The 57,024-nt window shown below is 49.3% G+C and carries 52 protein-coding genes and 2 tRNA genes (1 of these 54 only partly in view); 41 read left to right on the plus strand and 13 right to left on the minus strand.

What is annotated here, in order from left to right; all coding sequences use genetic code 11:
- Positions 1 to 54 precede the first annotated feature (54 nt).
- Positions 55 to 1,053: a LacI family DNA-binding transcriptional regulator gene (locus tag ACO5GU_RS03365; RefSeq protein WP_484930124.1), complete on the minus strand. Its 999-nt coding sequence runs from the start codon at positions 1,051 to 1,053 to the stop codon at positions 55 to 57.
- 252 nt (positions 1,054 to 1,305) lie between these two features.
- Here ACO5GU_RS03365 and ACO5GU_RS03370 point away from each other — a divergent pair, with 252 nt between their 5' ends.
- The 5 genes from ACO5GU_RS03370 to typA all read left to right on the plus strand — a co-directional run bounded on the left by ACO5GU_RS03370 (position 1,306) and on the right by typA (position 6,744).
- Positions 1,306 to 1,626 (plus strand): PTS fructose transporter subunit IIB, encoded by a 321-nt coding sequence (locus ACO5GU_RS03370; protein ID WP_035431371.1) that lies wholly within the window; start codon positions 1,306 to 1,308, stop codon positions 1,624 to 1,626.
- Positions 1,627 to 1,670: 44 nt separating this feature from the next.
- A complete protein-coding gene (locus ACO5GU_RS03375; protein ID WP_484802737.1) occupies positions 1,671 to 2,741 on the plus strand; it encodes a PTS fructose transporter subunit IIC in 1,071 nt (356 codons plus the stop codon).
- Positions 2,742 to 2,870: 129 nt separating this feature from the next.
- The gene (locus tag ACO5GU_RS03380) at positions 2,871 to 4,151 is read left to right on the plus strand and encodes a class II D-tagatose-bisphosphate aldolase non-catalytic subunit (RefSeq protein WP_484878728.1); all 1,281 of its coding nucleotides are present in this window, start codon (positions 2,871 to 2,873) and stop codon (positions 4,149 to 4,151) included.
- A gap of 167 nt (positions 4,152 to 4,318) precedes the next feature.
- Positions 4,319 to 4,777, plus strand: coding sequence for a hypothetical protein (locus ACO5GU_RS03385; protein WP_035436648.1), 459 nt, complete (start codon positions 4,319 to 4,321; stop codon positions 4,775 to 4,777).
- 128 nt (positions 4,778 to 4,905) lie between these two features.
- Entirely contained in the window at positions 4,906 to 6,744 is a 1,839-nt protein-coding gene (typA, locus tag ACO5GU_RS03390; protein WP_484802740.1) for a translational GTPase TypA, read from the plus strand.
- 173 nt (positions 6,745 to 6,917) lie between these two features.
- Here typA and ACO5GU_RS03395 read toward each other — a convergent pair whose 3' ends face one another.
- Complete coding sequence (locus ACO5GU_RS03395; RefSeq protein ID WP_484930126.1) at positions 6,918 to 7,661, minus strand: trimeric intracellular cation channel family protein; 744 nt, start codon at positions 7,659 to 7,661, stop codon at positions 6,918 to 6,920.
- A gap of 126 nt (positions 7,662 to 7,787) precedes the next feature.
- On the opposite strand from ACO5GU_RS03395, the gene ACO5GU_RS03400 reads away from it, so the two are divergent.
- The 14 genes from ACO5GU_RS03400 (at position 7,788) to ACO5GU_RS03465 (ending at position 21,882) form a co-directional block, all read left to right on the plus strand.
- Positions 7,788 to 7,878: transfer RNA gene (locus ACO5GU_RS03400), tRNA-Ser, on the plus strand.
- Between the two features lie 38 nt (positions 7,879 to 7,916).
- Positions 7,917 to 8,007 (plus strand) — tRNA-Ser (locus tag ACO5GU_RS03405).
- 119 nt (positions 8,008 to 8,126) lie between these two features.
- Positions 8,127 to 9,539 carry a DUF4013 domain-containing protein gene (locus tag ACO5GU_RS03410; RefSeq protein WP_484930128.1) on the plus strand — a complete coding sequence of 471 codons (1,413 nt, stop codon included), beginning with the start codon at positions 8,127 to 8,129 and terminating at the stop codon, positions 9,537 to 9,539.
- Positions 9,540 to 9,846: 307 nt separating this feature from the next.
- Positions 9,847 to 10,140 carry a 30S ribosomal protein S6 gene (gene rpsF / locus ACO5GU_RS03415; RefSeq protein WP_035427103.1) on the plus strand — a complete coding sequence of 98 codons (294 nt, stop codon included), beginning with the start codon at positions 9,847 to 9,849 and terminating at the stop codon, positions 10,138 to 10,140.
- Positions 10,141 to 10,192: 52 nt separating this feature from the next.
- Positions 10,193 to 10,645, plus strand: a complete 453-nt coding sequence (locus tag ACO5GU_RS03420) for a single-stranded DNA-binding protein (protein WP_484930130.1) — start codon at positions 10,193 to 10,195, stop codon at positions 10,643 to 10,645.
- A 48-nt stretch (positions 10,646 to 10,693) separates the two neighbouring features.
- Entirely contained in the window at positions 10,694 to 10,966 is a 273-nt protein-coding gene (gene rpsR / locus ACO5GU_RS03425; RefSeq protein ID WP_012808120.1) for a 30S ribosomal protein S18, read from the plus strand.
- Positions 10,967 to 10,998: 32 nt separating this feature from the next.
- On the plus strand, positions 10,999 to 12,057 hold the full coding sequence (locus tag ACO5GU_RS03430; RefSeq protein WP_484930132.1) for a DUF2232 domain-containing protein: 1,059 nt from the start codon (positions 10,999 to 11,001) through the stop codon (positions 12,055 to 12,057).
- A 32-nt stretch (positions 12,058 to 12,089) separates the two neighbouring features.
- Positions 12,090 to 12,614 carry a 50S ribosomal protein L9 gene (gene rplI, locus ACO5GU_RS03435; protein ID WP_035427096.1) on the plus strand — a complete coding sequence of 175 codons (525 nt, stop codon included), beginning with the start codon at positions 12,090 to 12,092 and terminating at the stop codon, positions 12,612 to 12,614.
- 500 nt (positions 12,615 to 13,114) lie between these two features.
- A complete protein-coding gene (gene dnaB / locus ACO5GU_RS03440) occupies positions 13,115 to 14,554 on the plus strand; it encodes a replicative DNA helicase (protein WP_035427093.1) in 1,440 nt (479 codons plus the stop codon).
- Positions 14,555 to 14,695: 141 nt separating this feature from the next.
- On the plus strand, positions 14,696 to 15,976 hold the full coding sequence (locus tag ACO5GU_RS03445) for an adenylosuccinate synthase (RefSeq protein ID WP_035427091.1): 1,281 nt from the start codon (positions 14,696 to 14,698) through the stop codon (positions 15,974 to 15,976).
- Positions 15,977 to 15,979: 3 nt separating this feature from the next.
- Complete coding sequence (gene purD / locus ACO5GU_RS03450; RefSeq protein ID WP_484930134.1) at positions 15,980 to 18,094, plus strand: phosphoribosylamine--glycine ligase; 2,115 nt, start codon at positions 15,980 to 15,982, stop codon at positions 18,092 to 18,094.
- A gap of 14 nt (positions 18,095 to 18,108) precedes the next feature.
- Positions 18,109 to 18,954, plus strand: coding sequence for an NUDIX domain-containing protein (locus tag ACO5GU_RS03455; RefSeq protein ID WP_484800959.1), 846 nt, complete (start codon positions 18,109 to 18,111; stop codon positions 18,952 to 18,954).
- A 6-nt stretch (positions 18,955 to 18,960) separates the two neighbouring features.
- The gene (locus tag ACO5GU_RS03460) at positions 18,961 to 20,769 is read left to right on the plus strand and encodes an ABC transporter ATP-binding protein (RefSeq protein WP_484930136.1); all 1,809 of its coding nucleotides are present in this window, start codon (positions 18,961 to 18,963) and stop codon (positions 20,767 to 20,769) included.
- Between the two features lie 198 nt (positions 20,770 to 20,967).
- A complete protein-coding gene (locus ACO5GU_RS03465) occupies positions 20,968 to 21,882 on the plus strand; it encodes a hypothetical protein (RefSeq protein ID WP_035436669.1) in 915 nt (304 codons plus the stop codon).
- 570 nt (positions 21,883 to 22,452) lie between these two features.
- On the opposite strand, the gene ACO5GU_RS03470 is transcribed toward ACO5GU_RS03465, so the two are convergent.
- Complete coding sequence (locus ACO5GU_RS03470) at positions 22,453 to 23,322, minus strand: pyridoxamine kinase (protein WP_484930138.1); 870 nt, start codon at positions 23,320 to 23,322, stop codon at positions 22,453 to 22,455.
- Between the two features lie 116 nt (positions 23,323 to 23,438).
- Here ACO5GU_RS03470 and purE point away from each other — a divergent pair, with 116 nt between their 5' ends.
- The 6 genes from purE (at position 23,439) to ACO5GU_RS03500 (ending at position 29,606) form a co-directional block, all read left to right on the plus strand.
- Positions 23,439 to 23,900, plus strand: a complete 462-nt coding sequence (gene purE / locus ACO5GU_RS03475; protein ID WP_035428223.1) for a 5-(carboxyamino)imidazole ribonucleotide mutase — start codon at positions 23,439 to 23,441, stop codon at positions 23,898 to 23,900.
- 272 nt (positions 23,901 to 24,172) lie between these two features.
- Positions 24,173 to 25,111: a class B sortase gene (gene srtB, locus ACO5GU_RS03480; protein ID WP_475003398.1), complete on the plus strand. Its 939-nt coding sequence runs from the start codon at positions 24,173 to 24,175 to the stop codon at positions 25,109 to 25,111.
- A 220-nt stretch (positions 25,112 to 25,331) separates the two neighbouring features.
- Positions 25,332 to 26,825, plus strand: coding sequence for an amidophosphoribosyltransferase (purF, locus tag ACO5GU_RS03485; RefSeq protein WP_035436679.1), 1,494 nt, complete (start codon positions 25,332 to 25,334; stop codon positions 26,823 to 26,825).
- 11 nt (positions 26,826 to 26,836) lie between these two features.
- Positions 26,837 to 27,925: a phosphoribosylformylglycinamidine cyclo-ligase gene (gene purM, locus ACO5GU_RS03490; RefSeq protein WP_484930141.1), complete on the plus strand. Its 1,089-nt coding sequence runs from the start codon at positions 26,837 to 26,839 to the stop codon at positions 27,923 to 27,925.
- Entirely contained in the window at positions 27,915 to 28,529 is a 615-nt protein-coding gene (gene purN, locus ACO5GU_RS03495) for a phosphoribosylglycinamide formyltransferase (RefSeq protein ID WP_475003396.1), read from the plus strand. Before purM ends, purN begins: the two co-directional genes overlap by 11 nt.
- The gene (locus ACO5GU_RS03500; RefSeq protein WP_484930143.1) at positions 28,530 to 29,606 is read left to right on the plus strand and encodes an acyltransferase family protein; all 1,077 of its coding nucleotides are present in this window, start codon (positions 28,530 to 28,532) and stop codon (positions 29,604 to 29,606) included. It abuts the gene before it with no gap.
- Positions 29,607 to 29,694: 88 nt separating this feature from the next.
- On the opposite strand, the gene ACO5GU_RS03505 is transcribed toward ACO5GU_RS03500, so the two are convergent.
- On the minus strand, positions 29,695 to 30,108 hold the full coding sequence (locus ACO5GU_RS03505; protein WP_475003394.1) for a hypothetical protein: 414 nt from the start codon (positions 30,106 to 30,108) through the stop codon (positions 29,695 to 29,697).
- A 57-nt stretch (positions 30,109 to 30,165) separates the two neighbouring features.
- Positions 30,166 to 30,450 (minus strand): SemiSWEET family transporter, encoded by a 285-nt coding sequence (locus ACO5GU_RS03510; protein ID WP_313994743.1) that lies wholly within the window; start codon positions 30,448 to 30,450, stop codon positions 30,166 to 30,168.
- A gap of 346 nt (positions 30,451 to 30,796) precedes the next feature.
- On the opposite strand from ACO5GU_RS03510, the gene ACO5GU_RS03515 reads away from it, so the two are divergent.
- The 3 genes from ACO5GU_RS03515 to ACO5GU_RS03525 are packed head-to-tail and all read left to right on the plus strand — an operon-like array spanning position 30,797 to position 33,089.
- Positions 30,797 to 31,420, plus strand: a complete 624-nt coding sequence (locus ACO5GU_RS03515; RefSeq protein WP_484800951.1) for a DUF47 domain-containing protein — start codon at positions 30,797 to 30,799, stop codon at positions 31,418 to 31,420.
- Positions 31,413 to 32,408: an anion permease gene (locus ACO5GU_RS03520; RefSeq protein WP_484800950.1), complete on the plus strand. Its 996-nt coding sequence runs from the start codon at positions 31,413 to 31,415 to the stop codon at positions 32,406 to 32,408. Before ACO5GU_RS03515 ends, ACO5GU_RS03520 begins: the two co-directional genes overlap by 8 nt.
- Positions 32,409 to 32,411: 3 nt before the next feature.
- On the plus strand, positions 32,412 to 33,089 hold the full coding sequence (locus ACO5GU_RS03525; RefSeq protein WP_484930145.1) for a tRNA (cytidine(34)-2'-O)-methyltransferase: 678 nt from the start codon (positions 32,412 to 32,414) through the stop codon (positions 33,087 to 33,089).
- Positions 33,090 to 33,230: 141 nt separating this feature from the next.
- Here the strand turns inward: ACO5GU_RS03525 and ACO5GU_RS03530 are convergent, their stop codons facing one another.
- The 4 genes from ACO5GU_RS03530 to ACO5GU_RS03545 all read right to left on the minus strand — a co-directional run bounded on the left by ACO5GU_RS03530 (position 33,231) and on the right by ACO5GU_RS03545 (position 36,154).
- Positions 33,231 to 33,494, minus strand: a complete 264-nt coding sequence (locus tag ACO5GU_RS03530) for a SemiSWEET family transporter (protein WP_035428211.1) — start codon at positions 33,492 to 33,494, stop codon at positions 33,231 to 33,233.
- 94 nt (positions 33,495 to 33,588) lie between these two features.
- On the minus strand, positions 33,589 to 34,578 hold the full coding sequence (locus ACO5GU_RS03535; protein ID WP_035431331.1) for a CPBP family intramembrane glutamic endopeptidase: 990 nt from the start codon (positions 34,576 to 34,578) through the stop codon (positions 33,589 to 33,591).
- An 87-nt stretch (positions 34,579 to 34,665) separates the two neighbouring features.
- Complete coding sequence (locus ACO5GU_RS03540) at positions 34,666 to 35,274, minus strand: L-2-amino-thiazoline-4-carboxylic acid hydrolase (RefSeq protein ID WP_484868114.1); 609 nt, start codon at positions 35,272 to 35,274, stop codon at positions 34,666 to 34,668.
- Between the two features lie 112 nt (positions 35,275 to 35,386).
- The gene (locus ACO5GU_RS03545; RefSeq protein ID WP_484930147.1) at positions 35,387 to 36,154 is read right to left on the minus strand and encodes a nucleoside phosphorylase; all 768 of its coding nucleotides are present in this window, start codon (positions 36,152 to 36,154) and stop codon (positions 35,387 to 35,389) included.
- Between the two features lie 177 nt (positions 36,155 to 36,331).
- Between ACO5GU_RS03545 and ACO5GU_RS03550 the strand changes: the two genes are divergently transcribed.
- Entirely contained in the window at positions 36,332 to 36,613 is a 282-nt protein-coding gene (locus ACO5GU_RS03550; RefSeq protein ID WP_484870692.1) for a type II toxin-antitoxin system RelB/DinJ family antitoxin, read from the plus strand.
- A gap of 5 nt (positions 36,614 to 36,618) precedes the next feature.
- Positions 36,619 to 36,897, plus strand: a complete 279-nt coding sequence (locus ACO5GU_RS03555; protein WP_484869301.1) for a type II toxin-antitoxin system YafQ family toxin — start codon at positions 36,619 to 36,621, stop codon at positions 36,895 to 36,897.
- Here ACO5GU_RS03555 and ACO5GU_RS03560 read toward each other — a convergent pair.
- Positions 36,873 to 37,634 (minus strand): alpha/beta fold hydrolase, encoded by a 762-nt coding sequence (locus ACO5GU_RS03560; protein ID WP_484930149.1) that lies wholly within the window; start codon positions 37,632 to 37,634, stop codon positions 36,873 to 36,875. The genes ACO5GU_RS03555 and ACO5GU_RS03560 overlap by 25 nt on opposite strands.
- 29 nt (positions 37,635 to 37,663) lie before the next feature.
- Complete coding sequence (locus ACO5GU_RS03565) at positions 37,664 to 38,923, minus strand: class I SAM-dependent RNA methyltransferase (RefSeq protein WP_484930151.1); 1,260 nt, start codon at positions 38,921 to 38,923, stop codon at positions 37,664 to 37,666.
- Between the two features lie 168 nt (positions 38,924 to 39,091).
- On the opposite strand from ACO5GU_RS03565, the gene ACO5GU_RS03570 reads away from it, so the two are divergent.
- A complete protein-coding gene (locus ACO5GU_RS03570; RefSeq protein ID WP_484930153.1) occupies positions 39,092 to 40,060 on the plus strand; it encodes a lactate/malate family dehydrogenase in 969 nt (322 codons plus the stop codon).
- Positions 40,061 to 40,502: 442 nt separating this feature from the next.
- Here the strand turns inward: ACO5GU_RS03570 and ACO5GU_RS03575 are convergent, their stop codons facing one another.
- A complete protein-coding gene (locus ACO5GU_RS03575; protein ID WP_484930155.1) occupies positions 40,503 to 40,625 on the minus strand; it encodes a hypothetical protein in 123 nt (40 codons plus the stop codon).
- A gap of 118 nt (positions 40,626 to 40,743) precedes the next feature.
- On the opposite strand from ACO5GU_RS03575, the gene ACO5GU_RS03580 reads away from it, so the two are divergent.
- The 6 genes from ACO5GU_RS03580 to ACO5GU_RS03605 all read left to right on the plus strand — a co-directional run bounded on the left by ACO5GU_RS03580 (position 40,744) and on the right by ACO5GU_RS03605 (position 49,920).
- Positions 40,744 to 41,733 (plus strand): SPFH domain-containing protein, encoded by a 990-nt coding sequence (locus tag ACO5GU_RS03580; RefSeq protein ID WP_313995985.1) that lies wholly within the window; start codon positions 40,744 to 40,746, stop codon positions 41,731 to 41,733.
- A 17-nt stretch (positions 41,734 to 41,750) separates the two neighbouring features.
- The gene (locus ACO5GU_RS03585; protein WP_484802770.1) at positions 41,751 to 41,951 is read left to right on the plus strand and encodes a type II toxin-antitoxin system antitoxin; all 201 of its coding nucleotides are present in this window, start codon (positions 41,751 to 41,753) and stop codon (positions 41,949 to 41,951) included.
- 1 nt (position 41,952) lies between these two features.
- Positions 41,953 to 43,146 carry an ABC transporter ATP-binding protein gene (locus ACO5GU_RS03590; protein WP_484930157.1) on the plus strand — a complete coding sequence of 398 codons (1,194 nt, stop codon included), beginning with the start codon at positions 41,953 to 41,955 and terminating at the stop codon, positions 43,144 to 43,146.
- A 2-nt stretch (positions 43,147 to 43,148) separates the two neighbouring features.
- The gene (locus ACO5GU_RS03595) at positions 43,149 to 44,993 is read left to right on the plus strand and encodes a hypothetical protein (RefSeq protein WP_484930159.1); all 1,845 of its coding nucleotides are present in this window, start codon (positions 43,149 to 43,151) and stop codon (positions 44,991 to 44,993) included.
- 274 nt (positions 44,994 to 45,267) lie between these two features.
- Complete coding sequence (locus ACO5GU_RS03600) at positions 45,268 to 47,343, plus strand: elongation factor G (RefSeq protein ID WP_484930160.1); 2,076 nt, start codon at positions 45,268 to 45,270, stop codon at positions 47,341 to 47,343.
- An 819-nt stretch (positions 47,344 to 48,162) separates the two neighbouring features.
- Positions 48,163 to 49,920 (plus strand): 1-deoxy-D-xylulose-5-phosphate synthase, encoded by a 1,758-nt coding sequence (locus tag ACO5GU_RS03605; RefSeq protein WP_484930162.1) that lies wholly within the window; start codon positions 48,163 to 48,165, stop codon positions 49,918 to 49,920.
- A gap of 274 nt (positions 49,921 to 50,194) precedes the next feature.
- Here the strand turns inward: ACO5GU_RS03605 and ACO5GU_RS03610 are convergent, their stop codons facing one another.
- A complete protein-coding gene (locus ACO5GU_RS03610; protein WP_035428190.1) occupies positions 50,195 to 51,289 on the minus strand; it encodes a glycerol dehydrogenase in 1,095 nt (364 codons plus the stop codon).
- A gap of 208 nt (positions 51,290 to 51,497) precedes the next feature.
- On the opposite strand from ACO5GU_RS03610, the gene ACO5GU_RS03615 reads away from it, so the two are divergent.
- The 4 genes from ACO5GU_RS03615 to ACO5GU_RS03630 form a co-directional block, all read left to right on the plus strand.
- Positions 51,498 to 52,805, plus strand: coding sequence for an MFS transporter (locus ACO5GU_RS03615; RefSeq protein WP_484930164.1), 1,308 nt, complete (start codon positions 51,498 to 51,500; stop codon positions 52,803 to 52,805).
- A gap of 129 nt (positions 52,806 to 52,934) precedes the next feature.
- Positions 52,935 to 54,137, plus strand: a complete 1,203-nt coding sequence (locus tag ACO5GU_RS03620; protein WP_484805108.1) for an FprA family A-type flavoprotein — start codon at positions 52,935 to 52,937, stop codon at positions 54,135 to 54,137.
- 677 nt (positions 54,138 to 54,814) lie between these two features.
- Positions 54,815 to 56,158, plus strand: a complete 1,344-nt coding sequence (locus ACO5GU_RS03625; protein WP_035432999.1) for a hemolysin family protein — start codon at positions 54,815 to 54,817, stop codon at positions 56,156 to 56,158.
- 46 nt (positions 56,159 to 56,204) lie between these two features.
- Positions 56,205 to 57,024, plus strand: partial view of a cyanophycin synthetase family protein gene (locus tag ACO5GU_RS03630; protein ID WP_484930166.1) — the 5' portion only. Its footprint extends 44 nt past the window's final position; 820 of the gene's 864 nt are visible here — the first part of the coding sequence; its start codon is at positions 56,205 to 56,207; its stop codon lies beyond the right edge, outside the window.

A 57,024-nucleotide genomic window follows, 5' to 3' on the forward strand; every position in this document is an offset into this window, starting at 1 on the left:
ACTTAGGGTTATACCCTAAGAGCAAACCACCCGCTATGCGGGTGGTTATGATTGTCAGATGGTTGATTTGAGCCAGTTTAGTTTGCAGGTGAGCAGTTTGTGGTCGGGCTCAAGTGAGGGGTCTTTGATTCTTTTAAGGAGCATCTTACAAGCTGCATAACCCTCTTCATAGACGGGTTCAACAATAGTTGAGATGCTTTTAGCAGGTAAATCGGTCCAATCAGTGTTATTGAATCCCAACAATCCAACTTGCTCTGGAATTACCTTTTCATAAGCATGCAAGGCATTGTAGACACTCTTGAGAGCCCACTGATTTGGGACAAATACCAGCGTTTTCTTTGACGGAAGAATGTGGTTGTTAAGCCATTGTGTGATTTCAGGGATAGACAACGTATTTTGCTCTATGGTGAGACGCTCATAAGGTTTACTTGAGGCCTCTAGGGCATCGGTGAAGCCAGATTCTCGTTCAATCCTGGTGCGACCTTTTGGCTCTCCACCAATGATTAAAAAGTTTTCGTATCCGCATTCAACACAATGCGATGCTGCTGAATAAACTCCGTCGTAGAGGTCACTTTTTATCCAGGAAGTATTGAGGGTGAGGAGATCACAGTCAAAATAGACAACCGGTTTTCCAACTTTAGCAATGCGCCTATCTACCGCTCTAAACTGATTGGTGGGCTGAATTAACAAGCCATCTGCCCCTATTGAAAGCATTTTCTCGACCCAGTCGGCTTCAAGCGTGGGGTCAAAGCGAGAATTACAAATAATTGTCTGATATCCGGCTTCAAGAGCAGCGTCTTCAATACCGTTGGTCATTTGGGCAGCCCAGGCATTCGTGTTATCCAATATGAGAACAGCAATAATTCCAGAGCTCTTTTTAACCATTGCCTGAGCCTGGGCGCTTGGGATATATCCCGTATTTTCAATTGCTTTTTTGATACGTTGCTTAGTTGCTTCGGACATCTTCTCAAAGTGTCCATTAAGGTAATTTGAGACGGTGGCAATGGAAACATTTGCTAATTTTGCAAGGTCAATGATAGTGGTCTTAGACATTGGCACTCATTTCACCGAAATTTTTACAATGTACTTGCAAAATACCAACGTTAGTGATTCTGCTGGATTCCACGTTGGTTAAACGTTTAACAAAATTCATCATAACACAAGGTAGATTAGACGTTTACCGAAATCATCTTCCAAAAAAGATTGAAACAATGCAAAGTATGAGTTGGAAACGTACGTCGTCAAAAGACGTGCTCGTGCGCCCCGTTTAGGGGCTCACAACTTACTTTGCGAGAGGACATAACCATGAACGTCGTTGCTGTATGCGCTTGCACGGTTGGAATTGCTCACACCTGGATGGCAAAAGAGGCCATTGAGAAAGAATGTGAGCGTCGCGGCTATGAATTCAAGGTAGAGGCTCAGGGTGGTTACGGTATTGAGAACGAGCTTGAGCAGGACGAAATTGATGCTGCAGACGTTGTTCTTCTCGCCATTGCAATTGGCATCGAAGGCGACGAGCGTTTTGACGAGAAACGCGATGAAGGCCGTGTTCTTACGTTGGACCCATCGCTTGCTATTGCGGATCCAGCAAAGGTTATTGATCAGGTAGTTGCGCTGGCTGAGTAGCAAGCGCGTAAGTGATAACGCAAGGAAGAAGAGAGGAGAAACCCATGGCAGAGGAAAAGAGTCCCTCAGTTTTGGGCAAGGTCGGAAAAGACCTTCTAAAGGCGTTTAACACTGGTGTTTCGTACTTTATTCCTATTGTCGTAGTCGGCGGAGTCTTCCTGGCTTTCTCGCTAGCTACAGGAACCGCAGGAAAAGACGGTATTGAAGTCACCAATCCTTTGATGCAGAGCCTTAACCTTATTGGTATGGCCGGCATCAAGATGATGATTCCTGTCCTTGCTGCTTACATTGCCTATTCTTTGGGCGGAAAGCCTGCTCTGGCACCTGGCTTTGTCCTTGGTTACCTGGCAAGCAATCCTGTTCCTGTAGGTGAGGTTCAGGTTTCTACTGGTTTCTTGGGCGCAATGGTCCTTGGCGTTGCTGCTGGTTACCTTGTCCAGTGGATGAAGTCCTGGAAGGTCAATAACACCATCCGTACCATCATGCCAATTCTGATTATCCCAAGCTTGTCTTCGCTTGCTCTTGGCATGCTCTACATCTATGTTTTGGCAGCTCCACTTGGTGCATTCATGGACTGGCTGACAAACCTGCTTTCAAGCCTTCAGGGTGGTTCTGCAGTTGTACTTGGTATTGTAATTGGCCTTATGACCGCATTTGATATGGGCGGCCCAGTTAACAAGACTGCTTCTACCTTCACCATGGCTCTTATGACCGCAGGTGTTTATGGTCCTAACGGCGCATTCCGTGTTGCAGTTGCTATTCCTCCACTGGTCTGCGGTGTTGCATCTCTTATTGCTCGCAGCAAGTTTGACGACACTGATAGGCAGATGGGTATCTCCGCAGTCTTCATGGGACTCATTGGCATTACCGAGGGCGCAATTCCATTTGCTGTTAAGGATCTTGCACACACCCTGCCTGCAATCATGATTGGTTCTGCAGTTGGTGCTGGCCTTGCTGCTTGGCATGGTATTGAGTGCTTTGTTCCTCACGGTGGCATGATTGTTGCTGCAGCTACAAATAACATTGCCCTCTACACCCTTGATATGGCAATTGGCGTTGCAGTAGGTGTTGCAATTCTTGTTCTTACCAAGCCAAAGCTTGAGGACAACAAGTAACACACAGCGAGAAACGCATGTACCTTTTGGTCTTAGACCATAAAAATTTAAGTTAAAAGGAGAGGGGCGTAGGGATTCAACCCCCACGCCCTTCTTATTACCAAGAAATGCTCTTGGGAAGGGGTAATTATGGAAAAGCTACCAATCAAAAAAGCTGTTGAAGGGTTGCTTAAGCTTCAGGACACAGGAAAGTCCGCCACACTTTTAGGAATTGGACCAATGTCGCCCAACTTGCTCCAGGCAGCTTTTGAACTTGGTAGAGACTGCGATTTTCCTCTGATGTTTATTGCATCGCGAAACCAGGTAGACCTTGATGAACTTGGTGGAGGATACGTAAATTCTTGGGATCAGAAGCGTTTCTCGGAAGATATTGCTGAAGCAGCTCAGAAGGTTGGTTTTGACGGCCTGTACTATCTCTGCCGTGACCACGGTGGTCCTTGGCAGCGCGATGAGGAGCGCAATGCTCACCTTCCAGAAGATGAGGCCATGGAGCTTGCCAAGAAGTCCTATCTTGCTGATATGCTTAACGGCTTTGACCTGCTGATGATTGACCCAACAAAGGATCCTTTTGAGATTGGTAAGGTTATTCCGCTTGATGTGGTTCTTCGTCGTACGGTTGATTTGATTGAGTGGTGCGAGAAAGAACGTGTTTCTCGCGGTCTTCCTGAGATTGGCTATGAGGTTGGTACCGAGGAAACAAATGGTGGTTTGACCTCTACCGACAAGTATCACACCTTCATTGAGCAGCTTAAGAGCGAGCTGACTGCTAAGGGTCTGCCTATGCCAACCTTTATTGTTGGACAGACGGGAACGCTTACACGTCTTACTGAGCAGGTTGGTCACTACGATTTTGAGGCTGCCATTAGCCTTGCTGAGATGGCCAAGAGCTACGGTGTTGGTCTTAAGGAGCACAACGCAGACTACCTTGATGACGTGACGCTGCTTGAGCATACTCCTGCAAATGTCACCGCTTCAAACGTAGCTCCACAGTACGGAACAGAGGAGACTCGCGCATATTTGAAGCTTTGCGATGTAGAGGATCTTCTGGTTAAAGAAGGTCTCCTGAAGGCAGACGAGGTCTCTGGCTTGAGAAACACCCTGTTGGTCAAGGCAATTGAGACTGAGCGTTGGCGCAAGTGGATGGTGGGTGACCAGGTCAATCTGACTGTTGAGCAGATTCTGGCTGATCACAAACTGTCTCTGGATATTCTTGATATTTCTGGCCATTACGCGTTCAATGATGAGGAGGTCAAGGCAGCAACTGAGCACCTCTACAAGAACCTTGCTCAATTTAATATTGATGGCCAGCGCTTTGTTGTTGATCACATCAAGCGTCCTCTTCGCCAGTATGTTGAGTGCTACAGGCTTGAGGGAGTTACCACGCGCATTCGTAAGGCACTGGCAGAGTAAACACGCGCTTTCAGGCGCGGCGTTTTACCGTTGCAACATCCTTGCTGTCAGATTTTGGACAGATATCTGACAAACCTAAGAGGTCGAAGGCTTTTTGCTTTCGACCTCTTTTCTTGTGCGATGTATCATAGAGAACAATAAGTACAAAAACGATGCTAAGGAGCGGCATGGCTGAAAACGACGAGCGCAAAGATGGAGTTTCTCCCCAGCTTGATATGCTCTCAACTGAGCTGCTTGGGGATGCGTTTGACCTGCTTGCAGATGGCCAATCACTTAACGTTTTGCTTGTGGTTGAGGATGCGCCAGGCACCGTTGCAAGTTATGAGTTTTCTGACGACGGTCCAGAGGAGCTGCTTGAGGGTGCTCATAAGCGCGTGCTTGACCTGGTCAAACAGAAGGGCGACAAAGAAGCAGGACTTGAAGAGCCTGTCCGCTATGCGCTTGTATATGAGGGAGCTATCCAGCTAATTAAAGAGGGCGGTTACGAAGATGCCGTGCTTCTTGAGTTTGGCGAGAAGGGCTATAAGAGTTTCTCGGCATATTCTTTAGTTCACGGAAAAGGCCAAGGCGACCAGTTTGTGTGGTCTGATCCAGCGCCGGCAGGAGAGCTTGAGCCGCTTCTGTAATGAAAAAGCTGCGTTCATTGAAATTTCTGGGCGCTCTAGGCACGTAATTGCACTAAAGTTCTAAAGCTGATAAAAATTGGACCTGAACTATTCAAGTCTAAGCACATACCTTCGAGAGATAGAGACTTATGCGTCAAGACAACATCAGAAATATTGCTATCATCGCCCACGTTGACCACGGTAAAACCACCATGGTTGACCAGATGCTCAAGGCAACCGATGCATTCCGTGAGAACCAGCAGGTTCAAGAGAGAATTCTGGACTCCAACGATCAGGAGCGTGAGCGCGGAATTACTATTCTGGCAAAGAACATCTCTATTGAGTACAAGGGTGTCAAGATTAACGTTATCGACACCCCTGGCCACGCTGACTTCGGTGGCGAGGTAGAGCGTGTTTTGAAGATGGCTGACGGTGCGCTTCTGCTGGTTGACGCAGCTGAGGGCCCTATGCCACAGACGCGTTTTGTTCTGCGCCACGCCATTGACGCAGGTCTTTCTATCATGATGGTTGTTAACAAGATTGACCGCGACGGTGCTCGCCCAGAGGCTGTTGTCAACGATTCTCTTGATCTTATGATGGACCTTGGCGCAACCGATGAACAGCTTGAGTTCACCATGGAGCACGTTGTCTTTGCTTCTGGCGTTAACGGTTACGCTCGCCTTGATCCAAATGATGACAATGACAACATGTTCCCTCTTCTCGACATGATTATCGACGGCCTTCCAGCTCCAGATGTTGATATCGATGGCCCTCTTGCTATGCAGTGCGTTACCATCGACCACTCTGATTACCTGGGCCGCATTGGTATTGGCCGTGTGTATTCCGGAACCGTTCATACCGGTGACAAGATTCTTGTTGTTAAAAACGACGGCTCTCGCGCTATGAGCCAGGTCAAGCAGCTGTTTACCTTTGACTACCTGGGTCGCAAGGAGTGCGATGAGGTTGACGCAGGTGATATTGCGGCAATCGTTGGCGTTGATAAAACTGATATTGGTGATGTTTACACTGATCCAGAAAATCCCGTTGAGCTTGATCCAATCGAGATTGATCCACCAACCCTTTCTATTATTTTTGAGCCTTCTACCTCGCCACTTGTTGGCCGCGAGGGAGACATTGTTGGCGGCCGTCAGCTCAAAGAGCGCCTGATGACAGAACGCGAGAATAACGTCACCATGCGCATCGAGGAGCTTCCTGATAAGACGGGTATTGAGGTTTCTGGCCGTGGTATTTTGCACCTCTCCGTTCTTATGGAGAGCATGCGCCGTGAGGGCTTTGAATTCCAGGTTGGTCGTCCTCGCGTTCTGTTCAAGAAAGACGCTCAGGGCCACACACTTGAGCCTATTGAGCAGGCCGTTGTTGAGTGCAACCCAGAGTATGCCGGTAAAGTTATTGAAGTCTTTGGTAACGTTGGCGGAACCATGTCCATCATGGACACTGGCGAGACTCAAACGCACCTTGAGTTCAAGATTCCAACCCGCGGTATCATGGGCCTTAAGACGCGCGTCATGAACGTCACCCACGGAGATGCAGTCTTCTACCACACCTTCCTTGAGTACGGTCCTTTTGCAGGTGATATTGGTAGCCGCCAGAACGGTGCCATGATCTCTATGTCTACCGAGAAGGCCGTTGCGTACGCGCTTGGTACGCTCCAGGAGCGCGGTCAGCTCTTTGTTTCTCCAGGCGTTGAGTGCTACGAAGGCATGCTGGTTGGTGAGCGTTCAAGGCCAGGCGACATGGTTGTTAACATTGCACGCACCAAGTCTTTGGGCAACCAGAGGTCTTCAACTGCAGATATTTCAGTTCAGCTGACTCCTCCACGCCTGTTTACGCTGGAAGAGGCTCTGGAGTACATCATGGACGACGAGCTTGTTGAGATCACACCACTCAACATCCGTATGCGTAAGCGTATCCTTTCCGAGACCGAGCGCCGTAAGTGGGCAGTTCGTAACGGTATGGTCAAGAAGTAACAGCGTCGTTTACAGACAATCAATCTGGCGAGAAAAACTTGCAGCCGCAAGGGTTTCTCGCCAGTTTTGTTTTAGGTGAATTTTAAATAAAGTGCAGGTAAATGTCGTGTAAGAGCGACGCAAGACCGGCCAAGTCGCCAAAACCGCTAAAACCGTTCGATTGCGGCTAGGCGCTACTTTGAGGGACCGTTCTGCTCAGGCTGCTTACCTGGCTTCTGAGGTTTATGACGAAGCTTATTGACGCTGCGCATGACATGCGGCGTAAGGTCAACATCTGCAGGTGAAAGTACGTTGTATTTGAGCGACCAGCGCCTAAGGCCAACGGTAACCACAACACAGACAACAGCTGCCCAAATTTTGGTGACGCCTGCATAAGAAACAAGTGCCCAATAGGAGGTAGTGCCAGCAACAGCGCAAAATGCATAGAGATTGCTTCGCTGGAAAATACGAGGGATGTTGCCAAGAAATACATCGCGAAGCATACCGCCACCAACGCCCGTAATGCTTCCCATCAAAACAACCGAGAAGGGAAGCAAGTGATATACCAGGGCTTTATCGGTACCAACGACAGCAAAGAGGCCAACGGAAATAATGTCGGTCCACTCGAGCATGCGAGGGAATCTATCAAGCGGTTCGGGGAACATAAACAGCAAGACAGCGGTAAAAACGGCTGCCGGAATGGCGTAGGGCGAGTTGAGCATGTAGACGCCGCCTTCTTGCATCATGACGTCTCTGATAAGTCCGCCGCCCAGACCACCCAAAAGGCCAAGACCCACAAAGCCCACAAGGTCCAAGTGACGATCTCTTGCAACCAAGATTCCCGAGATTGCACCAATAATTACTGTTAGAAGGTCTAGCCAGTAGGGGATGCTCACAGAAATTGCATCTGTGCCATACGGCGAGAAAATCGGTGGCATCCATACCTCCTACTGGTGTTTTACTTTTTATGAGTATGACAATACTACACAAGTATTAAAAATACACAGAACTTCTCGTTCTATATTGGTGAGAAATCCGCTATACTGTCCCGTGCGGTTTTATATGGAGAGTTGTCCGAGTGGCCGAAGGAGCACGATTGGAAATCGTGTAGGCGTCTAAAGCGTCTCCAGGGTTCAAATCCCTGACTCTCCGCCAGAATTTTCACGGCGCCTACGGGCGCCGTTTCACCCTTCGGAGGGGTGGCAGAGTGGTTGAATGCGGCGGTCTCGAAAACCGTTTACCCCTTCTAGGGGTACGAGGGTTCGAATCCCTCCTCCTCCGCCATTTGACATTTTCATTTGATTAATTGTTACCAATAAAGATATATTTATTTTTCGATTTTATATAGAATGTTTAGGCTTAGTAATTCGATGTCATCTTTTTTGACACGAGGGGAGAGTTAAATGGCTGTTTCAGCAGATGAGTTGAATGGCTACAGGCGCGATCGCTACTTTGCACGTTCCTGGGCACTTCTGACTCTGGAAAAGGGTTGGTGGAAGCCTGTCCTTATTATGGCTCTGTTTGGTCTTATTCCAGTTGTCGGAATTCTTGCACTTGTTGGCTATGCACTTGAGACTGCACGCGTAACTGCATGGGGCATCAATGCTGGTCCAAAGCAGAAAGACCTTAAGTTTGGTACCTATATTGTTACCGGCTTCAAGGCAGTTGTTATTGCACTTGCGTTTGGTCTGGCATACAGCATTGCTACTGGAATTCTTTCTTTCATTCCAGTTATCAATCTGATTCTTATTCCAGTCTTCATTGTTGCAGCATTTGTTTATCCACTGTGCATCAATGTTGTTCAGGTCCGCGCATCAGTTTATGGTCGTATCTCTGCAGGTTTTGCTTTTAAGAACATCTTTGAGATGATCAAGCACGACATGGGCGGTCTGTTCCGTATCTTTGGTATGGGCATTGTACTTGGCATTGTTACTTCTATCATTATGGGAATCATTGGTGGTAGCGCTGCAATTAGTATGTTCGTTAACATTGGTGCTCAGGCTATGGCCATTGCAAGAACTCAGAATATTTCCAGCCAGAACCAGCTTGGTCTTGTCGTGCTTGCTCTTCTTGCACGCGGCTTCATTCAGATGGGACCAATCTTCCTGGTTATTGGCTATATTGGTCACGTTGTTGGTCTTATCGTTATGCTTCTTATGCAGAACGCAATCGCTCTTTGGATGCGTCAGTTCAACGTTGCTGCATGGGGACAGAGCAACGATCCACTGCCACCATTCATTAACGATCCTCGTGATGGCGCAGCCGCTACTTATGCAGCTCCAGCACCAGTTGCTCCAACCGCACCAGCAGCAACCGCTGCTCCTGCAGCAGCACCTGTTGCTGTTCCTGTTGCAGCACCAGTAGCAGCCCCAGCTCCAGCAGCTCCTGCAGCGCCTGCTGCCCCAGTTGCTGCTCCAGCTCCAGTTGTACCTGCAGCGCCTGCTGCCCCAGTTGCTGCTCCAGCTCCAGTTGTACCTGCAGCGCCTGTTGCGGCTCCAGCTGAGCCTGTTGCGGCTCCAGCTGAGCCTGCTGCACCAGTGGCTCCTGTCGCTCCAGCTGCACCTGCTGCACCAGTGGCTCCTGTCGCTCCAGCTGCACCTGCTGCACCTGTTGCACCTGCGGCACCAGTCGCACCTGTTGCTCCAGCAGCACCTGTGGCTCCAGAGGTTTCTGTCGCTCCCGCAGCTCCAGAGCCTGCACCTGCTTCGACTGTTGTTGTTGAGCCAATTATCCCAACAACTCCAGAGGCTCCTGAGGCACCAGCTGCTCCAGCAGACGCACCAACTCAGAATCCTGAGGGACCTGCAGCTCAGTAAAGTAGAGCACATATAAAAGAGACGGCCATCATGCAGATTGTGTGATGGTCGTTTTTCTTTTTCAATCCCATGTTATTTGAATTATGCGTCTGACCATACCTTAGAAAGATTTGCGTCAAATCTTTGCAAGACTAAAGACAATTTGGCGACAAATTGCCAATTTAAGCTTTATATGTGGACTGCATGTGAGAAAGTTTGTGGGTCAGTTTCGTATTTGAGCATTTATGTGGTATGATGCTTGGTCGAACTTTCCTGCTTCGGGTGCACCTTCACTTCCCGAAGCCATTAGCCCAGAGGAGGTGACAATATGAAGGCCTATGAACTGCTGTTTTTTGTTGACCCAGCTTCCACCGAGGAAGTCCGCGCTGGTGTAATGAAGCGTATTGACGTTGCTATCACCACTGACGGCGGAGTAGTCGACAGCGTCGAGGATTGGGGTAAGCGTAAGCTTGCTTTTGAGATCGACGATCTTACCGAGGGTGACTATACCCTCATCAATTTCCATGCAGATCCAACGCAGATTGCAGAGCTTGATCGAGTCCTGCGAATCAATGATGCTGTTAAGCGTCACATGATCGTGCGTCGAGTCGATAAGGACTAAGTCCTTGTAATGGAAAAGTGGAATTATTCCACGATGAGAGGTAGTGAGATTTATGAGTATTAACAGGGTTAACATTTCGGGCAACCTGACCCGTGACCCGGAGCTTCGCTCCACAGCAGGCGGTACCCAGATTCTATCCTTCGGCGTTGCGGTTAACGATCGTCGCAGGAACCAGCAGACCGGTGAGTGGGAAGATGTTCCCAATTTCGTTGACTGCGTAGTATTTGGACAGCGTGCTGAAGCACTTTCCCGCTTCCTCTCCAAGGGTTCGAAGGTTGCTATTGAAGGCAAACTTCGTTTCAGCTCCTGGGAGACGAAGGAAGGACAGCGTCGCAGCAAGCTTGAAGTTGTTGTTGATGAGGTCGAGTTCCTTTCTAGGAATCAGCAGGGTGGAGCCCCTATGTCACAGGGTGTACCATCTTATGCAACTCCAACTCCACAGGCACCCGCTCCCGTTCCGGCTCCGCCAGACGAGGAGTTCTACGATGCTGATATTCCGTTTTAAACGTCAGACAGCAACACAGACGTTACTGTCATCTGAAAGGTAAAAGACATGGCTCAGCAGAAACAAGATTTCCAGCGCCAGCCGCGTCGCAAGTATTGCCAGTTCTGCAAGGAGGAGACTGAGTTCATCGATTACAAAGATACTCAGCTTCTTCGTAAGTACATGACCGACCGTGGCAAGATTAAGCCTCGTCGCGTCACTGGCACCTGCACGCAGCACCAGCACGACATTGCACTTGCTATCAAGCGCGCACGCGAGATGGCACTTCTGCCCTACACTGTCCCTGTGGTTTCCAGCCGCGGTGGCCGTAGTCGCGGATAACCTATCTGTTCTTCAGGTAGAGTTGGTTAGCAATGGATAGACCGGATTCAAATATTCCTCAGGCACCTGAAGGGTATTCTCGCCCAGAGAGTAGCCCACAGAATTTTGCCGGTCCAAGCAACCAAAACGGAGGCAAGCCGCGTCCGTTTGAAGCTCCAACCTACAAGCAAGGCTTTGTTCTTTGCGTTGTTGGCGGAGTAATTACCGGGCTCCTTTCTTTTATTGGAGCAGCTTTGGTTGCGTATGGCATGGTAATTGCTGTCTATTGCAAAAAAGGGCACGGATGGTTTGGTCCTGCTATTACTTCAGTACTTGTTACGGGTGTAGCAGCTTATTTGCTCTCGGGACCAACGGAGGCGGCTACTTCAGTTACCGCTTGTGCACTTGCTCTTGGAGTTGGCTACGCTTTTGCAACAGAGAAACTCACCGTTGGCGTTGGGTCTCTTCTTGTAGGAGCAACGGCTTTGGCACTTCTGGGATATGACGCGTTTTTTGCCGCAATGGCAGGAACAACTCTTCCCGAGCTTGCTCAGAACGTATTTAATCAATACGCCTCGCAGGTCTCAGGTGCTTCTCCAGAGATCCAAGAAGGTCTTTCAACGGCAAAGGCACTCTTTATGCTCTTTTGGCCAACCAGCTATACCGGTATGGCGCTTTTATATTTTGTAATTGCGCGTTTTGGAGCTCGAACAGTGTATAAAGCACTGACAAGAGACCCACAGAAATTGCCACAGTTCCAGCTGATGGACGTTCCATTTTGGATGTGTGCTCTTACCGTGGCCAACTTGTTTGTGTATGCACTTTCAAGCACCATTTTGTCTGCACAAGACATACTTCAGCTTATTACGTTGAATGTGTTTATGGCTCTTAGAGTTGTGTTTGCTCTTCAGGGCCTTGCAGTGCTCACATGGTTTGTGCGCGAGAAGCACTTCTCGCCAGCACTTTCTCTGTCACTGTTTGTATTGGCAGGCATGTTAGAAGTTCAGTTAGGCGTTATGGCTCTCGTAGGACTTATTGACGCCTGGGTAAACTTCCGAAAGCTTAATCGCTTAGGAAGCCAGGATTCAGAGTCCACGATAAACAACAACTAGTCGATACCATCGACTCATCAAAGGAGTTTCCCATGAAAGTTATTCTCTTGGGCGAGCTTCGCGGTAAGGGCGGCGAAGGCGACATCGTAGAGGTCGCACAGGGTTATGCGGAGAACTTCCTGTTCCCCAACAAGATTGCCCAGCCTGCTACACCGGGTAACATCAAGCAGCTTGAGGAGCGTCGTCACAATATCGCTAAGCGCGAAGAGCAGCGTATTGCTGACGCAAATGCTACCAAGGCAGCTCTTGATGGCAAGCTCGTAACTGTTGACGCTCGCATTGGCGAGGAGGGCCAGCTCTTTGGCTCCGTCACCACCGCTCAGATTGCTGACGCAATCGAGGCACAGCTCAACGTCACCGTTGATCGTAAGCGCATTGCTCGTAGCGCTGCTATCAAGACCGCTGGTCGCCACAATGTCACCATTGAGCTTTACCGTGACATCACCGCTACCGTCGTTGTTCTTGTTGGCGAGGACGATGCTGCTCCTGCAGAGGAGGAGACCGAGGAGGTCGCCGCTGAGGCAACCGTCGAGGTTGAGGTTGAGTCCGCAGAGTAGTTTTATGCATGCATAAAACACTGTTCTCCTGCATTTTTTGGTGGTTTATACAATTTCTGCAGTTTTCTACAGATTTGTAAGCTTTTAGAAAAAGCAAGGCCATCTTAAAAGAATGGAATGTTTGTTCGAACCACCCCTTTGTGAAACATAACAAAGGGGTGGTCTTTTTATGTGTAGACAGAACGGTATATTTTCTTATACTCTACCTGCGGTTATTCAAAATGTTATGTAAAACATATTCACTTAACCTGCGGAATTGTAATTTGATTTGTATAACTGCAGATAAGCAATTGTGTAGAAAATACTACGTGTCGAAAAAAGTCTAAAAAATGTTGAAAACGTTGAAAACTCAAGGAAATCCCGCTCAGGGTATGCGAGTTTTGGAAAATCATGTTGAAGACTTAACTTTTCGAATTTTGCAAGCCAAAATGACTCTTTATTTTTTTGAAAAGTACACTACTATTCAGATTCATTCCCAAAAAACATGATTGGAAAAGACGATGGCACAAGACTCGTTTGAGATGAATCCTACGCAATTGACGGCCCTAGAGAACGCCTCTATGCCACAAGATTCTGATGCCGAGTTTTCCATTCTTTCTGCAATGATTCTTTCGGAAGAAATCAGAGGAGAGTGCCTCATTAGGCTTTCTTCCGAGGATTTTTATATTCCATCCAATCAAATTATTTTTGAGGCAATTAAGTCCCTGTTTGACAATAACAAGCCGGTAGACGTCATTTCGCTTGCAGACCACCTTAAGAGTAACGGCAAGTTTGAGCGCGCTGGAGGAGCTGTCCGTTTAGCAGAGCTTGGAAATAACCCACTTGCTATGGTTGGTTGGGAAAACCACGCTGTTATGCTGCACCGTGATACTACGCTCAGAAAGATGATTAGTGCTTCTGCAAAGATTTCTGCGCTTGCCTACAACGCTCCAGAAGATACAAAAGAAGTAGTTGACCAGGCAGAAAAGCTCATTTTTGATGTAACCAACAGAGATGTTCAGCAGTCTGAGCAGGGCATTGAAGACATTATGACTGATCTCTTTGAAGAGCTTCAGCAAAATGCTGGCAAAGATGCTTCAGAGCTGGGTGTCCAAACTGGATTTGCAACCCTAGATAACCTCTTCCAAGGTCTTCGTCCTGGTCAGATGGTTGTTATTGGCGCTCGTCCTGGTGTTGGTAAGACTTCTTTTGCTCTCAGCATGGCCTATAACGCCGCAGTTTCCGGTGCAACTGTTGCGCTCTTCTCGCTTGAGATGAGTAAGATTGAGATTGCGCAGAGACTGTTGGCCTCTGAGTCAAAGGTTGATTTGCAGACCATCCGTTCTTCCAACATCAGAAATGAGCAGTGGCCCACCCTTCTGGAGGCAGCAGAGCGCATTTCTCGCCTTAAAATCATCGTTGACGATACTCCAGGCACAACAGTCACAGAAATTCGCGCAAAAGCCCGCAGAATGCTTAATAAGGCCGAGAAGGGCGTCATTATCATCGACTACCTCCAGCTGCTTTCTCCACCAGCCGAGAAGGGCCGTGCAGACAGTCGTGCAACTGAGGTTTCTGAGATGTCTCGTGGCATTAAGATTATGGCCAAAGACCTCAAGGCGCCTGTTATTGCACTTTCTCAGCTCAATCGTACGCTTGAGAACAGAAACGGCAAGCGTCCACAGCTTTCTGACCTGCGTGAGTCCGGCGCAATCGAGCAGGATGCAGATATTGTTTTGCTGCTTGACCGCTCACTGAGCGATGAAGAAGCCGCACGCGATGACCGTCCTGATAAAGACGTTACCAACATCATTGTTGCAAAGAACCGCGCAGGTGCTCTGAGGGATGTTCCTGTTATGTTTATGCCAACATCCACCAAGTTTGTTGAGATCTACCAGGGAAATAATTACTCAGAAAGTGAAGCCGCACAGTACGCTGCGATGGCAAACCCCGCGCATTAATCGTTTCTTATGTGTGACAAAACCTCTGCGCTTCTGTGCTTTTGCGAGCGGTATTAGATATACTTATGAAGCAACCCCTAAAGAGGTTGCAACCGTCATGTAATGGTCGTGTTTGTAGATAGCTGCGATAGGGGAGAACTTATGCCAGCTTCCGTACTTGTTGGTGCTCAGTGGGGAGACGAGGGTAAGGGTAAAGTTACCGACCTCATTTCCGGAGATTTTGACGTTGTTTGCCGTTACGCAGGTGGTGCAAATGCAGGCCACACGGTAATTGCTGGAGACACAAAGCTTGCACTTCACCAGGTTCCATCTGGCGTTATGTACGAGAACACCTATCCAGTTATTGGTAATGGCTGCATTGTTGACCCAGAGGTTCTTCTCGGCGAGATTGACATGCTGGAGAGCAAGGGTATTTCCTGCGACCTGCTCAAGATTTCCGGCAACGCTCACATTGTTATGCCTTATCACAAAGATCTTGATGGCGTGCACGAGAAAAAGCTGGGTAAGAACCTTATTGGTACCACTAAGCGTGGTGTCGGCCCAACTTACATGGACAAGATGAATCGCACTGGCCTGCGTATTCAGGACATGCTTGACGAGAAGATCTTCCGCAAGAAGCTTGAAGCTGCACTTGAGTACACCAATCCAATCTTGAGCCTTGTGTATGGCCTTCCAACCTATACCGTTGACCAAATTTGCGAGACCTACCTGCCTTATGCAGATCGCATTCGTCCTTACATTGTTGAGTCTTCTCTCTTCCTCAACGAAGAGCTTGAGGCTGGTAAGAACATTCTCTTTGAGGGTGCCCAGGCAACCATGCTTGATATTGACCACGGCACCTATCCATTTGTTACCTCTTCTAGCTGCACCGCTGGTGGCGCAGTAACCGGTTCTGGAGTTGGTCCAACCAACATTGACCGTGTCCTGGGTATTGCAAAGGCATACCTCACACGCGTTGGCTCTGGTCCATTCCCAACAGAGCTCTTTGACGAGACGGGCGATCTTCTCGGCGAAGTTGGCCATGAGTACGGCGTTACTACTGGCCGTAAGCGTCGCTGCGGCTGGTATGACGCAGTAGTTGTTAACTACGCGGCTCGCATCAATGGCCTCACTGATCTGGCAATCACCAAGCTTGACGTTCTTGGCTGCCTGGATGAGATTAAGGTATGCGTTGCTTATGAGTGCGACGGCAAGATTTACAAGACCGTCCCAGAGCACCAGAGCGTCTTCTATCACGCAAAGCCTGTGTACGAGACTCTTCCTGGTTGGAAGTGCGACATCTCTAACGTTCGCAACTTCTACCAGCTGCCTCGTGAGGCTAAGGACTACATTGACTTCCTGGAGCAACTTGCTGGTGTACGCGTTTCTATCATCACCGTTGGTCCAGATCGCGAGCAGACAATCGACCGCTACTGGAGGTAACCCGTGGCGTCTTCGGACTGCTCAACTTTTGCAATAGTTTGCGATAACCCCTGTGGGCTTGAAGCTTCCCAGCTTGAAGCCCTGGGGGTTTCTGTAATACCTGGAGCTCTAAATTCAGATGCTGATCAGGTAGGCGAGTTTTACCGAGGCATTTTTGAGTCAGGCGCTCAAAAGATCCTCTCGCTTCATGTGTATGCAGATTTTTCTGACTCGTTTCTTACGGCAAAAAAGGCTTGTCAGAACAATCCTGATATTTCAAGCTCAATTTGCCTGGTAGATAGTGGAAATATGCCCACCGCTATGGGAATCATGCTTGAGCGCTTAAGTGTGGCAAGAGCATCCGGGGCTACATTTGAGGCGGTCTGCGCATACGCGCACGAACTTGCCGAGGTAGTTGCCACAATGTATATCGCAATGAATAAGGTTGCGCTGCATAAAAGCAAGGACAAGCACCCCAGGCTTTCGTTGCGACTTCGACTTGAGCGTTTGCATAGGCGCATTTCAAACGACATGTATTTGTATCGTTTGGTTGGCGGAAGATGCACAGAGGTTGCTCGCTCATCAGATTTTACCGATCTAGCAGCAAGAATTTCTCGCCTTATGAGCGCGTGTTTTGTAAAGCGCGGCGAGCTCAAGTATGTAGTGATTTCAAGTGGCGAGAAACGCATAGAAAAGCATCTCAAAAAGCCGCTTAAAACCAACGAATATGATGCAGAATGTATTGCAGAAAGACTTGCTTCTCCTGAGTTTAAAAAACATCTTGGAGAAGGCGCTGTTGGCGTTGCTTGTATCCCAAAGGCGTTGTATCAGAAGGCTGGAGTACTTATGAATGACACCGTTGATATCTTGTTGCTCGGCGCAGGTGGTCGTGAGCACGCTCTCTTAACTAAGCTGCAGGAATCGCCTCGCGCAGGAAAAATTTATGTTGCTCCAGGTAATGGCGGCATGGCTGCCCAGGCAGAGATTGCTCCTATTGATCAAAATAACCCTGACGAGGTTGTTTCTTTTGCTAAGGAAAAGGGCATTAACCTGGTAGTTATTGGCCCCGAAGCACCTCTTGTTGTGGGCGTTGCAGATGCTGTTCGCCAGGCCGGTATTGCATGCTTTGGCCCTAATCAGAATGCAGCGCAGATGGAGGGCTCAAAGGCGTTTGCCAAGGGCGTTATGGAGCGAGCAAACGTTCCAACTGCTGCATGGAAGCCCTTCACAGACCAGGCGTCTTGCGAGGCATATGTTCGCCATATCGGCGCACCTGTTGTTGTTAAGGCGGACGGTCTTGCCGCAGGTAAGGGCGTTATTGTTGCAACTGAGCTTGAACAGGCCCTCGAAGGTGTTCGCGAGTGTTTTTCCGGTCACTTTGGCGATGCAGGAGCAACCGTTGTTGTTGAGGAGTTCCTTGAAGGCCCAGAGTGCTCGCTACTTGCACTGACTGATGGAACGTACGTTGTTCCGCTGGCAACAGCCCAGGATCACAAGCGCGCTTACGACGACGATAAGGGACCTAACACCGGTGGAATGGGCGTCTATTCTCCTGTTCCTTTTGTGACCAACGAAGAACTTTCCCAGATGATTGCCATTGAGCATCGCGTTGTTGACCAGCTCAAAAAAGAGGGTATCAACTATTCTGGCTGCCTTTACGGCGGATTTATGCTGACCAAAGACGGCCCTAAGGTTCTTGAATTTAACGCTCGCTTTGGCGATCCAGAAACTCAGGTTGTACTGCCTCGCCTCCAGGGTGATTTGGTTTCAATTTTGATGGCTTGCGACAACGGTACCCTCCGTCATCAGCAGGTTTCCTGGTCCGATACAGTTGCTGTTTCTGTTGTTCTGGCAAGTGCCGGATATCCTGGTTCTTACGAGAAGGGCAAGGAGATTACCGGTATTGAGGCTGCTCAGCAGCTTGAGGGCGTTTCTGTGTATCACGCAGGAACTGCTCAGACCGAGGACGAAAAGTTTGTCACAGCAGGCGGCCGCGTGCTCAACGTCACTGCGCTTGCACCAACCTTTGAGGAAGCTCGCGTTCGCGCATATGAGGCTTGCGACCTTATCAACTTTGAAGGCAAGCAGCTCAGGCACGATATTGGACTTAAGGCTCTTCAAGGTCGTCCAGAAAAATAGTTAGGTTAGCGCTTATGGCAAATCAAAATGACGAGAAAACCAACGTACAGGATGGTGCTTGGACCAGCAATCAAGGCAGCTCTCAGTTTAGTGATGTGTTTGATGATATGCAGTCTGCTGAGCCAGAGATTCTTGATGCTGACATGCAGGTAACTCCAGAGGTGTTTGATTCTGCTCGCAATGATTTGCACTCGGCAGTTGATTCGCTTACCTATGATGGAGAGCGTGTTGCTGTGGGCGATGCTGCCTACCATCATTCTGGGGAGCCACAAAAGCGCAGCTTTGTTGCAGGTACAGAGGATGCGCGTGATGCCTCTCTAGAAGAGAAGCCACTCTCTGAGGACACCGTTTGGGTTGGCCGCATTTTTGACGTGAATCGTTTACGCGTCTCTCTTCCTGATGGACGCACTGCTCTTCGTGATGTTGTGCGTCATCCCGGTGCTGTGGCTATTGTTGCATTGACTGATGAGGGTAGAATTTGTCTGGTTCGTCAGTACCGAACTGCGCTTGGTCGCGTAACAGTTGAGCTGCCTGCAGGAAAGCTTGATCCAGGCGAGGATCCTCTTGATTGCGCTCACCGTGAGTTGCTGGAAGAGACCGGAATGAAGGCGGGAAAGATGGCTTTTCTCACCACTACCGCCACTTCTGATGGATTTACTGACGAGCTCATTCACCTTTATATGGCAACTGAGCTGACCTTTGAGGGATCAGACCCAGATGCCGACGAATTTATTAACGTGGATCTTGTTCCACTATCTGAGCTGGTAGACGCTGTTCTCGATGGCAAAATCGAGGATGCAAAGACTATCATTGGAGCTCTTATCTGCGATTCAATTTCACATCGATTGCCTATGGAGTAATTACGCATGCTTGATCGTTCTTCTCGCCCTGTACCTGGTAACAACGCTTCTGGCAAACATCGAAAATCGCTGTTTGCCAGTTTTCTTTCTTATTACGCTCCGCAAAAGCATCTGTTTATTCTGGACACTATCTGCGCCATCATTTTGGCTTGTATCGAGCTCGCGTTCCCCCAGATTTTGCGCTCGCTCACCAAGGGACTGTTTGTGCAGGGTAAAGATGCCATTCTCGGCAGCTTAGTGTTCATTGCCGTTGGCCTTGTGGTCATGTACTTTGTCCACTTTCTGTGCCGCTACTTTGTTATTAGCTGGGGACACATCATGGGCGCCCGCATGGAAAGCAAGATGCGAGAAGACCTGTTTGATGCATACGAGCGCATGAGTTTCTCGTATTATGATCGCCACAAGACAGGCGATTTGATGAGTCGCCTGGTATCCGACTTGTTTGACATTTCTGAGACGGCGCACCACGGTCCTGAATATTTGATTATTGGCCTGCTAGAGATTGCCGGCTCTTTTGTTATTCTGGCTTTTATTAATGTACAACTTACGCTGGTGCTTGCTGGAATTGCTGCGGTACTGGTAGTGTTCAATTTCTTTGCCAACATGCACATGCGCGGCATTTTCAAAGAGAACCGCATGCGCATTTCCGACGTAAATACCCAGCTAGAAGACTCACTTTCTGGTATTCGCGTGGTTAAGGGCTTTGCGGCGGAAGATCACGAGCGTAAGAAATTTAGAGCAAGTAACTCGGCATACTTAGACTCCAAGGCCAATATGTACCAGGCTATGGGCAGGTACCAAGCTGCCATCTCGGGCATGATGGGTGTTTTGAACACCGTTGTGTTGGTTTTGGGCGGCTGGATGATTGCTCAGGGTCAGATGCAAGCCATTGACCTGGCTACGTATGCACTCTATATCTCGCTGTTTACCACGCCAATCATGAACATTCTGAACTTTACCGAGACATTCCAGAAGGGTCTTGCCGGCTTTAAACGATTCACAGAGATTCTTGAAACGCAGCCGGACATTCAAGATGCACCAGATGCCCGGGACATTCAAATTACCGCGGGTGAGATTATCTACCAGGATGTTCATTTTGCTTACAACAATGCTGAAGAGGTTATCGACGGCCTGAACCTTCATATTGAGAGTGGAAAAACTGTTGCACTGGTTGGACCTTCTGGTGGAGGTAAGTCAACTACCTGCGCTTTATTGCCACGATTCTATGACGTCACAAGTGGCAGTATCACCATTGACGGTCAGGATATTCGCTCCGTTACGCAGCATAGTTTGCGCTCGGCAATTGGTATGGTTCAGCAGGACGTGTACCTCTTTGATGGTACTATCGCGGAGAACATTGCATACGGCTGCCCTGAAGCTTCTGAAGAAGACATTGCACTAGCAGCAAAGCGAGCAAATATCGCCGAGTTCATTGAATCGCTGCCAGATGGATATGACACGCAGGTAGGACAGCGTGGAACTAGACTTTCTGGCGGACAGAAGCAGCGCATTTCCATTGCGCGAGTGTTCCTGAAGAACCCGCCGCTGCTCATTTTGGATGAGGCTACTTCCGCTCTGGATAACGAGTCCGAGCGCGCGGTCCAGGAGTCTCTTTCCGAGCTGGCAAAGAATAGAACTACGCTGGTTATTGCCCATCGACTCTCGACTATTATGGGTGCTGATGAAATTATCACCATCAATCACGGTCGTGCAGTTGAGCGTGGAACCCATGATGAACTGCTAGAAAAAGGCGGAATCTACGCTCATTACTATCAAATGCAGTTTGGTGATGCACCAAACATCGCAAGGCGGTAAAATAGAGCCTTAAGTGCTTTGCGAACTGCGGCTAGCGACAGCAATCGTTCTTCTCGCGATGCGCTTAACTGCAGGTTTGCGGCTTGCAACTTGCGGCTGCAACTTGCGGCCTGTAAACCGACGGGTGGAACTAAAGATCAAAAGTCAACGCATCACACGCTTTAAAGTGTGTTTATGCAGGTTGAATGAGAGAGCTACATGGCTAAAGATGATGCAGAACGTTCACGTTTCGCGCGCCGCCAGAAGGGTGCGCTTGATGCTGACGCAGCTGAAGAGTTGTTTACCAAGGTAGACGAGACGGGTCATCCTAACGAGGAGCGCGCAGCTCTAGAGCGTGCTCGCAGGCAGGGTGGAGCTGTCGCAGTGGACGTTGATCCACTTTCGGGATCTGATCCTTCGGGCTCAAATATCGAGAAGGTCATTACAAAGACGGCAGTCCTTTTTGTTTTGGTTTTCCTGGTAATCGTGGTTCTGATGCAGGTCTCTTGTGGTGTTATTCGTCGAGCTAACACAGCAAATCTAACTGAATCAGTTACGGTGCGATCTGTTGCATCTGCATTGCGTGGCGGTGTCGAGTGGGGTAATGGATTTACGCAGTTCCCCGAGGATTTCTCGGTTCAGGAAGCCGACGAGAACACTGGTCGCGTTGAGGTAACAGTTACCGATACGACCTCAAAAGACGTGCTTGAATGCTATGCGGGATCCAGTGTCCAGGCTCAGGCGTTTGCTATTAACGCGCTGCTCAACCCACGAATCAATACCGTTGTCTATCACGTCAGTGTTCACAGAAATGACCAAGGCGAGCTTCAGAAATCTCAGCTCTTTGGATTCCTTAAACCTGGCGGAGATGCAACACCTATCTTTACCTTTACGTTCTCAAAGACGCAGTCTTCTGATGGAGTAAATATCACCATGGTCATTACCGGTGCAAACGACACCATCCAAAAAGAATTGCGTGACCAGATTGCAACGTCATTTACGCCGGTCCGCGTGCTTGGCGGTATTGTTGGTGGAGATTCTTCAACAAAGAAGAACACCACAACTGGAACAACAGGAACCACTGGTACCACTAACACCACAGGTACATCCGACAGTTCTTCAAGCACTAAGTAGTCTACGTACCTGCAAGCAACAAAGCAAAAGAGCAAAAGAGCAAAAAGAGCCGCTGAAGTCAGCGGCTCTTTTTGCTTGTGCTGCTGGAAGTGACTTATCGGGAGGTCGGCACGCCTCAAAATGGTGGCGCGGCGAATGATTTGCACGTTAATTTGACTGAAAGTTATGGAATCGGTGTTTCCAAGACGATTTTGGTCCCAAAAAGGTAAAAAAGCCGTTTAGTTGGAAGTTTTAATCTTTATGCATGACGATTTTGAGTGATTTTGATTTAGCAATGTGTCGCTTGATTAACGCCAACTGGGCTTTTAGTAATATCAAATATGTAATCAATTTCTTCGATTTCCAACTAAACGGATTATTTACCTTTTTCGCTATGTTTTGAGGCTCAATGTTTGTTTGATAAAAATTGAAACGAATAAAGTGCCAGAAAAATGCATTTTCGTGCATAACAACGATTGCTTGCGTAAAAATAGGCGCCCACTCTACGTGAGTGAGCGCCTACGACAAAGAAAAAGAATACTTCTCTGCGGCACAAAGGCCTGTGCGAGCAGTTTATTTTGTAGAAGCGTCTTACTCCTGCAGAAGCTGGGCAATTAGGCCAAGCTTTGTCTCAAACGAAACGCCACGAAGCTCAAAGTTTGGCTGATCGCGAGTAATTTCCATGGACTCACAGACAAACTCACCAGCAAACTCAACTGCGTCAGCGATTTCCTGACCACACATAACTGCAGCTAAAAGCGCGGAGGCAAACAGATCGCCGGTGCCGTGCAGCATGTAAGGCAGAAGCTCGGAGACAATCTCGCCACGCTCGGACTCGGTAGCAACAAAGTTGCGGATAAGGCTATCGCCGCGGACAATACCCTTAAGGACAACGCACTTTGCGCCCATCGCAAGCAGTGCATCAAGCAGCTCATCTACCTGCTCATCAGTCAAATCCTGACCAGCGTATGGAATGCCCGTCAGAATTGAAGCCTCAGTAAGATTTGGTGTCAAAATATCTGCGCCGTTTACCAGGGACTTCATTGCGTCACAAAGCTCTTGCGTATAGGTTGGATACATCTTGCCGCCATCGCCCATAACTGGGTCAACAACGCGAAGTGCCTTTGGATGCTCCTGGTACAAGCGCTGAATGCTTGCAACCTGCTCTGCTGCACCAAGGAAGCCAGAATAAATGGCGTCCAGGTCAATGCCCTCTTCCTGCCATGCATTCAGGTAATCCTCGAGCATGTTGGTGGTGTCGTGCATGTAGAACGTAGGGAACTTGGTGTGTGCCGAGAAAAGCGACGTAGGTACTGGGCAAACGTCACATCCCGCTGCTGACAGAACCGGAATAGCTACGCCAAGCGAGCATTTTCCGTATCCGCAGAGGTCATGCACTGCGGCGATGCGAGGGATGTACGAGCCTTCTCGCTGATACAGAACAGAGTTGGTTTCATTCATTACAGTTTCCTTTCACGTGGACTGATGGACCAACGTTCTAGAAAATCATACTCTATACTGTGAGATGGATATTTGACGTATCCGCCTATTTTATGAGACGTAACAAAGGAGCAGAGATGGCAGATCAGCCTGTTGTCGGCATTATCATGGGATCAAAGAGCGACCTTGCAACTATGGAGGGATGTACCGCCGAGCTCGAGCGCCTTGGCGTTCCATATGAGCTGGTCATCGCATCCGCACACCGCACTCCAGATAAGGTTCACCAGTGGGCCGAGACCGCTGCCGACCGTGGCCTCAAGGTAATCATCGCGGCCGCAGGAAAGGCTGCTCACCTGGGCGGAGTTGTCGCTGCATTCACACCGCTGCCTGTCGTTGGCGTTCCAATGAAGACATCCGACCTCGGTGGCATGGACTCCCTGCTTTCCATGGTCCAGATGCCATCCGGCGTACCCGTTGCCTGCGTTGCCATTAACGGTGCCAAAAACGCAGCTATTTACGCTACCCAGATTCTTGGCGCTTCTCTTCCAGAGTATCGCGAGAAGATCGTCCAGCTTAAAGCCGAGATGGCTGACGCATAAGCTAGCCCGTACTGCACGCACGCAGCTCGCGAATAAAACTCGTACCCGCATGCACGTAGTCCGCAAATAGAACTCGCATGCATGCGTACCTGCATCCGCAATCGCACGCGAGACCCGCGCTTCAGGAGATTTGAGGCGCGGGCTTTTCATACCAAAAAATGTGATTATGCGATGACTTCATAAGATGCACAGAGATTTTTGTTTCGTGCATAGCTAAACTTTTAAGGGGTATGACAAAGGTATGACAAAGAGTACCTTCAGAAGGGAAGTGCATGGAATCAAAAAACGGCAAGCATTTTGCTTCATTCGCCGCTGACGATCAGACGGCTGGAAATACTCACACCTCAAAAACCTCCGTCGAGATGGTTTCTATGAAAAATTCTGCGTCTTCAAAAAAAGAGGGCAACAAAAAAACCTCTCCTAAAAAGTCTGGCGAGAAGCCCGCTAAGAAGAAGGGCTTTGCCTATATTCTTTCCACGCTCTTACTGGTAGTTGGCATTGGCCTCTTAGTTGTTGCTGGCGTCATGTTTGGCAAAACCCAGCTTGAATACCACGAGCAAGACGTCATCAACGAAGAACTCGCTACATACGCAACAGTTTCCGAGAAAAAAGACGAGGCTCCAGTTATTGATTGGGCTGGTCTTCAGGCAGTAAACAACCAGGTTGTCGGCTGGATTCAGATTCCAGATACGCAAGTCAACTATCCTGTGTATCAGACTACAGACAACGATCACTACCTGCACACAAACGCAAAGGGTGAGTGGTCAATCGGTGGTCAGATTTTTATGGACTACCAGAACAACCCAAACGGTCTTACTGACCAGCAAACCATTCTCTATGGTCACCACATGAGAAACGGCTCCATGTTCCAGTACATTGGAGCAATGAACGACCAGTCTACCTTCGATAAGGTTGAGACAATCTGGTACGTCACACCTACTCAGACATATGAACTTGAGCCAGTATTTACCTATCACACCGATGAAGACGACGAGGAAGTCAGGCAGTTTAACTTTGGCTCTGTCGATGAGTTCAGGTCTTACTTGAAGGATAGGCTCTCAAGGGCAGTAAGCTCTCGTTCAGATGCAGCAGAGGTTCTTTCTCGCGCTGATCATGTTCTTACGCTCTTTACCTGCAATTACACTGACCAGTATGGTCGTACCATGCTCATCTGTGTTCCAAAAACCGAGGCTCAGCCAAAGGCTCAGTAGTCGGTACGATGACGGTTCAGAAAGAGTATTGGACGCAGCCAGAAGCTGTCAGTCAGGGCAGAAAAATGTCACTTTCTTAAAAAAATTGTTACACGCTCCGAACATATTTGTTCGGAGCGCTTTTTCTTGTAAATTTCCAGGTACACTGTATGTATTGTTGCCAGACGTGAGAGGCGTTTGATCAAGGGTGGCTCAAGCTGAGGCATCCGGAGGGGATCCAATGGAACTTCACGAGGAATGTGGCGTCTTTGGAGTATGGGCGCCTGACCGTGACGTTGCTCGACTCACTTATTTTGCGCTGCACGCGCTGCAGCATCGCGGGCAAGATTCCGCAGGTATAGCTGTCGGCGACGGCCATACCGTACTTATCAGAAAAGATACGGGCCTCGTAACCGAAGTTTTCAACAACGACGACCTCAACGCAATGCCAGGTAAAGTGGCTATCGGGCACTGCCGCTACGGCACTGCGGGCGCCAAGGGTTGGGAGTCCGCTCAGCCTCATATGTCGTCCATCGATGAGACCCTCATTGCCCTGGCACACAACGGCACCCTCGTCAACTTTGACTCTTTGCGAGAAGAACTGTCTTCTCGCCAGATTTCCTTTAGATCGCACACGGATTCCGAGGTAGCAGCTCAGCTCATCGGCTACTTTACTCGTCGTACACACCGCCTGCGTACCGGTATTGCTGCAACTATGAACCTCATCGAGGGCGGCTACGCCATGGTGCTCATCCGCGAGAACGCCCTCTATGCGTTTAGGGATCCTAACGGTATTCGTCCGCTGGTACTCGGCCATATTGGCGAGGAAGGCGAGAATAACTGGGTAGTTGCATCTGAGACGTGCGCGCTTGATATTGTGGGCGCTACGTATGTGCGTGAGGTGGCTCCTGGCGAGATTATCCGTATTTCCGACAGTGGCCTATCTTCTGAGATGGGACTTTCTCCTCGCCAGCAAGCAGATTGCATCTTTGAACAGGTGTATTTCTCGCGCCCTGACTCTATTATTAGTGGTCGCTCGGTGTATTCTGTCCGTCACCAGATGGGTCGCCAGCTGGCAAAAGAGACCCCAGCAGACGTTGACCTGGTAATCGGTGTACCTGATTCCGGCGTTCCTGCAGCTGAGGGTTTTGCACAAGAGCTGGACGTGACTTTTGGCACTGGCTTGATCAAAAATCGTTACGTTGCAAGAACGTTCATTCAACCTACACAGCAGCTTCGTGAGCTGGGTGTACGCTTGAAGCTCAATGCGCTTTCGGACGTTGTTGCAGGTAAGCGCATCGTAATGGTAGACGATTCTGTTGTTCGCGGCACTACTTCCAAGCAGATTGTTCAGCTGCTTAGAGACGCAGGAGCTACTGAAGTACACGTCAGAAGCGCATCTCCAAAGGTTATCTGGCCTTGCTTCTATGGTATTGATACTGCGGACCAGCACCAGCTTGTTGCGGCAAAAATGACTACTCAAGAGATCTGCGAATATATCGGTGCAGATTCCTTAGGCTTTTTGAGCCTAGAGGGTCTGCTTGCCTGCGTTCCTTCTCGCGGTTATTGCGAGTCTTGCTTTAGCGGCAGGTATCCTGTGGCAATTCCGGAAGACTTCCACCAGAGGTTCTTGCCAGAAAACACCCCAGACAATCTAAACCCATCTTTTGCACGTAAGTTTGACCAGGTAGAACAGCAGTTAATTGACGAGGGCTTTGTCCCCTCAAAGCAGTAAGAAGGAGAATAATGACTACTTCCGCTGATCCAACCAAGCAGATTACCTACGCTGACGCAGGCGTTGACGTTGATGAAGGCACTCGTGCGGTCGACGCCATCAAGGCTGCTGTTGCTACAACTACTCGTCCCGAGGTCATTGGCGGCTTGGGCGGCTTTGGCTCCTGCTTCTCGGCAGCAGCTCTGAAGGACATGGAAGAGCCTGTACTGGTCAGTGGTACTGACGGCGTTGGCACTAAGCTTGCTATTGCTCAGCTTCTCAACCGTCACAACACAGTGGGCGAGGACCTGGTTGCCATGTGCGTTGACGACATTGTTCCCATGGGTGCAGAGCCTCTGTTCTTCCTAGATTACGTTGCTGTGGGCAAGCTTAAAGCCGAGGCAGTCGCCGAGATTGTTGGTGGCATTGCAGAAGGCTGCCGCAAGAGTGGCTGCGCGCTGGTAGGCGGCGAGATGGCCGAGCATCCAGGTGTTATGAATCCTGACGACTACGATCTTGCTGGCTTTGTCGTAGGCGTTGTCGACAAACCAAAGATCTTAGGTCCCGAGAAGGTCAGTGAAGGTGACGTCATTCTGGGACTTCCTTCTTCTGGCATTCACTCCAACGGATATTCGCTGGTACGCAAGGTAGCAATTGAGGGTAAGACTGTTGAGGAGCTTAACCAGCCACTAGAGGAGCTCGGTGGAGAGTCACTCGCAGACGCTGTTTTGCGTCCAACCACCATTTATGCAGGTGGATTGCTTGCTGCACTCCGCGCAGGAGCTCCTATCAAGGCTATGGCACACATCACCGGTGGTGGAATCACCGAGAACCTTAACCGTGCACTGCCAGCTCACCTTGACGCAGAGGTTGATCGTGGTGGAGAGGCTGGTCCTGCATGGGATATTCCACCAGTTATTTCATACGTTTCTAACGCTGCAAATCTGCCTCTTGATGAGCAGTATCGCACCTTCAACATGGGCGTTGGTATGGCTCTTATCGTAGACATGGACGACGTTGACGATGTAGCAGAAGCCCTCTCTGACCAGGGATTTGAGCCATTTGTCATGGGTCAGATTATCCCAGGCTCCGGAAAGGTGGTCTACAACGATGCCAATTAAGCTTGGCGTTCTTCTTTCCGGCTCAGGTACCAACTTGCAGGCTATTATTGACGCCATTGATGCTGGCAAGCTAGACGCAACCATTGAACTGGTTGTTTCTTCTCGCCCCGATGCATATGGTTTGAAGAGGGCGGAAGCAGCTGGTCTGCAAACCCTAACGCTCTCAAAAGAGACGTACGAAGATCCATTTGTTGCAGATATGGTCATTGCCACCGAGCTCAAGCGCTATAACGTTGATTATGTTGTTATGGCTGGCTACATGCGCAAAGTTGGCGTTCCTATTCTGAACACCTTCCTTAATCGTGTGCTCAATCTGCATCCGGCGTTGCTGCCAAGCTTCCGTGGTGCACATGCTATTCAGGACGCGTATGAGTACGGCGTCAAGGTGACGGGCGTTACCGTTCACCTGGCAAACGCTGATTACGACCGCGGCCCTATTATTGCTCAGCGACCAGTTGTGGTTGAAGAGGGCTGGACCGTTGACCAGCTTGAAGAGGCTATTCATCAGGTAGAGCACCAGCTGTATCCTGAGGTGTTGCAGCTCTTCGCCCGGGACAGAGTTCACGTTGAGGGGCAAAAGGTTCGCATAGAGTTAGGCGAGTAAATGTCGAGAAGTGCCCGGATTAAACTGAGCGACGTAGCTACATCGCGAGTCAATAACCTGAACTTTATAAGGTTTGTTGCCGCGCTGATGGTCATTGTTTCCCACTGTTATGCAGTTGTTTTGGGTGGCGATGCCGGTAGCTATCTCTTGAAGTTTACTGGTGACCGCTTGAGTCCAGGCGGTGTTTCTGTTGGCGTTTTCTTCCTCTTTGGTGGATTTTTGATTGCACGTAGCTGCGAGCACCATCCTGAGGCAAAAAAGTTTTTCTCGGCACGTATTTTGAGGCTTTTTCCTGAGCTTTTATTTGTTGTGATTTTGACCGCATTTATGCTTGGTCCACTATTCTCAACGCTTTTACCTGCGGAATATTTCACTAATCCACAGACGTATAAGTATCTGCTCAATGGCGCCTTAATTATGGTTCATCAGTTGCCAGGAGTGTTTACTAACAATCCTTCAGGTGACGTGGTTAATGCTGCGCTATGGACGCTTCCTGTTGAGTTTATCTGCTACATTCTGTGTTTTATCAGCTATAAACTCACCAAGTTTGATAAGAAGAAATTTTTGCTGCTCTCGGTACCTGTTTTTGCGTTGGCGGCAGTGTATTACGTGAAGTTTTCTCCGTTGCAGCTCAGCGTTGTGCGCGCGGTTCTTCTATTTTATCTGGGTGTTTTAATCTGGGTGCTCAGAGACCATATTACTATCTCGCCTGTTTTGGGCCTTGCGACGATTGTTCTGTGGTTTGTTATGGTCTTCCGCGGCATCGATAATCTGGCAATGCTGACGGTTTTCCCCATTGCTTGTTTCTGCCTTGCATACGGAATGGGCAACCATTTTAGTAAATTTGGCACCAAGTTTGAGCTTTCGTATGGCATCTACCTTTGGGCTTTTCCTATTCAGCAAGCGTTGGTCCAGTATTTCCCAGCATGGCATCCTTACGTGAATGCATTGGTTGCGGCTTTGCTAGCAACTTGCGGAGCGTTTGTGAATCACTTTGTTGTTACCGCACCGCTTGGAAGATATCTTAAAGAGCGTCGTCAGAAAGCTCTTGAAGCGCAAGAGCCCTCTGTAGAGTAGTCAGGCGCTTAAAGAGAAAATGCCGACAAGAATAAGGAACTTTCTAAAGGCGAGAAGTCCATTAAGCAGTAATGGAACGGCTGCGTTACTATTTTGTTGCAAGTAAAAGCTCAAATATTCTTTGCGTATAAACAAATGAGGAAACAAGCCAAATAAGCGGAACAACCAAGTCTCTAATAGTAATAAAACAATCTGATTTAGAGTGTTTTGCTATTTGCGTAAAGATTGCGCACGCAACAGCAATAGCAATAATTCCAACTATATAAGGAACAAGAAATTGCTGCTTAACTACAGTTTTAGTGGTAAGAAGCATTATGTTTACAAAGAAGACCATAGCTATAAAAAAGTAATAAAGTGCGAGCACTCCACCGCGGAAGAGGTCAAAATTTGTGCGCTTAAAGATTTTGCTCAAGCTTTGCTTTGCAAGAAGGACATATGCCGCTATGAGATACAGGACGGTCAGGGGAATATAGATAACTTTAAAGAAACCTATAAGTGCCACGTGAACCGTCCTTATCGTTGAGTCTTAGTAAGCTGATAGGCCTGACCGGCTGCCAGATTATAGTAGCGCAGTTAATGCAGTAACAAGTCCAAAGAGAATACCAGGGGCGTTAGCAATCATAATGGGAACATCGCGTTCTTTCTTGAAAGCACCGTAAACAAACCAAACAATGCAGTTGATCATGGCAACTAGTGGTTGGATGAAGCTACCTTTATTGCCAGCAAGATTGTTGGTAATCTGCGGAATATAAGAAACATACATCATGACTGATAGAATGCTGCCAAATTGACCTAGCTTGTTGAAGAAATTCTCGTCAAAAGAAAGTGCGTGCTTTTCTGTCATGTAAAGTAACCTCCAATGCCTAACAAACAGATTGCTGATACTTACCCAAGTACCAAACAAGATATTCGTCAGTTTGTTGCAGAATAACTTGCATCAATCCATTGACACAGCTCATCAAAGTCAACAGAGCCATCTAAAAGCACAGAGATCCAATTACCGTACTGATTCGCAACGTATTCAAACAGCTTTTCTCGCATAAGCCGGCCTTCCTGGTTCATATCTTATTATGATCGACAGCTTCTCCATGGAGAAGTTGAAATTGTCATTATCTCCAGCATACACGCCCTAAACAGCTATACTAAATGTGTTTCTATATGTAATAAAAAGTCCAAGTGAAGGGCGTCATATGAGCCGAGTTTCTCGTAGAGAAGATGAGTTCTACAGCATGTTCTCTGAGTTTTCAGCGTTGATTGTTTCTACGGCAAAACTCTTTGTCTCCTATATGGAGTCATTCCCAAGTTCAGAAGATTATGAAGTCCAAATCAAGAACTACGAGACACTCTGCGATGACCAGGTAGGAAAGATTATTTCCACCCTCAACACATCCTTTATCACGCCATTTGATCGCGAGGACATTTCACGCCTTGCCCTGCTTATGGATGAGATTGCAGATGGTATTGAGAGCGTCTCTGCACACCTCAGCATGTATGACATTAAAGAAATGCGTCCAGAGGCAGTTCAGGTGGCACATCTGATTCTGTTTGCATCAGAGGAGCTGCAAAAGGCCTTTGATCGTCTCCCTGATTATCACAAGGATGACTCGGTCATTCGCCATACACGCTCTACAAATGAGTATGAGGACCAGGGCGATGTCGTTTACCGCAACGCTCTGAGCTCTATCTTCAGAAATGTTGATGATCCAATTGAGGTTCTTAAGTGGAAGAGCCTTATGGACAGGCTCGAGTCTACCCTTGACGCTTGCAAGCACGTTGCAAACGCTGTTCAGAATGTTATCGTGAAAAATGGCTAGCATCCTGCTTATTGCGGTACTTGTTTCCGCTCTGATATTTGAGTTCATTAACGGCTTCCACGACACCGCAAATGCTATTGCTACCACGGTGTATACCAAGGCTTTGCCTCTACGCACAGCAATTATCATGTCGGCTATCATGAACTTTATCGGCGCGCTTATGAGCGAGAAAGTTGCTATGACCATTGCGTCTGGTCTGGTTGATATTCAGCTACAGCTCTACGTTATTTTTGCTGCACTGATGGGCGCCATTGTTTGGGACCTCTTTACCTGGTGGTTCTCAATCCCAAGTTCGTCTTCGCATGCACTTATTGGCAGCCTTATTGGTGCAACCATTGTTTTTACCGGCAGCACAGGTCACATTCTTTGGGCGGGTGTCCTAGAGAAAGTTGTTATTCCTCTGTTTACTTCGCCTCTTATTGGTATGGCCCTGGGCTACTTTATTATGAAGCTGGTATTTGAGATCTTTGCTGAATGGCCACCTAAAAAGGCAAACGGTCTCTTCCACCGTCTTCAGGTGCTCTCAGCTGCGTTTATGGCATACAGCCACGGCAATAATGACGCTCAGAAGACCATGGGAATCATCACGTTGGCGCTGGTAACCGCCGGTCTTCACGACCCTTCTAACGGCATCCCTCTGTGGGTCAAACTACTCTGCGCTACCACCATGGCATTGGGCACCTCCATTGGCGGCGGCCGCATTATGCGTACCGTTGGCGATGGCGTTACCAAGCTCACGCCAGTTATTGGCTTTGTCGCCGAAACAAGTTCTACCGTTGCAATTGAGATTATGACTGCACTTGGCGCACCAGTTTCCACTACGCAGGTCATCACCACATCCATTATGGGCGCAGGATCTGCTCGTCGTCGCAGCTCCGTACGCTGGGGTGTTGCGCGCAAGATTATTGCCGCCTGGTTTGTGACGCTGCCAGCCACCATGGCGCTTGGCGGACTTATTGCCTTCCTGACCAGCTTTGTTCTGGCATAACCTATGCTCAACGTTGTACTGGTAGAGCCCGAGATTCCTGCAAATACGGGAAACATTGGTCGCACCTGCGTAGTGAGCGGGACTCACTTGCACTTAGTGGGCCCGTTGGGTTTCTCGCTTGATGACAAAAGCCTCAAACGAGCAGGCATGGCCTACTGGCAAAGCCTTAACGTTTCTGTCTACGATAACTGGGATCAATTTCTGGAGAAGAACGGTCTAGCCCGAGCATCTGGCGCACCTGCTGGGGACGCTGCACACGACGCTGTCTCCACGGTCGACGGCACCTCCGCAACCAGTAGATCCCCGCTACATTTTCTGACTAAGAAAGCTAAAAAGACCTATACGCAGGCAACGTATTGCGATGGGGATTACCTTATCTTTGGTAAGGAAAGCCTGGGATTATCCGAGGAGCTTCTGGCACAGCATGCTGACGAGTGCGAGAGAATCCCAATGCTGCAAGATTCTGCTAGCCTGGTCAATCGCGAGGACTGGAGCCAAAAGCACGATGCGCTTGATGGCGATGACCAGTATGCTCACCCAGCGCTTTTGCAGCAGGATATCTGCGGAAACTTTATCGATCCTAACGAGTTCTCGGTCAGTGCGCTAAACGTTTCAAATGCTGCCGCCATTGTGCTGTATGAGGCGCTGCGACAGATTGGCTTTCCGGGAATGGATGTCTAAGAATTAGTTTGTTGAGTTTGTTTATGATGTAGAACGAAAAAAGTGTCAAGAATGGCTACAGAGGTGAGATGCGTGTTAATTAAAATCCGACAACACCATTAGGTGCTGTCGGATTTCTAAATTAAACTTGCTGCTTAATCACTATAAAGCGGTGAGGAATGTTAATCCACCTAAAATTACACCAGCAGTATTTGGAATAATGAGAATCCAGTCCTTTTTGGGCTCTTTAGTCCAACCATAGATGACCCAAATTAGACAAGAAACTGCTGCAAATAGCGGTTGAAAAGGTTGAGCCTTTACTCCCTGTAGATTTGCAATAATTTGTGGAATATAAGCGATAAAAACAAATACTCCGATAAAAGCTCCGATAGAGCCTACAAATAGATTGATTTGTTTCTTTGACATAAAACACCTCCTCCTTTGTTATTTTAATTATAAGGAGGAGGTGACAAGAAAATCAAACTATCTATGAAATTAGAATTTAATGAAATTTGGTTAGTTATGAAGAAGCGTTTGTGGGCTCACCGGGTTTCTCGGTAGGCTTCTTTGTAAAGAGCTTGCCAGATTTCCTGAGCTGATAGGCAAGAATCAGGATAGTTACCAGCATAACAAGTGTGCAAACGATGGAACCTTCTGCGCCAAAGCTACCGCCGGTAAGCCAATCCGGGCCACTGCCAGGGGCAAACTGCAGCAAAGAACTGCCTGTAGTGCTACCGCTTACCAGAACTCCAAAGATGTTGCCCTGAGCAAAGTTCCAGGCTCCGTGAATGCCAGCGGCTCCCCAGAGATTGTCAGTTTTGATGATATAGAACGTCTCTAAGATGCCAAAAAGAATCAGGTCAATCAGAGACTGCATGGTAAAGCCGCTGTTAAACATATGGAGAAGACCAAATAGACTGCTCGAAACCACGATTGCAATAATTTTATTGGACTTCTCTGCCATGACAGGAAGAAGCCAGCCCCTCGTGATAAGTTCTTCTGTTCCGCCCTGAATCAGCCAAAACGGAATAGTGAGAAGAACAAAGCCGAATGCATAAGGCGTAAAAGTAGTGCCAACTAATTGATAAGATCCGGTCAAAATGAGGATCAACATCACAACAGAGAAGAGAAGAATTCCTAGACCAAAGCCTTTGAACAGCTCTTTCTTCCAGTTGTCTTTGTAAAATCCTAGGGTAGCAATCGGACGTTTTTCAAAGAGTTTTACCCACAGGAAAAAGAGACCTGCAATAAAGACAAAGGAAAGAAGCGTTACCAGAAGATAGTAGTCTCCAAAAATCTCTCTCAGATTGAGGGAATCGGAAAGGCGATCTGGAAGATCTGGGTGCGCCATGTAGTAAGGGGCAATAATAAGTGCTGCTGAGATGGTCATTACAATGGCGCCAATAATTTGCCCAACGACCAACAAGAAAACGGCTAAAAAGGGACTAAGCCAAGCTGGAGTTAGTCTCTTTGCCTGCTTGACGTCGGAAAACATACGATTTTCTTGCATAAAAAACTCCTAGTAAACGTGCTCAAAGCGCGTCATATAGATGACAAAATTTTAGCGACGGTGCAGGCAAACAGCGTCTACCTGCGGTTAGTTCTCCTTATACTCTAAGAGAAAATCGCAACAATCGCCACCGTGGCCTATGGTTTTTGTGCGGCCCCAGATAAGCTGTGGATGCAAATTACCGTATCCTGCATCGTCGCTATCACAGTATGCAGCGGTTATTTCGGGGCAGCCATATTTTTTGGTTATCTCATAGTAGGGGCAGCTCACAATAGTGAGGCGCGCTTCGTTGCCATGGCTTTCTGGATACTCAAAGGCAAATCCTGCGCTTGATGTGCAGCTTTTCTCGATACCTGATTTAAAGAGGCGAGGAAACTTGCGTGCAAGACCAAACGTTTTGATGGCCCATTGGAAGAGTGGGACTCGTTTGGCAGCAAATCGCTGGAAATATTCGCGAATATACCAGACGGCCTTTTCTTGTGGGATGCCCTCTGCGCGCAGAGCTTCATAGACTGCAATACCAGGGTAAATGCGCTTGTAAGAGTGAGCGCGGAGCTCTTTGGAATCGGATGCATTTTCTGTACAGAGCGCCTCGAATCGCGTTTGAGCTGCCTGTGCAATCTGATCTGCTTTTGCTTTGCCGAGGTCTTCAGAGACTATCGCGCACGTTTCTTTGATGAGCTGCTGAACTTTCATACGAGCCTCACTAGTCGTAAAAAATGCCCTGATGAAAAGCTAAGTAGAACATACTAACAATTGTACGCTTAAATTTTATAGAGCGCAGAGAGGGTGGATGCTCAGTAATGGCTTAGGTAAAGTTCTTTACTATCTCCAGGCCAAGAAGCAGTGCCTTTTCATGGGAGTCTTTGCCAAAGTCCCTCTCGTCATATTCGTGAACGTTTGCCAAAGAGTCTGCTGTAAAGAGGAATTGTCCAAACTGCGCCCCTCGTTTTCTGCAGCAAGCAGCAAGCGCCGAGCATTCCATCTCTACAACTGAGCATCCTTCTTGTAGGCGATACTCAACCATATCTTTTGTCTCACGGAAGAAGCCATCAGTAGTCCAGGTAGTACACGTCTCAAAAGGGAGGCCGTCTTTTTTGAAGGTCTCTTCTATGGCAGAAATTGGCTCCTCATCAAGCTCTATGTATCTTGATGCTGGAAGATAGTGATAGGACGTCCCTTCCGCTCTAAGAGCTTTGGTTGGGACGAGAAAGGCATTTTCTTGTATCTCTTTTAGAACGCCGCATGAACCAACTGCAATTATTTTCTTACATCCACAGGTAACCAGTATGTCCATTACCTGTGTGGATGAAGCAGATCCAGTAGGGGATTGAACTAAACAGATTTTCTCGCCATATGAATCTAAAACGTAGACTTTAATATCTCGAGAAACGGTCACGATTGTTTCTACGACTTCTGCTCCGTGCTCTTTAGCGTAATCATGGACGACGTCTCCAAGAAATGCAAAGAGGCACTTTTCTGGCAGCCGGCCTGCGGTCCATTCGTGATCTGCTGAAATAACCTCTGAGGAGGCATCGTCATATTCTAAAAGAGGTATTTCGTTTTTTATAATCACGGGAGCTCCTGAGTTGTAAGTGCCTTTGAGAAGTCTACCATCATTAAACGTTGCACTTGCTTTGAGAATTCAAGAGGAAAAAACGTCGGACAAACAAAACAAATCGAGAATACATCCGTATACTGATTGACAACGTATACCATTTGTATCAAAATCACCTTAAAAGGAGCTGATACTATGGCAACAAGTCCTACTCAAATTCGCATCGATAGTAATGTCAAAACAGAAGCAAATGAACTGTTTAAAGAACTCGGTATCGATATGTCAAGCGCCGTAAACATCTTCTTACGCCAGTGCGTTTTGCACGGTGGCCTTCCTTTTAAAGTGGAAATCCCAAAGTTTAATGCTGAAACACTGGCTGCTATGGAAGAAGCACGCGATATCATGTCAGGTAAAATTCAAGCAACATCCTACAACACCACAGATGAGCTGTTTGAAGATCTCAATGCAAGGGTTTAAGTTATATGCTTAAACTTCAAGCAACTTCTAAGTTTCGGAAGGATTACAAGCGCATTAAAAAGCGAGGTCTTGATATATCTCCACTTCAAGAGGTGCTTGACAAACTCTGCGCCGGGGAAGCTTTAGACCTAAAACACAAAGACCACGCTCTTACTGGACCCTACCAAGGGTTTAGAGAATGCCATATTCGACCAGACTGGCTTTTGATTTATGCCATTCACGAAGATGAGCTTATACTTGTTGCTTCTCGTACGGGAAGTCACGCTGATTTATTTAATATGTAGCAAATCATGTCTAGGAGTTCTTTTGTATACTCCTCTGGGTAATTGATGGAATACTCGCCATGATATAAGTCTTTCTTTATTTCAAGAACGCTACCAGGCAGTGCCTTATGCAATTGTTCTGCTGAACGGATCATCTTTTTCTGTTCTTTTTCGCCGACAAGTATATGGGTGTTGATGTAGACATCTTGAAGGTTGGGTTTTATCTCATAGGATGCATTTGCTTCCAAGAATGCAATCATGTTCTCTTTTGAAATTTGTGACGTGTCACGATAATAGTCTTCAAATAAATCTTTACGAATATGAAGATAGTCAAATTGCATTTGAGCAAAGCTCTTCTTTTTTACTAAGCCATAACTTAGAGAAAACGTTGGTTTGATCAGGAGATTTGTCAGCTTGGACGGAATGACAGACGCACTTTCAATGACAGCGTTTTGGCAAATTGAGCTTCGTTGTGTCAGCATTTCTACTAAAATCTGCGCGCCAAGGGACAGGCCTCCAATAAGGAGAACTGAGCCTCCAAATTCTTTATCGATACAAGAAATGAGCCGACTTGCGTTTTTCTCGATGCTTATAAAATCATTGTCACTACCTGCATGTCCGTCAAGAATTGGTAGCACAACGTGATATTGATTCTTCAGTAGTTCAGCCTCGGCTTTATAATTCCACCAAGACAAACCGCCACCATGAAGCAGCATGATTACGTCGTTATGTTGTTTTCCAAATTCTACCGTTTTCATAGCTGCTCGAATCAGTTTGTGCCTTTAATCTAAACCCGAGAAAGCACTACAACACACTCAACGTGCTTGGTGTGGGGGAACATGTCCACAGGTGTCACGCGCTCAATGGCAAACCCGCTGTCGAGAAGAACCTTGAGGTCTCTGGCCTGCGTTACAACGTTGCAGCTCACGTACACGATTTTCTTCTGGGCTAGCTGAGCAGTCGCCTTGAGGAAGGTGGGCGTTGAGCCTGCGCGAGGTGGATCAAGAATAATAACGTCAAAGTTCTGACCGTCTTTTGCCAGAGCTTGCATGTAGCGAGTGGCATCATCGCAGATAAATTCGGCTTCAAGTTTATTGTTTCGAGCGTTTCTGCGAGCCATTTGAATGTTGTTTTCAACCTGGTCAACGCCAGTGAGTAAGAGGTTGATACCTTGAGCTTCAGCAGCGTGCGCCAAGCAAAGTCCAATGGTTCCCGTACCGCAGTAAGCATCAAGAACTCGCAGGTTGCCGGTTTGCGCGGAAGTGGCTGCCTGAGTGGAAGCGTCGGTCAACGCGGCACCTACCTGTGCAGAGCTGGCTTGCTCGGAGCCAGCCAGAGCGCCGTCGATGGCCAGCTGGTAGAGCACCTCGGTTTGTTGAGGATTCGTCTGGTAGAAACTGGTTGGGCCAATCTCAAACGTGCAGTCCAAAAGCTTGTCGTTCATAGACGTTGAGCCCCAAAGCAGACGGGTTTCTCGCCCTAAGATTGCGTTGGTGCGCTTCTGGTTGACGTTCAAGAAGATGCTGGTCAGTTCAGGATGTGCCTTGCGAAGTGCGGCAATAAACTCCTGCTCGTGAGGCAGGTGCTGACCATTGACCACCAGTACCAGCATGACATCATCGGTGGCATATCCGCAGCGCACTACGCCGTGGCGCAGCGCTCCCTTGCCGCGATCTTCCTGGTAAGCATGGATGTTGAGCTGGCCGGCAAGATACGCCACATCGTTGAGGATGGCGCGAGCTCGACCGTCTTCTACCAGGCATTCCTTTGAAGCAATAATTTTGTGCGTTCCGCTTGCGTAGAAACCGGAGCGAACCGTGCGACCTTTGCCCGGCGCAAATGGCGTTGCTGCCTTATGACGATACGCCAGGGGCTCGTCCATTCCGCGGATGGGCTCGATAGTTACGTTATTGATGCTTGCTAGCGGGGCGAGAAGTTCCTCTACCTGCGCTTGTTTGCGCTTAAGTTGGATAGGATAGGGGACCGAAAGCCATTCACAGCCTCCGCAGCTACGCGCAATAGAGCATGTTGGTGTCTTGTATCCCATAGTTCCTCTCCAAATCTTGGGTTACTACTATACCGTTTGCGGGCTTAAATGGCACGTTGAGGGGATTGTTGTATCTAATATGTTTCATTTTTTGTATCGTTTCCCGTTTGTCTAGAAAACCGTTAAGCTAACAGGCACAGTATTTTGGCGAGACAAAAGAGGTGGACTATGGCTCTCATCAGCAAAATTGGCATCATCGGCGCTAATCATGTTGGCGCACATGTTGCAAACGCCCTACTTTACCAGGGACTTGCAACTGAGCTCTACATTAGCGACACAAATGAGGTCCTCTGCAAGGCTCAGGTAAACGACCTGCTGGACGCAATGCCATTTTATCCACACCCTGCTCGTGTCTATGAGCTTGATGACCGTTATGAGGAGCTTGCTGGCTGTGACATTATTGTTAACGCCGCAGGTCATGTAGCTGCTGCTGCAGGCAACCGCGATGGCGAGCTCTTCGTCACCACTGACGAGGCAAAGAAGTTTGCCAAGCGCATTGCAGACGCAGGCTTCGATGGAGTTTGGGTCAACATCGCAAACCCATGCGACGTTGTTACCACTGAGCTCCAGTATCTGACTGGTGCCGATCCAAATAAGGTTATCGGTTCCGGTACCACGCTGGACTCCGCTCGACTCCGTCATGCGCTTTCCGGCGCTACCGGCTATCCAGCGTCTTGCATCAACGCTTGGATGCTCGGCGAGCACGGCAACGGCATGTTTGCTTGCTGGTCGCACGTTTCCATTGGCTGCCTTACCCTCGACGAAGTTGCAGCTCAGACGGGCAAGACCTTTAACCTCCCAGAGCTTGAGCAGGCTGGTCGCATGGGCGGTTACGTCACTTACAGCGGCAAGCAGTGCACCGAGTACTCCATTGCAAACGGAGCTGTCGAGGTCATCAAGGCTATTGTCCACGACACCAAGCTGATTACGCCAGTTTCCACGCTGCTCAACGACGTGTATGGCGTTTCTGGCTTCTACTCTTCACTTCCTGCAGTTATCGGCGCCAATGGTGTCGAGAAGGTCTTTGTGCCCGAGCTTTCCGACTCCGAGATTGAGGCATGGCGTAAGTCTTGCGAGCATGTCAAGGGCAACATCGACCAGCTTGGCTGGCTTGAGGTGGACGCTCGTATTGACTAGCGCGGCGCACGCCGGCTGCGAGCTCAGCGCCGGCGGCCAGTTGCGACTGCCATCACGTCCGAAAACATGGCCTGCAACCAGGCAATATTGCACACAGAACACACCTTGGGGGCTTCTCCCGAGGTGTGTTTTTACGCGACCAAGCTGCCTCTCCCCGTTTTTTTGATTGGCTCTGATTGCGAGCCTGAAAAGCTCATCATGTCTGAGTAAATTTACTCAGACATGATGAGAAAAACCGGCAAATCGTTCAGACATGGTGAGAAAATCAGGCTCCATGGAGGGGCAATCTCGAGCACGCTTCAAAGCCCGCCTTAAAAGTGCAAAGAATCTGTGTTTTGGATACAGATTCTTTGTAGAAATCAGGCAAATCCACAGATTCTTTGACGTTTTTAGGCAAAAGTTACAGATTCTTTGCAGAAATCAGGCGCGCTTAGTCCAAGCCTTACAGGTCGGTTACTTTTCTCGAAGAGACGACCTTCTCGTTGCGTGCAGCGACCTTCTCGCCATGCGCCGCATCAAGCGTTTTTCTCACCGCTCGTCTCATGCCACGCGCCGAGGCCGTCAAAACCACCTCCTTACCTGCAATTTTTAAATAATATTTAAATAAAAATTTCTATTGACTTGTAATCAAAGTGATATCACAATGATGCCAACAGAAGGCTCATTGTCACAAAGGAGATCTTATGAGCACCGAGAAAATCATTAAGTCCAAGAGTGGTTGGCTGTTCCTGCTGATTACCATTGCTCTTTTTGCAGTTGCAGCCCTGTTTTTGGCTAATTTTGTACTCAGCGCTATCGCTGCAGACAGAAATCCTCGCCTGGACCCATCGTTCCCAAGCATCATTGGTGCGCTGGTATTCTTCTTTGCAGGTTTGTTTGTTTCGAGCGGACTATTCAGTCTTCAGCCTGGTCAGGCGAAGGTTTGCGTGCTATTTGGTAAGTACATCGGAACCGTTAAGGACGAGGGTCTGCGTTGGGCAAATCCTTACTATGCCAAGACTCTTTCTACAAACGTGGGTGATCTTTCTTCTCTCGCTGCAGGCGTTACTCCAAGTGTCAACGTGCACACCTCCATCATTTCCACTCGTGCTCGCACGCTGAACGGCGACGTCCTCAAGGTCAACGACCGCATGGGCAACCCAATCGAGATTGCCGAGGTTGTTGTTTGGCGCGTCAGCGATACCGCAAAGGCTCTCTTTGACGTCGATGACTACGACAGCTACGTTGCTATGCAGGCAGAGACTGCGCTCAGGCACGTCGCGAGCATCTACAGCTACGATCACATGGAGGACGAGTCCGAGTCCAACACCGCAATTACTCTGCGCTCCAACATCGAGGAGGTCTCCGAGGCGCTTCAGTCCGAGCTGAGCCGCAATCTTTCCGTTGCTGGTATCACCGTTGACGACGCTCGCCTCACACACCTGTCCTACGCTCCAGAAATTGCGCAGGCAATGCTCCGCCGCCAGCAGGCAGAGGCAATCATCGCTGCACGTAAAAAGATTGTTGAGGGTGCCGTTTCTATGGTTGACATGGCTCTCACTCAGCTTTCCGAGAATGGCGTTGTTGAGTTCGACGAGGACCGCAAGGCTGTCATGGCTTCCAACCTTATGGTTGTTCTCTGCGGCGAGTCCGAGGCCCAGCCTGTGCTTAATACCGGTTCCTTGCAGCAGTAAAGCATGGCGAGAAACCCATGGCACCTCGCAAACAATATCCACTTCGTGTAGCTCCAGAAGTTTGGGAGGCGGTTGAACGCTGGGCGCAAGACGACATGCGTTCAACTAACGCTCAGGTAGAATGGATTTTGCGCGATGCTCTGAGAAGGGCAAAGCGCACTCCAAAAGCAAATAACACTCGTGTGAATAAGACAGACAAGATGGAAGAAGGAAACTAACATGGCCGACAACATTCCACAGCCACCTGTTCCTAACGCTCCTGTACCTCCCGCTACGCCTGCTGCACCTGCCGCGCCCGCCGCACCCGCAGCTCCTGCTGCTCCTGCGGCTCCCGCACCTGCTGCTCCCGCTGCTGCGCCTGCAGCTTCTGCTGCACCGGCCCCAGCTCCAGCGACACCTGGCGAGGTTGTTCCCGTGCTGAGCGTTCAGCACTTTACCAAGAAGTATGGCTCTAAGGTGGCCGTTTCTGATCTTTCGCTCGACGTTATGCCTGGCGACATCTACGGTTTTATCGGCCACAACGGCGCAGGTAAGACAACGCTTATCAAGTCCATCGTTGGTGCTCAGCCATTTGAAGGCGGCGTCATCTTTGTGGACTCCAAGAACGTGCTGGTTGACCCTGTTGGCTCAAAGCAGGTCATCGCTTACGTCCCAGATAACCCAGACATTTACGAGTTCATGAGCGGCATTAAGTACCTCAATTACGTCAGTGACATCTTTGGCGTTCCTGCGGAGAACCGCGTCGAGCGCATTACTACGCTAGCCAACCGCCTGGGCATCACTGATTCCCTGGCAAATGCCATTGGCAGCTACTCTCACGGTATGAAGCAGAAACTGGTTCTGATCTCCGCCCTACTCCACGAGCCAAAGCTTATCATTTTGGACGAGCCATTTGTTGGCCTGGATCCAGCAGCAAGCTTCGAGTTGAAGAAGATGCTGCACGAGCTTGCCGACCGCGGATCTGCTGTGTTCTTCTCGTCACATGTTCTTGAGGTTGTCGAGAAACTCTGCAATAAAATTGCAATTATTCGTCAGGGCAAGCTTCTTGCTGCAGGTAAAACGGACGAGATTCGCGGTAATGCTTCACTTGAGGAAGTCTTCCTTGGCCTTGAGGCAGGCGCTCCTGGCGTTTCTGCCGAGATTGCTCAGGACATGGCTACCACAAAGGACGGCGCAGCTGTTCAGCCAGTCATTCCTGGCGCGCCTGTCGCGGCTGCACCTGCAGCACCAGCTGCACCTGCAGCCCCCGCTGCTCCAGCGGCTCCAGCAGCCCCAGCAGCACCCGCCGCACCCGCCGCACCGGCAGCACCAGCAGCCCCTGCGGCACCTGCGGCACCTGCGGCTCCAACTGTACCCGGCGCACCAGTACCTCCAGGCGCTCCAGTTCCTCCCTCCTTCCCTAAGGAGAACTAGTCATGGCAAACAACGTTCCACAGGCTCCTCAGCGCCCCGATGTGCCTGAGCAGAACCTGCAACTTTCAGGAGATGTGTTTATTCCAGCTCAAGTAAGCGCTGGTCAAGTTCCTGTTCTCGATCGCTCTGAGCTCAAGCTGCCTTCCGATCTCAAAGTGTTCTGGATGCTGCTTAAGGTTCAGATAACCATGATTTGGACTACGCAGGTTATAGGTGCTCGAAAGAATTTTGAGAAAAAGGTTGGCGCAAACGCTCTGCCTATTGTCGGTGGCGTTTTTGCAGTTGTTGGCGCACTCTTTATGATGGTCTACATCTACGGCGTTTCAACAACGTTAGCCATTGCCGGCTTCACAAGGCTGCTGCCTCTCGCAGGAATTCTAGCTGGTGCTCTACCTGGTGTTATTTTGACATTTGTAAAGGCCAATGGCGTGCTTTTTGCGTACAAGGATTACGACTTTATCATGTCGTTGCCAATCAAAAAGAGCACCATTATCTATTCTCGCGTAGCTGCTCTTTATGCTGCAGAGGGTATCTGGTCTATCACCATTATGCTGCCAGTCTTTTTGGCTTACTTTAGCTTTGAGGCAGTCACGCTTCCACGTTTGATTGGCGCTTTGTTTGCGCTTCTTCTTGGACCTAACCTTGCAGTTTCTGCTGCAATTCTCTTGGCTTTTGCGGTTGCAGCCCTTGCTGCAAAACTGCACTTTAAGAACTTGGGAATGGTCATTGGCGGCGTTTTTGGCCTTTTCTTTATGGTCGCGTATCTGTTCTTTATCTTTACGGTATCTTTCAACGCGGACAAGTTTGTCCCAGGTGTGGTGGATAACTTCCGTGATACCGTCTTTAACGTTGCAAGTTCAGTTGGCGTAGTTTATCTTCCATCACTGTGGATTGCGGATTTCTTTAATTCTGGTTCCCTTGTTAGCTTCTTGCTGTTTGCGCTGGTCTCTGTTGGAGCTCCTGCGGCAATCGTGGCAATTATTTCTCGCTTCAACGACCGCATTAATGCGCTGGTAAGCGAGGACAAGGTCCAGAAGAAGTTCACCACTAAACAGATTTCCACCAAGTCTGCGACGCCATTTGTTGCCCTGATCAGAAAAGAAATTCAGACCATCACGGGCTATCCAGCAGTCTTTATAAACATGCTTTTTGGCTGCTTGCTGATGGTTATTCTCGCCTTTATTTCTATGTTCTTTAGCACGTCGTCTATCGTGGCCTATTTTGTTCCTGCGTCCGAGGTCCCGCGCTATCTACCTCTGGCAAGAACCATCCTTGGCATGATAACCACCTGGTTTGGCACCTCGATGTTCTGCGCCGCCAACTCCGCCGCCATTTCGTACTCGCTGGAAGGCCGCTCAAACTGGCTGATGGCGACTATGCCTGTATCTCCAAAGCAGATTTTTGGCGCAAAGATTGCCGTTAACATGATCTACGTGCTCATCTTTAGTGTTGTGACTCAGATTTTCTTCCTGATTCCTGGTCACATCACCATTGAAACGGCCCTGAGAAACGTCATTCTGCCACTCTGCATTGTGTTCCTGGTGTCTAACGTGGGCCTGGCCATTGATATCCGCCGACCAAACTTTGACTGGACTTCTGTCATCGATATCACCAAGAGAAGCCTTTCGGTCACCGTATCTTCTCTTGCGGGCACGCTGGGCTCCATGTTTGTTATCGGCGGAACGTTCATGATGATGATTGTTCCGGTTATCGAATCATTTAGCTCGTCAACGGGCGTGATTAACGAGACGCTGCCAAACATTATCTTTGTTACGCTGTCGCTGGTGAACGCAATTATCGGCTATCTGATCTTTAACAACACCGTTCACCGAGGAGTTAGAATCTAACTTTTGTGATGCACAAGGGTGACGTTCTGCGATTTCACATCATCTACCTGCGGCAACATCACAAATTCTTCTGTCGAGAAGAAACTTTGAGACACCCACCACATGTCGTTTATCGAATGGTGGGTGTCTCTTTTTGTGCTTTGCGGTACGGTAGGGTGGCTAGAGGTTTTCTTGTTCGGTAAGTAGCAGGAAGGGCCGAGGCATATCGCGCTAGACTCGGGCGCGTACTATCGGCTGACCTTCTCGGCTGCTTGCCGCAGTCAGAGGAGGCATCATGGCCGAAAAAAATGTTTCTAAGGTAAAGAATGTGGTCCTGGTGGGCCAAGGTGGCGTGGGCAAAACCATGCTTGCCGAGGCAATGCTGCATCTGACGGGTGCAACCACTCGTTTAGGCGGCCACGCAGGCACAAAGCCCACGCTTGATTACGATTCACAAGAGTCAGAGCGCGGATTCTCTATCTCTACTACTATCGCACCAATTACCTGGGAAAATATACGCATTAACGTGCTTGACGCACCGTGCTATCCTGACTTTGTGGGTGACGCCTATTCGGCAATGAGCGCTGTTGAGACTGCGCTGTTTGTTGTTGATGCAGCTAGTGGACCTGGCACTATCACCACCAGGCTTTGGTTTGCTGCCGAGGACCTGTCTCTCTGCCGTGCACTGTTTATCAACCGCCTGGATCGCCTTGATGCAGACTACGAGACCGCAATGGCTATGCTTCAGGACCGTTTTGGCTCCTCGCTTGGTGCAGTGACCATTCCAATGGGCTCTGGCGAGGCATTCTCCGGCATCATTGACGTTGTCCATCAGAAGGCGCGCAAGCTGGTAGATGGCAAGCCTGAGGTCACTGATATTCCTGCTGAGTTCCAAGCAGAGGCAGAGGCTGCTCGTGCTGCCCTGACCGAGCTGGTTGTTGAGGCCGACGATGAGTTGATGATGCGCTACCTTGAGGGCGGAGAGATTACGCAGGAAGAGCTCGAGGGTCTGCTGGGCAAGGCTCTTATGGAGCGCATTTTTGTTCCTGTTTTCTCGGGCTCTTGCGTTCGCGAGGAGGGCGTCATCTCCTTGCTTGACGCCGTTGACGGCTGGTTCCCAACTATGTCCGACTTTGGCCGCATTCCGTTGGTCAATGGCGAGCAGCTTGATATTTCACCTGATGACGAGCGCCCCGTTGCGTTTGCTTTCAAGTCGCTGCAGGATCCACAGAACGGCAAGCTTACCTTTGTAAAGGTGCTTGCAGGTACTGTTTCTGCAGGTATTGAGCTTATCAACGCTCGCACACGCAAGCCCGAGCGCCTTTCTCACCTGTATCGTATGTGCGGCAAAGAAACAGCTGATGTGAGCACCGCTGCAGCCGGCGACATTGTGGTAGTTCCAAAGCTCGAGGCCATGACGGGCGACACGCTTTCCGTTACCGGCAAGGTTGAGGCCGCCGCATTCAGGTTCCCCAACTCCCTGTACCGCACGGCCATTGAGCCTGATGAGCGCGGTACTGAGGGCAAGCTCTTCGCGTTCCTGGAGAAGGCCGCCGACGCCGATCCAACTCTTAAGGTTGAGCGTGACGAGGACACCGGCCAGACCATTGTTTCTGCAATTGGAGAGGCACAAGTAGCCGTTCTTCTCGAGCGTCTTGAGCAGCGAGCCGGCGTTTCCGCACATAAGGTTGCGCTTCGCATTCCATATCGCGAGACAATCCGTCGAGTTGCAAGCGCTCAGGGTAGGCACAAGAAGCAGACCGGCGGCTCTGGCCAGTACGGCGACTGCTGGCTGCGCATTGAGCCAAACCCAGACGCAGGCTACGAGTTTGTGGACGAAATCGTAGGCGGCCACATTCCACGCGGTTTCATCCCCGCTATTGATAAGGGCGTCCAGGAGACCATGCGCGAAGGCGTTTTGGCTGGATATCCTATGATTGACGTCAAAGTTGCTGTTTACGAGGGCTCTTACCACCCAGTTGACTCCAACGAGATGGCATTCAAGACCGCTGCTCGTATTGGTTTCCAGAAGGCTGTTGACCAGGCAGAACCCGTTCTCCTGGAGCCTATGGCTCACCTGGAGATTACCGTTCCAGACAGCTACGCAGGTTCCGTCATGGGCGACGTCTCCGCTTCTCGCGGTCGCGTTGAGGGAATGTCTTCCGGCACCGGCGTTTCCGCTGGTGAAACCACCATTAAGGCGACGATTCCATACGCTGAGGTTACCGATTACGCTACAAGGCTGAGGTCCCTCTCGCGCGGAACGGGCGAATATACCGTTGAGCTAGCAGGATACGAGCAGGTCCCGCACGACATCCAGGCTCGTCTTGCTGCCGAGTACGCCGAGCGTCGCGCCGCTGGCGAGCGCTAAGCTGCAGGTCAGACGCACTCTGCGGGCGCGGCAGGCGCTGCGGGCGTGGACGCGCTGCGAGCACGGCAGGCGCTGCGAGCACGGCAGGCGCTGCGAGCACGGCACGAAGCCGTTGCAAGCATGGTACCCCTGCGAGCGTAAAACCGCAGGTAGATAAAGCGTTTCAAGCAAGAACCCTCGCATCTTTCAGGTGCGAGGGTTCTTTTGTGTTCCTGCAATGTGATTGAGCGCCGGCTTTTAGGCTTGGCGTACAAAATGGTGCAGTTTAGCCGCGCCTCGCTGAGAAATCGTCCAGTTCTTAATCAAGATAACCGGACAACTGGGGGCTCAATGTCTGACAATTAAAGAGCCTCGCCACTTGATATACATTTCTATGCATAAACTTCGTCTAATATACTGGAAAATGAATAGAGAAATATAAAAAATCTAACTATAGGTAAATTTCAGTTCTAAGCAACACACCTATGTCGGATAATCTGCTCAATTACGGGCATATTACACACCTAATGACGATAATCTGCACGCCTTAGCTATTTTCGGCGTCATGTATACGTCTTTTTGACAGATTATCCGACATAGGTGTGTTCAGCCATGTTCAACCATCTTCAACCGTCAGCAAAACAGTACAAGCAACTAATGATGTTGCCCGTACGGTATGGTTGATCGTGGGCGCAAGCTTCTAGAACTTACTTACTCATGTGGCTTATTTTCTTGCCTGTCGGTATTGCGTGGCGGCTATCTGGGTACGTATTTCAGACAAACAGCGTTGAGATGGCGATGTTATTCGTGACAGTAGTTTAAATCCAAGAAAGGCCGCACATGTACCTAGAGAATATCAATGGACCAGAAGACGTAAAGAAGCTGAACGCGGAGGCTCGTGCAGTACTTGCGCAGGAGATTCGCGACAACTTGCTGGTCATGGAGTCAAATCATGGCGGCCACTTTGGTCCAAACTTTGGCATCGTCGAAGCAACTATCGCGCTCCATACCGTGTTCAATTCGCCCGTTGACCATATCGTTTACGATGTCTCGCACCAGACGTATCCCCACAAGATGCTCACCGGCCGCAAGCAGGCATACATGGATCCCGCGCTTTACGACTCGGTGTCTCCTTACACCGATCCCGCCGAGACCCCGCATGACCTCTTCAAAATCGGCCACACTTCCACGTCCATCAGTCTGGCGCTTGGCCTGGCAAAGGCTCGCGACATCATGGACGGCAAGGAGAACATCATCGCAGTTATCGGCGACGGATCCATGTCCGGCGGCGAGGCTCTTGAGGGTTTGAACGTTGCTGGTGAGCTGAACAGCAACTTTATCATTGTCTTCAACGACAACCAGATGTCCATCGCCGAGAACCACGGCGGCATGTACGACCAGTTCGCTGAGCTGCGCCGCACCAACGGAGCTGCCGAGAATAACCTCTTCAAATCGATGGGCCTGGACTACCTGTATGTCAATGACGGTAACGACATCGAGGCTCTTATCGCCGCATTTGGGCAGGTAAAAGACTCGACCCATCCGGTCGTGGTCCACATCAATACGCTCAAAGGCAAGGGCTACGCTCCCGCGGAGGTAAACAAGGAGAAGTGGCACTGGCACATGCCGTTTGACATCCAGACTGGTCAGAGCCCTACATCCGGTTCTTCCGAGTCGTATGCCAGCATTTTTGCAGAGTATGCCCTCAAGCGCGCAAAGACTGACCCAAAGTTCTTGGTGCTTATGTCGGCTGTTCCTGGCCTGCTTGGCCTTACGCAGGAACGTCGAGAAGAGCTGGGTAAGCACTACCTTGACGTGGGCATTGCCGAAGAAACTGCAGTTGCAATGGCTTCCGGCGCGGCTTACGCGGGCGCGCACGTAGTTTGGGGCTCAAGCGCAACCTTCATCCAGCGCACCTACGACCAGCTAACTCAGGACCTGGCGCTCAACCAGAATCCTGCGGTTATCGTGGGATCCGGCTCCATTAGGGGTTTGATGGCCGCCACCCACCAGGGCCTCAGCAGCATTTCCATGATCGCAAACATCCCTAACATGGTGTATCTCGCGCCGTCCAACGCCGAGGAGTATATCGCCATGCTCGACTGGGCGCTTGACCAGGACAAACACCCCGTCTACATCGCAATTCCTTCCGGTCCTGTGATCCATGCCGAGGGCTCCGTCCGCACAAACTTCGACACCCTCAACACTTACGAGGTCACGCGCGAGGGCTCCAAGGTGGCCGTTCTTGCCTTGGGCGATTTCTACGACCTTGGCGAGAAAACCGTTGAGGCCCTCAGCTCTACCTTGGGAATTGAAGCCACGCTGGTTAAGCCATACTTTGCCTCGGGCGTTGACCAGAATCTGCTCGACAACCTGGTAAAAGACCATGACGTCATCGTAACTATTGAGGACGGCATTATCGAGGGCGGCTGGGGACAGAATATCGCCAGCTACCTGGGAACTTCTCCCGCACGCGTGCTGAACTACGGCGTCAAGAAGGCTTTCTACAACCGCGTCAACATCGCAGAGCTTATGCGAGAAAGTCATCTGGAACCCAAGCTGATTGCTGCGGACATCAAGCAGGTACTGGGCCTGTAGGCGCTTGGTCTATAAGTGCGTCGCCGCTGGTAGGTAGGCGCCGCCACGCTGTTGCGCTGCCGTTCCGGCACGAGCCGCGCCCGCACTGCGGTTTTGTCGTTGCAGCATTGTCCGCGTTTCTCGCCATCACATCAAAACTGCAACAAAAAAGAGGGGCCGCATTTGCGGTCCCTCTTCTGTATCAAGTGAATGTGCTGTTGCGATGCCCTATTGCGACCTGCCGCTCGGGCGTACCTTGCGGCACGCCGTTGCGTCGCAACCTGCGGCTAAAAGCTTAAGCCTTAAGAGCGCGGCCCATAGCGTCAGCCTGAACGATAGCTGCATAGAGCTCGTCAGGAGTGACGTCGCCAGCAAGGTTGTGGATGGTCTCGCCAGGAACGCAAGCAGCCTCAGCGATCTTCTTGATCTGCTCGTCAGTGGTGATGCCAACCTCCTCGAGGGTAGTTGGAAGACCAACCTCAAGGCAGAAGTCCTGGACCTCGTCGAACTCCTCCTGAGGAACGCCCTCAAGAACAAGCTGGACCAGGGTACCAAAAGCAACGCAGTTGCCGTGAGGTGCGCTGTGGCCACCAAGGGAGGTGAGGCCGTTGTAGAAGGAGTGAGCTGCTGCGCAGTTAACGTTGTCAGCGCCGACACCACTCATGTAGACGGTTGCCTCGCAGATAGCCTCAAGAGCTGGGGTTACAACGTTGTTCTCGCAAGCCTTAATTGCCTGTGAACCGTAATCGCGAAGAGTGAGGTAGCACTCCTTAGCAATTGCCATACCAACGCGGGTAATGCCGGTTCCCTCGAGGGAAGGAGACTCGGTGCGGATGGATGCGCGGCCCTCAAAGTAGGTGCCCAGTGCGTCGCCCATGCCTGCTACCAGGAAGGAAACAGGTGCGTTAGCGATGATCTGGGTGTCGACCATAACTGCATCTGGGTTCTGTGGGTAGAAGAGGTACTTGTCAAAGGAACCGTCATCGTTGTAAATAACGGAGAGGCCGGTGCATGGAGCGTCAGTAGCTGCAACGGTAGGAAGAATAACGATGCGCTTACCAGCGTAATATGCGGTTGCCTTTGCGGTGTCAACAGCGCTGCCGCCGCCGATAGCGACGACTACGTCGATGTTGTCCTCCTCGACGATAGCCTTCATGCGGTTAATCTCGCCGTTGGAAGAAATGCCACCGAAGACCTCATAGCGACGGTAGTAGTCGCCCTTGCCCTCGAAGCTCTGCTCGATCATGTCGTGGGTTGCTTTGTAGCCGCTGTTAGAGCAAACAAACAGGAAGCGCTTTCCCATGTAGCCCATCTCTTTTTCGAACTCGAGACAAGCATTTTTGCCCTGAACATACTTCAGTGGCTCACGCATTGCGCGTAGCATTTTCATAGGTTCCCCTCTCCGGATACGTTTTAGACCTATGTAATTTATGTTAGCACTGTCAAAAGAACATAACAGCAAGGAAAATATTTCTGTGGAGCATTACTTTAAGTTAGCCTCACTAAAGCAACAGGATGATTGGAAATAATTCTATTTGGAGAACTTATAATATGGGGAAATCAAAATGGGGGATAGAAATAATCTAATGAGGAAATGAATGTTTGAAGGAAAGTTAGCAACAACAGAAAAGAACATTCTGCTCTACGAATGGTCAAATTATATAAATTCAAGTGTTTTGATTTGGACCATCTTAACCCTCTATTATCTTTGGCGTGGTTTAAGTTATTTTGATATTGCACTAGTTCAGAGTGTTGGAGCAATAGCTACAGTAGTGCTTGAGATTCCAACAGGATGGATATCTGATCGTTGCGGACACCATATTGTTTTAAAAATTGCTTCTTTTTCTAGACTCGTGGCAATAGTGACTTTAACCTTTGCGAATAGCTTTTTATTAATGGTTGCTTCTGAATTGTTCTTTTCTTTAGCAAGTGCGTCGCAGTCAGGAGCTGGAAGTGCTTTTCTTTTCGAGGCAACGAGTGCAAATTCTGGTATGGATAGGAAGAATGGAGCATATGCTCTAATTCTTTCAAAAATGACAGGAACTCAGTCAATCATTAGAATTACTGTTCGTTTAATAGCCCCTGTTCTTTTTAGTATCAATCCTTTGACTCCTTTTGTTATTTCGATCTTTGTATATTTTCTTGGGCTATTGGTCACTTTGGAATTTAAAGAAAATGATGTAAGTCCTAATAGAAGAAACAATTGTCTACCAGAAGAAGATGGATTTATAAGGACTAGAACTAGTAAATTGAATCTGAAAGAAAATGTACAGACATTTTTTCAGGAACTTATAAAGATTGTGAAAACAAATATATTTATTTCGCTTTGTACAGTTTCAGCAATTTCATTAATTTTAGTTAGTAATTACAGTCAGTTTATTGCCCCAAATTTAACCAGTATGGGATTTGATATAAAGTTCTTAGGGATTGTTACTGCTGCTGCAAGTTTAGGCGAGTTTTTTGGGTCAAAGCTTACAGCAAAGATAGTAAAAACACTTAAAGACTCTTATAAGAAATCCGCTGAAGATATTATTGCGTTTTCAGGAAACGTAGAATTTCTCGTTATTTTAGCTATTCTTTCCATGATTGCGATCTTGATGTTATGCGCTGGTCTAATCCCAAGTATATACGTGTGTATTTTTACTTATGTAGCGATTAATTTATTTTCAACCACTTTAAGTATTTTAATAAACAATCAAATGAATTTAATCGCTGAAGAGAATAATCGCGCAACATTACTTTCTGTATCAAATCAGATTGAAGAAATCGCATCAGTAGTTTCGGATCCATTAATTGGAATTGCCTTAGACTTTTCAGGATTTGGAACAACTTATGTTGGTTTAGGCTGTATTACTCTTGTGGTAATAGCCCTTATTTTTACTATCCATTACAGGAAATATAGATAGTCATAACTCAACTTCTCATAATCTATTGGGTTAAAGTTATCTGGAAAGTTTACGTGAACATACATTCACGAGCCAGCAAATGATATTCTTGTAGTGTCAAATTTTCGCACTGTGGTCTTTGGAGGACACATGCTTAGTTCTGTCGAAATCAAACCCGATGTCTACTTTGTAGGCGCCCTGGATTGGAATGCTCGCGAGTTTCACGGCTACACCACTGAGCAGGGCATTACCTACAATGCATACCTTATCCTGGACGAGAAGGTCACGCTCATTGACACCGTCAAGCGCCCATTCTCCGAGGAGCTGGTCGAGCGCATCAAGAGCATCATCGATCCAGCAAAGATTGACGTTCTGATCTGCAACCACATTGAGATGGACCACTCCGGCAGCGTTCCTCGCATTCTGGAGCTTGCGCCAAACGCCGAGGTCTACGCAAGCGCACCTCAGGGCGTCAAGGAGCTCAAGGCTTTCTATGGCGAGAATATCAACGTCAACGGCGTAAAGACGGGCGATACGCTCAACATCGGTAAGCGCACCCTGACCTTTGTGCAGACGCCAATGGTCCACTGGCCAGACAACATGGTCACGTATTCCGACTACGATAAGATCCTCTTCTCGAACGATGCATTTGGTCAGCACTACGCTTCAACTACTCGCTTTGAAGATGAGTCCGACTACTGCGAGGTTATGAAGCAGGCTCGCAAATACTATGCAAACATCGTTCTCCCTTACGGTCGTCAGGCTGACTCTGCTGTTACTGCAGTTAAGGGCATTGGTCTGGAGAACATCGATATTATCGCCCCAGCTCACGGCGTTGCATGGCGTTCCCACATTGCCGACATCATCTCCAAGTACGAGGAGTGGACTACCGGCAAGCTTGAGGAGAAAGCCCTGGTTGTGTACGACTCCATGTGGGGTTCAACCGACAAGATGGCTCATGCTCTTCTGGACGGTTTTCTGGCTGAAGGCATTCCTGCCCAGCTCATCGACCTCAAAGAGACTCACATTTCCAACGTCATGTATCACTTCTTGGATTCCAAGTATGTCTGCGTTGGTTCGCCTACGCTGAACTCTAAGTTCCTGCCTACCGTTTCTTCGTTCCTGACTTATATGAGCGGTCTTTCTCCAAAGAATGACCACCGTATTGGCTTTGCGTTTGGTTCTTACGGTTGGGCTCCACTTGGACCAAAGATGGTTCAGGCCGAGCTTGAGGCAGCAGAGTTCACCATGCCACTGCCTGTTCACGCTATCGGTTGGCTTCCTTCCGACGAGGACCTGGACGCCGTTCGTGCGCAGGTCAAGGACCTGGTCGAGGCTGGCAAGCAGCTCTAATCTAGCAGAGAATTAAGCAAGGTTAAGGCCCCCCCACATTCAGTTGAATGTGGGGGTCTTTTGCTGTAGAGGGTGAGTTAAGCGGGTAAGAATGATGCAAATAATCCCAGAGTGACCCCGAAATGACCCCAGAATGACCCCAGAATGACCCCAGAATGACCCCGGAGTGGTAAAAAATCCGTTTAGTTGGAAAATACAAGTTTCTGTATATAGCGTTTGCCCAGATAAAAGTTTTTAAGGCGGTAAAAAATCGTCTTAGTTGGAGATAAATTGGCTAATTTTAAGTTTTCATTTCCAACTAAACGGGTTTTTTACCTTTTTTGGCACATAATTTTGAGCTTAAAAATTACGTATTCATGGAAATGAATTAATTGGGCGAGTTATTCAAAATTCTGCATCAAATATTGAGAACTGCTTGTTAGTCAGAATTAACGCAGAAAAATAGAGAAGTATGACATTAAAATGGCGGGAAAACCGCAGAAAAGTGATTCGCATCGCGGGAAAAGCGTGCTGATCGTATAGTTGACGTCATCACGCCGCCGCTTCCGACACCGTCAGCCTCCCAGCATTTCATGGCGAGACTGTGTCAAATTCCTGAAGACTACAAGGTAGAGCGCGTTAGAGTACAATAGACTACACAAAAAGTAACTTCGAAGAGGTAGGTGCCCATACACTCGATGGACATTGCGTTAAGTATTGGAATAACTCTGCTGCTTACCCTGGTAAACGGCTTCTTTTCTGCGGCTGAGATGGCCATTGTCAGCTCTCGTCGCGCGGCACTTGAGGCGGACGTGGATGAAGGCGATCCAAGAGCCCTTGCTGTCATTGACATTGCCACTGATCGCGGATATTTCCTCGCAACAATCCAGGTCGCAATTACCCTGGTAGGTTTTGCGTCCTCGGCATTTGCTGCAACAAGTCTTTCCGAGCCATTCGGCGCTTGGCTGGTCAGTATCGGAGTCCACGCTGACCTGGCGCTTCCTTTAGCTGTCGTGGCTATTACGCTGATTGTTTCATTCTTTTCCGTGGTCATCGGCGAACTGGTTCCAAAGAGTATCGGCCTAGCAAACTCCGAGGCAGTGGCCAAAGCAGTCGTCGGCCCCATGAAGGCGTTCATGCAGATTGCGCGTCCACTCGTGTTTATCACGTCTGCCTCGGCAGATGCGGTTACCACGCTGATGGGCATTGACACTACCAACGACCATCAAGAGGTCACCGAGGAAGAGCTCCGCTACATCGTCAAGGATTCCGAGGACCTCTCTGAAGAAGAAAAATCCATGATCCACGAGGTCATCGAGATGGGCGACACCGTTGTCCGCGAGGTAATGGTCCCGCGCGTTGACATGACCGCCATGGAGGACACTGCAACTATCGCCGAGGTCCTGCGCGTCATGCGCCAGACGGGCTTCTCGCGCATCCCTATCTACCACGAGAATATCGACCGCATCGTGGGCATCGCTCACATCAAAGATTTGCTGGAGCCAGCGCTTGACCAGCACGATAGTGACGAGAAGATCGCGCGCTTCGTACGTTCTGCTGACTACGTGCCCGACACCAAAGACATCATTCCACTACTCACTGAGATGCAGACAAGCCGTGATCAGATGGTCATTGTTGTTGACGAGTACGGCGGAACTGCGGGTGTTATTACCGTTGAGGACATCGTCGAGGAGATTGTCGGCGAGATTGAGGATGAGTTTGATCCGGACAACAAGTACCTGACGCAGCTCTCTGATAGAGAGTGGCTGGTAGATGGTCGTTTCTCGCTCAATGATGCAGCTGAACTTGGATGGCCGGTTGGGGAATCCGAGGAGTACGAGACTATCGCGGGCTTTGTGCTGGATTTGGCAAATCATCTGCCTCGTCCAGGTGAGGTTTTTGAGAAGGATGGCTACGTGTTCCGTGTGCAGTCGATGCGTCGTCGCCGACTATCTTTGTTGCGTGTAATTGCCCCAGAACCACAGGTAGACGGTGAATCTGAGCCAGCCGGCGAAAACTCTGACACATCAGAAAATGAATAACTAAAAGAATGATTACAATAGAGTGAACCAATAGAAAGAGGTTGAAATGGCGCAGTTGATTTCTATCAAAAAAGTTGTGGTAGGACCTAAAAACTTGACCGCTACCGTTGAGTTTTCGGCCAAAGCGCCACGTTTGACCTCGGAAAATGCTGAGGCAACTGAGCGCGTACTTGAGCTTTTGCCAGGTCTTTCCAATCACCTGTGCTTGGGTGACGCCGACGCTCGCTTTGGCCTTGTTGCCAAGGACACCGAGGTTGCGCACCTGCTTGAGCACGTAACCGTCGAGCTCCTGGCCCTGACCAACCTCGCGGGAGACGTTGCTTCGGGCAAGACTTCCCTGGTAGATTCCCGTCGCGGCCTCTACGAGATCATCCTCGCATGTCCAGATGACGTGCTGGTTGCAGCCTCGCTTTCCAGCGCTGTATGGCTCCTCAACTGGGCATATGGCAACCAGGAGGACGCCGACCCAGACATCAATGCAATCGTCTCTGGCCTCGTTGCGCTCATCCAGAGCCTTAACGGCGAGAAGACCGATGAGCTCGCAGACTCCGCGGAACCTGAGGCGGACGCTGCACCCCAGGCAGAGAGCGTAGACGCAGAGGATTACGCTGCCGACAACTCCTCCGAGGACGTCGCTGATGCAGCTGCTGCTGATGCAGTTGAGGCTGAGGTTGCTGACGCTGAGGAGAACAACGCCGAGGTCGCAGGCATCGACGCAGCCGATGAGGTCGCACCCGCAGCCGTCGCCGAACCCGCAGCCGACGCCGCCGAGGCGCCCGTCGAGGAGGTCATCGCAACTGAGCTTGCCGAGGCAACAGCCGCTGAGGACGCTACGGACGACTCCGAGGTCACTGACGTCCCAGACG

The organism is Lancefieldella sp. (genome assembly GCF_057237245.1).

Coding starts and splice junctions, on each gene's coding strand:
- ACO5GU_RS03365 (WP_484930124.1), bottom strand. CDS start 1,053: ATGTCTAAGACCACTATCATTGACCTTGCAAAATTAGCAAATGTTTCC.
- ACO5GU_RS03370 (WP_035431371.1), top strand. CDS start 1,306: ATGAACGTCGTTGCTGTATGCGCTTGCACGGTTGGAATTGCTCACACC.
- ACO5GU_RS03375 (WP_484802737.1), top strand. CDS start 1,671: ATGGCAGAGGAAAAGAGTCCCTCAGTTTTGGGCAAGGTCGGAAAAGAC.
- ACO5GU_RS03380 (WP_484878728.1), top strand. CDS start 2,871: ATGGAAAAGCTACCAATCAAAAAAGCTGTTGAAGGGTTGCTTAAGCTT.
- ACO5GU_RS03385 (WP_035436648.1), top strand. CDS start 4,319: ATGGCTGAAAACGACGAGCGCAAAGATGGAGTTTCTCCCCAGCTTGAT.
- typA (WP_484802740.1), top strand. CDS start 4,906: ATGCGTCAAGACAACATCAGAAATATTGCTATCATCGCCCACGTTGAC.
- ACO5GU_RS03395 (WP_484930126.1), bottom strand. CDS start 7,661: ATGCCACCGATTTTCTCGCCGTATGGCACAGATGCAATTTCTGTGAGC.
- ACO5GU_RS03410 (WP_484930128.1), top strand. CDS start 8,127: ATGGCTGTTTCAGCAGATGAGTTGAATGGCTACAGGCGCGATCGCTAC.
- rpsF (WP_035427103.1), top strand. CDS start 9,847: ATGAAGGCCTATGAACTGCTGTTTTTTGTTGACCCAGCTTCCACCGAG.
- ACO5GU_RS03420 (WP_484930130.1), top strand. CDS start 10,193: ATGAGTATTAACAGGGTTAACATTTCGGGCAACCTGACCCGTGACCCG.
- rpsR (WP_012808120.1), top strand. CDS start 10,694: ATGGCTCAGCAGAAACAAGATTTCCAGCGCCAGCCGCGTCGCAAGTAT.
- ACO5GU_RS03430 (WP_484930132.1), top strand. CDS start 10,999: ATGGATAGACCGGATTCAAATATTCCTCAGGCACCTGAAGGGTATTCT.
- rplI (WP_035427096.1), top strand. CDS start 12,090: ATGAAAGTTATTCTCTTGGGCGAGCTTCGCGGTAAGGGCGGCGAAGGC.
- dnaB (WP_035427093.1), top strand. CDS start 13,115: ATGGCACAAGACTCGTTTGAGATGAATCCTACGCAATTGACGGCCCTA.
- ACO5GU_RS03445 (WP_035427091.1), top strand. CDS start 14,696: ATGCCAGCTTCCGTACTTGTTGGTGCTCAGTGGGGAGACGAGGGTAAG.
- ACO5GU_RS03455 (WP_484800959.1), top strand. CDS start 18,109: ATGGCAAATCAAAATGACGAGAAAACCAACGTACAGGATGGTGCTTGG.
- ACO5GU_RS03460 (WP_484930136.1), top strand. CDS start 18,961: ATGCTTGATCGTTCTTCTCGCCCTGTACCTGGTAACAACGCTTCTGGC.
- ACO5GU_RS03465 (WP_035436669.1), top strand. CDS start 20,968: ATGGCTAAAGATGATGCAGAACGTTCACGTTTCGCGCGCCGCCAGAAG.
- ACO5GU_RS03470 (WP_484930138.1), bottom strand. CDS start 23,322: ATGAATGAAACCAACTCTGTTCTGTATCAGCGAGAAGGCTCGTACATC.
- purE (WP_035428223.1), top strand. CDS start 23,439: ATGGCAGATCAGCCTGTTGTCGGCATTATCATGGGATCAAAGAGCGAC.
- srtB (WP_475003398.1), top strand. CDS start 24,173: ATGGAATCAAAAAACGGCAAGCATTTTGCTTCATTCGCCGCTGACGAT.
- purF (WP_035436679.1), top strand. CDS start 25,332: ATGGAACTTCACGAGGAATGTGGCGTCTTTGGAGTATGGGCGCCTGAC.
- purM (WP_484930141.1), top strand. CDS start 26,837: ATGACTACTTCCGCTGATCCAACCAAGCAGATTACCTACGCTGACGCA.
- purN (WP_475003396.1), top strand. CDS start 27,915: ATGCCAATTAAGCTTGGCGTTCTTCTTTCCGGCTCAGGTACCAACTTG.
- ACO5GU_RS03500 (WP_484930143.1), top strand. CDS start 28,530: ATGTCGAGAAGTGCCCGGATTAAACTGAGCGACGTAGCTACATCGCGA.
- ACO5GU_RS03510 (WP_313994743.1), bottom strand. CDS start 30,450: ATGACAGAAAAGCACGCACTTTCTTTTGACGAGAATTTCTTCAACAAG.
- ACO5GU_RS03515 (WP_484800951.1), top strand. CDS start 30,797: ATGAGCCGAGTTTCTCGTAGAGAAGATGAGTTCTACAGCATGTTCTCT.
- ACO5GU_RS03520 (WP_484800950.1), top strand. CDS start 31,413: ATGGCTAGCATCCTGCTTATTGCGGTACTTGTTTCCGCTCTGATATTT.
- ACO5GU_RS03525 (WP_484930145.1), top strand. CDS start 32,412: ATGCTCAACGTTGTACTGGTAGAGCCCGAGATTCCTGCAAATACGGGA.
- ACO5GU_RS03530 (WP_035428211.1), bottom strand. CDS start 33,494: ATGTCAAAGAAACAAATCAATCTATTTGTAGGCTCTATCGGAGCTTTT.
- ACO5GU_RS03535 (WP_035431331.1), bottom strand. CDS start 34,578: ATGCAAGAAAATCGTATGTTTTCCGACGTCAAGCAGGCAAAGAGACTA.
- ACO5GU_RS03540 (WP_484868114.1), bottom strand. CDS start 35,274: ATGAAAGTTCAGCAGCTCATCAAAGAAACGTGCGCGATAGTCTCTGAA.
- ACO5GU_RS03550 (WP_484870692.1), top strand. CDS start 36,332: ATGGCAACAAGTCCTACTCAAATTCGCATCGATAGTAATGTCAAAACA.
- ACO5GU_RS03555 (WP_484869301.1), top strand. CDS start 36,619: ATGCTTAAACTTCAAGCAACTTCTAAGTTTCGGAAGGATTACAAGCGC.
- ACO5GU_RS03560 (WP_484930149.1), bottom strand. CDS start 37,634: ATGAAAACGGTAGAATTTGGAAAACAACATAACGACGTAATCATGCTG.
- ACO5GU_RS03565 (WP_484930151.1), bottom strand. CDS start 38,923: ATGGGATACAAGACACCAACATGCTCTATTGCGCGTAGCTGCGGAGGC.
- ACO5GU_RS03570 (WP_484930153.1), top strand. CDS start 39,092: ATGGCTCTCATCAGCAAAATTGGCATCATCGGCGCTAATCATGTTGGC.
- ACO5GU_RS03580 (WP_313995985.1), top strand. CDS start 40,744: ATGAGCACCGAGAAAATCATTAAGTCCAAGAGTGGTTGGCTGTTCCTG.
- ACO5GU_RS03585 (WP_484802770.1), top strand. CDS start 41,751: ATGGCACCTCGCAAACAATATCCACTTCGTGTAGCTCCAGAAGTTTGG.
- ACO5GU_RS03590 (WP_484930157.1), top strand. CDS start 41,953: ATGGCCGACAACATTCCACAGCCACCTGTTCCTAACGCTCCTGTACCT.
- ACO5GU_RS03595 (WP_484930159.1), top strand. CDS start 43,149: ATGGCAAACAACGTTCCACAGGCTCCTCAGCGCCCCGATGTGCCTGAG.
- ACO5GU_RS03600 (WP_484930160.1), top strand. CDS start 45,268: ATGGCCGAAAAAAATGTTTCTAAGGTAAAGAATGTGGTCCTGGTGGGC.
- ACO5GU_RS03605 (WP_484930162.1), top strand. CDS start 48,163: ATGTACCTAGAGAATATCAATGGACCAGAAGACGTAAAGAAGCTGAAC.
- ACO5GU_RS03610 (WP_035428190.1), bottom strand. CDS start 51,289: ATGAAAATGCTACGCGCAATGCGTGAGCCACTGAAGTATGTTCAGGGC.
- ACO5GU_RS03615 (WP_484930164.1), top strand. CDS start 51,498: ATGTTTGAAGGAAAGTTAGCAACAACAGAAAAGAACATTCTGCTCTAC.
- ACO5GU_RS03620 (WP_484805108.1), top strand. CDS start 52,935: ATGCTTAGTTCTGTCGAAATCAAACCCGATGTCTACTTTGTAGGCGCC.
- ACO5GU_RS03625 (WP_035432999.1), top strand. CDS start 54,815: ATGGACATTGCGTTAAGTATTGGAATAACTCTGCTGCTTACCCTGGTA.